At 36.7% G+C, this 57,671-nt stretch carries 59 protein-coding genes (1 of these 59 running past the window's edge); 27 read left to right on the top strand and 32 right to left on the bottom strand.

The genetic code is table 11. The features are described from left to right. Positions 1 to 31: the final stretch of a DNA polymerase III subunit gamma/tau gene (locus ACT9TX_RS07855; RefSeq protein ID WP_481337721.1), read on the top strand. It extends 1,853 nt beyond the left edge of the window; the window shows 31 of its 1,884 coding nt (coding positions 1,854-1,884); its start codon lies beyond the left edge, outside the window; the stop codon is at positions 29 to 31. A 140-nt stretch (positions 32 to 171) separates the two neighbouring features. Here ACT9TX_RS07855 and ACT9TX_RS07850 read toward each other — a convergent pair whose 3' ends face one another. After that, entirely contained in the window at positions 172 to 582 is a 411-nt protein-coding gene (locus tag ACT9TX_RS07850) for an OsmC family protein (RefSeq protein WP_481337720.1), read from the bottom strand. Between the two features lie 143 nt (positions 583 to 725). Here ACT9TX_RS07850 and pnuC point away from each other — a divergent pair, with 143 nt between their 5' ends. Then, complete coding sequence (gene pnuC, locus ACT9TX_RS07845; RefSeq protein WP_481337719.1) at positions 726 to 1,385, top strand: nicotinamide riboside transporter PnuC; 660 nt, start codon at positions 726 to 728, stop codon at positions 1,383 to 1,385. A 128-nt stretch (positions 1,386 to 1,513) separates the two neighbouring features. Further along, on the top strand, positions 1,514 to 2,005 hold the full coding sequence (locus ACT9TX_RS07840) for a SixA phosphatase family protein (protein ID WP_481337718.1): 492 nt from the start codon (positions 1,514 to 1,516) through the stop codon (positions 2,003 to 2,005). A 6-nt stretch (positions 2,006 to 2,011) separates the two neighbouring features. On the opposite strand, the gene ACT9TX_RS07835 is transcribed toward ACT9TX_RS07840, so the two are convergent. Both ACT9TX_RS07835 and ACT9TX_RS07830 read right to left on the bottom strand, forming a co-directional pair. Continuing rightward, positions 2,012 to 2,914 carry a DMT family transporter gene (locus tag ACT9TX_RS07835; RefSeq protein WP_481337717.1) on the bottom strand — a complete coding sequence of 301 codons (903 nt, stop codon included), beginning with the start codon at positions 2,912 to 2,914 and terminating at the stop codon, positions 2,012 to 2,014. Positions 2,915 to 2,941: 27 nt separating this feature from the next. Beyond that, positions 2,942 to 3,988: a glycosyltransferase gene (locus ACT9TX_RS07830; protein WP_481337716.1), complete on the bottom strand. Its 1,047-nt coding sequence runs from the start codon at positions 3,986 to 3,988 to the stop codon at positions 2,942 to 2,944. Between the two features lie 283 nt (positions 3,989 to 4,271). Here ACT9TX_RS07830 and ACT9TX_RS07825 point away from each other — a divergent pair, with 283 nt between their 5' ends. The 6 genes from ACT9TX_RS07825 (at position 4,272) to ACT9TX_RS07800 (ending at position 8,486) form a co-directional block, all read left to right on the top strand. Beyond that, on the top strand, positions 4,272 to 4,520 hold the full coding sequence (locus ACT9TX_RS07825; RefSeq protein WP_481337715.1) for a hypothetical protein: 249 nt from the start codon (positions 4,272 to 4,274) through the stop codon (positions 4,518 to 4,520). A gap of 165 nt (positions 4,521 to 4,685) precedes the next feature. Next, positions 4,686 to 5,312 (top strand): nitroreductase family protein, encoded by a 627-nt coding sequence (locus ACT9TX_RS07820; RefSeq protein WP_481337714.1) that lies wholly within the window; start codon positions 4,686 to 4,688, stop codon positions 5,310 to 5,312. A gap of 118 nt (positions 5,313 to 5,430) precedes the next feature. Then, positions 5,431 to 5,904 (top strand): hypothetical protein, encoded by a 474-nt coding sequence (locus tag ACT9TX_RS07815; protein WP_481337713.1) that lies wholly within the window; start codon positions 5,431 to 5,433, stop codon positions 5,902 to 5,904. A gap of 158 nt (positions 5,905 to 6,062) precedes the next feature. Beyond that, the gene (pyrH, locus tag ACT9TX_RS07810) at positions 6,063 to 6,779 is read left to right on the top strand and encodes a UMP kinase (protein WP_481337712.1); all 717 of its coding nucleotides are present in this window, start codon (positions 6,063 to 6,065) and stop codon (positions 6,777 to 6,779) included. A 145-nt stretch (positions 6,780 to 6,924) separates the two neighbouring features. Beyond that, positions 6,925 to 8,226, top strand: a complete 1,302-nt coding sequence (locus ACT9TX_RS07805; protein WP_481337711.1) for a TolC family protein — start codon at positions 6,925 to 6,927, stop codon at positions 8,224 to 8,226. A 35-nt stretch (positions 8,227 to 8,261) separates the two neighbouring features. Beyond that, complete coding sequence (locus ACT9TX_RS07800; protein ID WP_481337710.1) at positions 8,262 to 8,486, top strand: CDGSH iron-sulfur domain-containing protein; 225 nt, start codon at positions 8,262 to 8,264, stop codon at positions 8,484 to 8,486. An 87-nt stretch (positions 8,487 to 8,573) separates the two neighbouring features. On the opposite strand, the gene ACT9TX_RS07795 is transcribed toward ACT9TX_RS07800, so the two are convergent. Next, on the bottom strand, positions 8,574 to 9,902 hold the full coding sequence (locus ACT9TX_RS07795) for a DEAD/DEAH box helicase (RefSeq protein WP_481337709.1): 1,329 nt from the start codon (positions 9,900 to 9,902) through the stop codon (positions 8,574 to 8,576). 161 nt (positions 9,903 to 10,063) lie between these two features. Then, the gene (locus tag ACT9TX_RS07790) at positions 10,064 to 10,987 is read right to left on the bottom strand and encodes a hypothetical protein (RefSeq protein ID WP_481337708.1); all 924 of its coding nucleotides are present in this window, start codon (positions 10,985 to 10,987) and stop codon (positions 10,064 to 10,066) included. 88 nt (positions 10,988 to 11,075) lie between these two features. Between ACT9TX_RS07790 and ACT9TX_RS07785 the strand changes: the two genes are divergently transcribed. From ACT9TX_RS07785 to ACT9TX_RS07755, 7 genes are all read left to right on the top strand, one after another. Then, positions 11,076 to 12,176, top strand: coding sequence for a DUF2891 domain-containing protein (locus ACT9TX_RS07785; protein ID WP_481337707.1), 1,101 nt, complete (start codon positions 11,076 to 11,078; stop codon positions 12,174 to 12,176). Positions 12,177 to 12,268: 92 nt separating this feature from the next. Continuing rightward, positions 12,269 to 12,685 (top strand): OB-fold protein, encoded by a 417-nt coding sequence (locus ACT9TX_RS07780; RefSeq protein ID WP_481337706.1) that lies wholly within the window; start codon positions 12,269 to 12,271, stop codon positions 12,683 to 12,685. A gap of 52 nt (positions 12,686 to 12,737) precedes the next feature. Beyond that, positions 12,738 to 13,268, top strand: coding sequence for a YceI family protein (locus ACT9TX_RS07775; RefSeq protein ID WP_481337705.1), 531 nt, complete (start codon positions 12,738 to 12,740; stop codon positions 13,266 to 13,268). Between the two features lie 361 nt (positions 13,269 to 13,629). After that, positions 13,630 to 14,646, top strand: coding sequence for a homocysteine S-methyltransferase family protein (locus ACT9TX_RS07770; protein ID WP_481337704.1), 1,017 nt, complete (start codon positions 13,630 to 13,632; stop codon positions 14,644 to 14,646). 42 nt (positions 14,647 to 14,688) lie between these two features. Beyond that, a complete protein-coding gene (locus ACT9TX_RS07765; RefSeq protein ID WP_481337703.1) occupies positions 14,689 to 15,078 on the top strand; it encodes a GxxExxY protein in 390 nt (129 codons plus the stop codon). A gap of 48 nt (positions 15,079 to 15,126) precedes the next feature. Then, on the top strand, positions 15,127 to 17,931 hold the full coding sequence (gene metH, locus ACT9TX_RS07760; protein WP_481337702.1) for a methionine synthase: 2,805 nt from the start codon (positions 15,127 to 15,129) through the stop codon (positions 17,929 to 17,931). A gap of 22 nt (positions 17,932 to 17,953) precedes the next feature. Beyond that, the gene (locus ACT9TX_RS07755) at positions 17,954 to 18,553 is read left to right on the top strand and encodes a ribonuclease HII (RefSeq protein ID WP_481337701.1); all 600 of its coding nucleotides are present in this window, start codon (positions 17,954 to 17,956) and stop codon (positions 18,551 to 18,553) included. A 25-nt stretch (positions 18,554 to 18,578) separates the two neighbouring features. Here the strand turns inward: ACT9TX_RS07755 and ACT9TX_RS07750 are convergent, their stop codons facing one another. Together ACT9TX_RS07750 and ACT9TX_RS07745 are read right to left on the bottom strand one after the other, a co-directional pair. Beyond that, entirely contained in the window at positions 18,579 to 19,418 is an 840-nt protein-coding gene (locus ACT9TX_RS07750) for a hypothetical protein (RefSeq protein ID WP_481337700.1), read from the bottom strand. Between the two features lie 75 nt (positions 19,419 to 19,493). Beyond that, positions 19,494 to 20,108 carry an L-threonylcarbamoyladenylate synthase gene (locus ACT9TX_RS07745; protein ID WP_481337699.1) on the bottom strand — a complete coding sequence of 205 codons (615 nt, stop codon included), beginning with the start codon at positions 20,106 to 20,108 and terminating at the stop codon, positions 19,494 to 19,496. Positions 20,109 to 20,223: 115 nt separating this feature from the next. Here ACT9TX_RS07745 and ACT9TX_RS07740 point away from each other — a divergent pair, with 115 nt between their 5' ends. Next, entirely contained in the window at positions 20,224 to 21,120 is an 897-nt protein-coding gene (locus ACT9TX_RS07740) for a cupin-like domain-containing protein (protein WP_481337698.1), read from the top strand. 51 nt (positions 21,121 to 21,171) lie between these two features. Here ACT9TX_RS07740 and fabG read toward each other — a convergent pair whose 3' ends face one another. From fabG to ACT9TX_RS07695, 9 genes are all read right to left on the bottom strand, one after another. Beyond that, positions 21,172 to 21,927, bottom strand: a complete 756-nt coding sequence (gene fabG, locus ACT9TX_RS07735; RefSeq protein WP_481337697.1) for a 3-oxoacyl-[acyl-carrier-protein] reductase — start codon at positions 21,925 to 21,927, stop codon at positions 21,172 to 21,174. A gap of 53 nt (positions 21,928 to 21,980) precedes the next feature. Continuing rightward, the gene (locus tag ACT9TX_RS07730; RefSeq protein WP_481337696.1) at positions 21,981 to 23,495 is read right to left on the bottom strand and encodes a GH3 auxin-responsive promoter family protein; all 1,515 of its coding nucleotides are present in this window, start codon (positions 23,493 to 23,495) and stop codon (positions 21,981 to 21,983) included. Positions 23,496 to 23,654: 159 nt separating this feature from the next. After that, entirely contained in the window at positions 23,655 to 24,050 is a 396-nt protein-coding gene (locus tag ACT9TX_RS07725) for a c-type cytochrome (protein ID WP_481337695.1), read from the bottom strand. A gap of 201 nt (positions 24,051 to 24,251) precedes the next feature. After that, positions 24,252 to 26,036 (bottom strand): DUF885 domain-containing protein, encoded by a 1,785-nt coding sequence (locus ACT9TX_RS07720; RefSeq protein ID WP_481337694.1) that lies wholly within the window; start codon positions 26,034 to 26,036, stop codon positions 24,252 to 24,254. A gap of 40 nt (positions 26,037 to 26,076) precedes the next feature. Then, positions 26,077 to 26,703, bottom strand: a complete 627-nt coding sequence (locus ACT9TX_RS07715; RefSeq protein ID WP_481337693.1) for a YdeI/OmpD-associated family protein — start codon at positions 26,701 to 26,703, stop codon at positions 26,077 to 26,079. 81 nt (positions 26,704 to 26,784) lie between these two features. Beyond that, complete coding sequence (locus tag ACT9TX_RS07710; RefSeq protein WP_481337692.1) at positions 26,785 to 27,174, bottom strand: GxxExxY protein; 390 nt, start codon at positions 27,172 to 27,174, stop codon at positions 26,785 to 26,787. Positions 27,175 to 27,330: 156 nt separating this feature from the next. After that, positions 27,331 to 30,183 (bottom strand): DNA polymerase I, encoded by a 2,853-nt coding sequence (gene polA, locus ACT9TX_RS07705; RefSeq protein WP_481337691.1) that lies wholly within the window; start codon positions 30,181 to 30,183, stop codon positions 27,331 to 27,333. A 106-nt stretch (positions 30,184 to 30,289) separates the two neighbouring features. Further along, on the bottom strand, positions 30,290 to 31,384 hold the full coding sequence (gene nagA / locus ACT9TX_RS07700; RefSeq protein ID WP_481337690.1) for an N-acetylglucosamine-6-phosphate deacetylase: 1,095 nt from the start codon (positions 31,382 to 31,384) through the stop codon (positions 30,290 to 30,292). A gap of 40 nt (positions 31,385 to 31,424) precedes the next feature. Next, a complete protein-coding gene (locus tag ACT9TX_RS07695) occupies positions 31,425 to 31,922 on the bottom strand; it encodes an SRPBCC family protein (protein ID WP_481337689.1) in 498 nt (165 codons plus the stop codon). A 70-nt stretch (positions 31,923 to 31,992) separates the two neighbouring features. Here ACT9TX_RS07695 and ACT9TX_RS07690 point away from each other — a divergent pair, with 70 nt between their 5' ends. Next, the gene (locus ACT9TX_RS07690) at positions 31,993 to 35,130 is read left to right on the top strand and encodes an ATP-dependent helicase (RefSeq protein ID WP_481337688.1); all 3,138 of its coding nucleotides are present in this window, start codon (positions 31,993 to 31,995) and stop codon (positions 35,128 to 35,130) included. Between the two features lie 21 nt (positions 35,131 to 35,151). Here the strand turns inward: ACT9TX_RS07690 and ACT9TX_RS07685 are convergent, their stop codons facing one another. The 3 genes from ACT9TX_RS07685 to dcm are packed head-to-tail and all read right to left on the bottom strand — an operon-like array spanning position 35,152 to position 38,791. Next, positions 35,152 to 36,696, bottom strand: a complete 1,545-nt coding sequence (locus ACT9TX_RS07685) for a DNA cytosine methyltransferase (RefSeq protein WP_481337687.1) — start codon at positions 36,694 to 36,696, stop codon at positions 35,152 to 35,154. 6 nt (positions 36,697 to 36,702) lie between these two features. Further along, positions 36,703 to 37,539, bottom strand: coding sequence for a TdeIII family type II restriction endonuclease (locus ACT9TX_RS07680; protein WP_481337686.1), 837 nt, complete (start codon positions 37,537 to 37,539; stop codon positions 36,703 to 36,705). After that, positions 37,532 to 38,791, bottom strand: coding sequence for a DNA (cytosine-5-)-methyltransferase (gene dcm / locus ACT9TX_RS07675; RefSeq protein ID WP_481337685.1), 1,260 nt, complete (start codon positions 38,789 to 38,791; stop codon positions 37,532 to 37,534). Before dcm ends, ACT9TX_RS07680 begins: the two co-directional genes overlap by 8 nt. Positions 38,792 to 38,969: 178 nt before the next feature. Between dcm and ACT9TX_RS07670 the strand changes: the two genes are divergently transcribed. Continuing rightward, positions 38,970 to 40,403, top strand: coding sequence for an Ig-like domain-containing domain (locus ACT9TX_RS07670; RefSeq protein ID WP_481337684.1), 1,434 nt, complete (start codon positions 38,970 to 38,972; stop codon positions 40,401 to 40,403). On the opposite strand, the gene ACT9TX_RS07665 is transcribed toward ACT9TX_RS07670, so the two are convergent. From ACT9TX_RS07665 to ACT9TX_RS07655, 3 genes are read right to left on the bottom strand one after another with little or no spacing between them, the layout of a single operon-like run. Then, the gene (locus ACT9TX_RS07665) at positions 40,400 to 40,768 is read right to left on the bottom strand and encodes a phage holin family protein (protein WP_481337683.1); all 369 of its coding nucleotides are present in this window, start codon (positions 40,766 to 40,768) and stop codon (positions 40,400 to 40,402) included. The genes ACT9TX_RS07670 and ACT9TX_RS07665 overlap by 4 nt on opposite strands. 12 nt (positions 40,769 to 40,780) lie before the next feature. Continuing rightward, entirely contained in the window at positions 40,781 to 42,061 is a 1,281-nt protein-coding gene (locus ACT9TX_RS07660) for a M16 family metallopeptidase (protein WP_481337682.1), read from the bottom strand. 3 nt (positions 42,062 to 42,064) lie between these two features. Continuing rightward, positions 42,065 to 43,303 (bottom strand): M16 family metallopeptidase, encoded by a 1,239-nt coding sequence (locus ACT9TX_RS07655; RefSeq protein WP_481337681.1) that lies wholly within the window; start codon positions 43,301 to 43,303, stop codon positions 42,065 to 42,067. 132 nt (positions 43,304 to 43,435) lie between these two features. Between ACT9TX_RS07655 and ACT9TX_RS07650 the strand changes: the two genes are divergently transcribed. The 8 genes from ACT9TX_RS07650 to ACT9TX_RS07615 all read left to right on the top strand — a co-directional run bounded on the left by ACT9TX_RS07650 (position 43,436) and on the right by ACT9TX_RS07615 (position 48,056). Further along, positions 43,436 to 44,467: a radical SAM/SPASM domain-containing protein gene (locus tag ACT9TX_RS07650; RefSeq protein WP_481337680.1), complete on the top strand. Its 1,032-nt coding sequence runs from the start codon at positions 43,436 to 43,438 to the stop codon at positions 44,465 to 44,467. A gap of 43 nt (positions 44,468 to 44,510) precedes the next feature. After that, a complete protein-coding gene (locus ACT9TX_RS07645) occupies positions 44,511 to 44,744 on the top strand; it encodes a hypothetical protein (protein WP_481337679.1) in 234 nt (77 codons plus the stop codon). Then, positions 44,741 to 45,037 (top strand): type II toxin-antitoxin system RelE/ParE family toxin, encoded by a 297-nt coding sequence (locus ACT9TX_RS07640; RefSeq protein WP_481337678.1) that lies wholly within the window; start codon positions 44,741 to 44,743, stop codon positions 45,035 to 45,037. Before ACT9TX_RS07645 ends, ACT9TX_RS07640 begins: the two co-directional genes overlap by 4 nt. A 47-nt stretch (positions 45,038 to 45,084) precedes the next feature. After that, positions 45,085 to 45,528, top strand: a complete 444-nt coding sequence (locus ACT9TX_RS07635) for a MarR family winged helix-turn-helix transcriptional regulator (RefSeq protein WP_481337677.1) — start codon at positions 45,085 to 45,087, stop codon at positions 45,526 to 45,528. Positions 45,529 to 45,593: 65 nt separating this feature from the next. Next, positions 45,594 to 45,848, top strand: a complete 255-nt coding sequence (locus ACT9TX_RS07630; protein ID WP_481337676.1) for a type II toxin-antitoxin system Phd/YefM family antitoxin — start codon at positions 45,594 to 45,596, stop codon at positions 45,846 to 45,848. Between the two features lie 2 nt (positions 45,849 to 45,850). Continuing rightward, on the top strand, positions 45,851 to 46,108 hold the full coding sequence (locus ACT9TX_RS07625; protein ID WP_481337675.1) for a Txe/YoeB family addiction module toxin: 258 nt from the start codon (positions 45,851 to 45,853) through the stop codon (positions 46,106 to 46,108). Between the two features lie 92 nt (positions 46,109 to 46,200). Further along, the gene (locus ACT9TX_RS07620; RefSeq protein ID WP_481337674.1) at positions 46,201 to 47,670 is read left to right on the top strand and encodes a glycoside hydrolase family 10-like protein; all 1,470 of its coding nucleotides are present in this window, start codon (positions 46,201 to 46,203) and stop codon (positions 47,668 to 47,670) included. A 263-nt stretch (positions 47,671 to 47,933) separates the two neighbouring features. Next, positions 47,934 to 48,056, top strand: a complete 123-nt coding sequence (locus ACT9TX_RS07615; protein WP_481337673.1) for a phosphatidate cytidylyltransferase — start codon at positions 47,934 to 47,936, stop codon at positions 48,054 to 48,056. Between the two features lie 147 nt (positions 48,057 to 48,203). Here the strand turns inward: ACT9TX_RS07615 and bamJ are convergent, their stop codons facing one another. From bamJ to ACT9TX_RS07565, 10 genes are all read right to left on the bottom strand, one after another. Next, a complete protein-coding gene (gene bamJ / locus ACT9TX_RS07610; protein ID WP_481337672.1) occupies positions 48,204 to 48,926 on the bottom strand; it encodes a BamJ family beta-barrel-assembly machinery protein in 723 nt (240 codons plus the stop codon). A gap of 21 nt (positions 48,927 to 48,947) precedes the next feature. Then, complete coding sequence (gene argH / locus ACT9TX_RS07605; RefSeq protein ID WP_481337671.1) at positions 48,948 to 50,282, bottom strand: argininosuccinate lyase; 1,335 nt, start codon at positions 50,280 to 50,282, stop codon at positions 48,948 to 48,950. Positions 50,283 to 50,378: 96 nt separating this feature from the next. After that, positions 50,379 to 51,440 carry a M20 family metallo-hydrolase gene (locus ACT9TX_RS07600; RefSeq protein ID WP_481337670.1) on the bottom strand — a complete coding sequence of 354 codons (1,062 nt, stop codon included), beginning with the start codon at positions 51,438 to 51,440 and terminating at the stop codon, positions 50,379 to 50,381. Between the two features lie 29 nt (positions 51,441 to 51,469). After that, positions 51,470 to 52,273 (bottom strand): acetylglutamate kinase, encoded by an 804-nt coding sequence (argB, locus tag ACT9TX_RS07595; protein ID WP_481337669.1) that lies wholly within the window; start codon positions 52,271 to 52,273, stop codon positions 51,470 to 51,472. Continuing rightward, complete coding sequence (locus ACT9TX_RS07590) at positions 52,273 to 53,241, bottom strand: N-acetylornithine carbamoyltransferase (protein ID WP_481337668.1); 969 nt, start codon at positions 53,239 to 53,241, stop codon at positions 52,273 to 52,275. The genes argB and ACT9TX_RS07590 overlap by 1 nt, the downstream gene beginning before the upstream one ends. Positions 53,242 to 53,455: 214 nt before the next feature. Further along, the gene (gene recA, locus ACT9TX_RS07585) at positions 53,456 to 54,481 is read right to left on the bottom strand and encodes a recombinase RecA (RefSeq protein ID WP_481337667.1); all 1,026 of its coding nucleotides are present in this window, start codon (positions 54,479 to 54,481) and stop codon (positions 53,456 to 53,458) included. A 302-nt stretch (positions 54,482 to 54,783) separates the two neighbouring features. After that, complete coding sequence (locus ACT9TX_RS07580) at positions 54,784 to 55,857, bottom strand: iron-containing alcohol dehydrogenase family protein (RefSeq protein ID WP_481337666.1); 1,074 nt, start codon at positions 55,855 to 55,857, stop codon at positions 54,784 to 54,786. 121 nt (positions 55,858 to 55,978) lie between these two features. Continuing rightward, positions 55,979 to 56,704 carry a 3-deoxy-manno-octulosonate cytidylyltransferase gene (kdsB, locus tag ACT9TX_RS07575; protein ID WP_481337665.1) on the bottom strand — a complete coding sequence of 242 codons (726 nt, stop codon included), beginning with the start codon at positions 56,702 to 56,704 and terminating at the stop codon, positions 55,979 to 55,981. Between the two features lie 7 nt (positions 56,705 to 56,711). Then, a complete protein-coding gene (locus ACT9TX_RS07570; protein WP_481337664.1) occupies positions 56,712 to 57,332 on the bottom strand; it encodes a hypothetical protein in 621 nt (206 codons plus the stop codon). A gap of 19 nt (positions 57,333 to 57,351) precedes the next feature. Continuing rightward, positions 57,352 to 57,516: a hypothetical protein gene (locus ACT9TX_RS07565; protein WP_481337663.1), complete on the bottom strand. Its 165-nt coding sequence runs from the start codon at positions 57,514 to 57,516 to the stop codon at positions 57,352 to 57,354. Between the last annotated feature and the right edge of the window lie 155 nt (positions 57,517 to 57,671).

Raw genomic sequence — 57,671 nt, 5'->3', positions numbered from 1 at the left:
AGATAGATTGAAATTGGATATCGCTTTTTAGAAAAAGAATAGCAACACAGATGACGCAGATTCTGAAAGATAAAACTGATTTTTCTGCATTTATTTAAAAAGAAACACCGATAACACAAATAGATTAGTCATAAATTTCTATCTGAGTTATCGGTGTTCTTATCAATACTTTTACAGTAAAGTTGCTTCGCTGCTAATAGCTGTGTTCAGCAATTTAGAAATTGGGCAATTTGCTTCAGCATTTTTTACCGCCGCTTGAAAAGCATCGTTATCAATACCTGGCACTTTTGCAGTTACAATTAAGTGCGATTTGGTAATAGCACCATTTTCAAACGTTAACTCACATTTGGTTTCTAGTGTTTCTGGTGTAAAACCTGCCTCACCAATTACAAAACTCAACTTCATTGTAAAGCAACCTGCGTGTGCTGCTGCCACAAGTTCTTCAGGGTTAGTACCTACACCTTCTGCAAAGCGAGAGTTAAATGAATATTGTGTTTTGTTAAGCGTGGTGCTTTGGGTAGTTAAGTTACCATTACCTTCTTTACCGCTGCCGTTCCATACAGCTGATGCGTGACGTATCATAATTGTTTTGTTTATTGGTTTGAAATAAATTAAAGAGCCAAGGTAAACAATCATTGCAAGCTATTAGGCATCTCTATGTTATTTTTCTTTAATCGAAAGACAAAATGGTGTAATCATTCTGTTCAAATAATCAGTTGTTATATTTGAGGCTAATCATTCTCAACTACGTGGATATATCTACCATTATTCAAGAATTTATTACAGGTATTAAGCAAACAACCTTACTAGAATTTGTTGCCGTTGTTACTGGTATTACCTGCGTATTTTTTAGCAAAAAAGAAAATATTTTAGTGTACCCAATAGGGCTTATTAGTACTATTATTTACACATACATTAGTTTAAAAGGTAGCCTTTTTGGCGAAGTAAGTGTAAATGTTTACTACACCATTATGAGCATTTACGGTTGGATTTTATGGACCAAAAAAGATGCGCAGCAACATTTGGTAGTACATATTACCAAGTCTACTACAAAAGAGTGGCAGATTCAACTGGGGATTTTTGCAGCCTTTTATGTTGTTATCTACGTTTGTTTATATTGGCTAAAACAAAATTTCTCGCCAGGCGCAATTCCTTGGGCCGATGCATTTGCAAGCGCTACAGCTTACACAGGTATGTGGTTAATGGCTAAGAAAAAAGTAGAAAGTTGGATTTGGTGGATTTTAACCAACACAGCTTCTATACCATTGTATTTTGTAAAAGGTTATGTATTTACAAGTGTTCAATACGTTGTTCTGTTAGTGCTAGCAGTTGCTGGCTTAATTGAGTGGACTAAAAGAGAAAAAGCATTAAAGACTAGTGCTTAGTAAACTATCATGATCATTTGTAAGCATTCATTTACATTTTGCAAATATCTGTTTACTGAAAATATAGAACCATAATTGTGCATTTACTTAAAAGCGGTCGTACTTTGCAGTAAAGTACCCCTTTGAAAATGAAACACATTCTTATTATTCGTCATGCAAAGAGTAGTTGGGATTTAACAGCACTTACTGACTACGATAGACAATTAAACGAACGCGGCCACAACGATGCACCAATGATGGCTAAGCGATTACTAGAAAAACAGATTGCCATAGATGCTTTTGTATCTAGCACGGCTGTAAGAGCTTTAACTACAGCTACCTATTTTGCCGCTATTTATGAGCAAAAGGAAGAAGCTATTTTAAAGTTTGACGAATTGTATAATGCTTCAGCCAATACCATTTTAAAAGTAGTTACAGGTTTACCAAAAACTATCGAAACAGCCGCTTTATTTGCACACAATCCTGGCGTAACAGATTTTGCCAATACACTTACCACCACTCAAATTGATGACATGCCCACTTGCGGCATTTTTGCTGTGAAGGCGCATTGCGATACTTGGGCAGATTTTAAAAGTGCTAAGAAAGAATTCTGGTTCTTTGATTATCCCAAAAATGTGTAGTCAGTTTTAGTCAACCACGGTATCAATATCTCGCTTTTTATTGGCAAGAAACACACCGCTAAAAATTAATACTGCAGCCAATATTTTTACCAAAGACAAATGTTCATGAAATAAAACCATGGCTGTAATGGTTGCAAATACTGGCTGTGTGTAAACGTACGTGCCTGTAATAGAAGGCCCTAGGTGAGAGATACCATAAACGATAAATAGATACGCAATAAACGTAGCGCCTATTACCACAAAAAATAACGATACCCAATGTGTGAACTCAAAAGCCGCCCAGTTGGTGTTTGCAAAATCCTTCATGCCTATGGGTAAAATAACGGTAGCACCAAACAAAAACACCCATCTTGTTACATGCAAAGGGCTGTAGCGGGCCATTAATGGCCTTACTAAAACCAAGTAAAATGCGTACGATACCGCATTTAAAATAATAAACAAATCTCCCAAAAACATATCCTTACCTTCTGCATTAGATACTCTAGAAAAAATGAGCGTAGCAGCACCACTTATGCCAAGCAGTAAGCCTAAGATTTTATTACGTGTAAGTTGCTCTTTTAACAGCCACGCTGCAATAATGGTGATGGCTATAGGCGTACTTAAAGCTAATAGAGACACATGTATAGGGCTTGATAATGAAGCTCCTTTAATAAAAAATATTTGATTAATAGCTACGCCACAAATACCGCAAACTATAAAACGAGGTAAGTCTTTTTTATCAATACCAGCTTTTGTATCGCTAAAAAAACGCAGTAACCAAAATAGCAATAATGCAGTACCTACACGTGCCACATTTAGTGCAAATGGTGGCATTACACTTGGTGTAATATGCTTTACAGCAACCACACAAGCACCAAAGAAAAAATTAGCGATTAAAACGGCAATATGAGCTTTAAATTTTGTATTCATGTAGGCGACAAAAGTAAGGATGCCTTTTTAGCCAATGGTATTTTCTATAAAAGCGGTAATAAAATCTTGTAAGCCGCTTGGCGAAACTTGTGGTAATTGATAATGAAAGTTTTCAGCTGCTTTTATAGTTTTCGCAAAATGAAACGCTTGCTGTGTAACACTAAAACACCAACCTTGCTGTTGCAGTTTCTGGGCTAGATATTCTTGTTCAGTTTGGCCTGGTGTAGGTATTAAAATTGCTTTTTTTTGCATGGCTAATAGTTCCATTAAAGTTGTATAGCCGCTTCTACAAATCAAATATTTGCTTTTGGTAAACACATTGCCTAAATCGTTACCATTTAAATGGTTAAATACAGTAACATTTTCTGGTACAATAGGTGTCTCTAAAGCTTTGGGTAAACCTCTAACTAGCACAATTTTACTGCTTATGTTTTGCTTTTCAATTTGTTGTAAAATAATGTTTTCTAAAGCTGTGCGTTGCGGTTCTGGACCACTAAGGCTTATGCAAAAATCATATTCTTTTTCTTGGTTAATAGCCACATCAAAGCGAGATAGTGGCCCGATGTAATGCATCGGTATTTGGGGCAAATGTTTTGGATGCGATAATGTGCCAGCAATATTATTATCGTTTTCAAAATCAGGTACCCAACAAGCATTGTATTGTTGAATGTATTGATAATTAACTTTTTGCAGTAATTTTTCTACAATACCTAGTGGTGCTTTTATTTGTAATTGATGTGTTATAAATATGCAATGTGCTTTTTTGCTATACAACCCATATCTGTTATCGCTGATAACAATATCTATTTTGTGTTCATCAATAATGCCATCTAGCCAAGCATGTTCTTTTTTAATTGCAGTAGCAATTTTTGGTAATTGTTGTAAAATACTTAAAGTCAACAATTTAGGATGCTTGTTGTACGTTATATCGTAACCTTGTAAGTGTAAAAAAGAAAGGTTTGAAAATTCTTGTTGTAAAAGCTGTTTTTGTACATCATTGCAGGCAATAATCACCTTGCAATTGCTATTTAACAATGCTTTTATTATAGAAATGCAACGTGTCGCATGACCCAAACCCCAGTCAAGTGGGGCGATAAGTACTATTGGTATGTTAATTTTTGCTTTAATTTTTATTAAAATTAGCGTTTAGACATTTATTTTCAATCATTTGCATTAATTTTACATTACCATTATGAAAAACAGGATAAACTTATTTGTTCTTTCGATGTTATTTATTTTGATTACCATGGCATCTTGCAAGGTTTTTTCAAAATCGGCGTCAAAAAAACAGTGTATGTGTCCTGAGAGAAAAATTGTTGGATAATTAAATTTTAAAACAAAGTTACCCCTCTTTGTTATGAAAACTGGAAATCGTGATTTGCTTGTCTTGATGAAACATGATTCTGTTAGCGAAGCTGCAATGGAACATGAAATTAATTTATTGAACAATCTCCTGTACAGCGTAGAAAGCATCCACAGCTTTTGCATTGCTAATGAAGTGATTGATGTAAATAAATATAAAATCATCCAGAAACCACATTTAATTCAGCAAGCTATTAGAGAAAAGAGCCACAAGCCATTTGTTTTTGTTTGTAACAAAAATTAATTCTCTTTTATCTTGTATTTCTGCAACCCTAGTATTTCTTGGGTTGCTCCTCGTATACATATTATACACAGTCGTTTCTTATCGAAATGTGAAATTTTCTCACTTACAATATTTTATATAGATATTTAGCACTAGTTTTGATGTTTAAACATTAAAATTGATATAATGAGCTTAATACAACGATTAAAGTGGCGCTATGCTACCAAAAAAATGTCTGGTGAAAAAGTACCAGCAGAAAAAGTAAACAACATTCTTCGTGCAACACAATTAGCAGCTTCTTCGCTTGGTTTACAGCCGTACACAATTCTTGTAATTGAAGACCAAGCAACAAAAGAAAAATTAGCACCAGCTGCTTACAACCAACCACAAATTGCTGCTTCATCGCAGTTATTAGTTTTTTGTGCTTGGACAGATATTACTGATAAAGAAGTAGTTGCCTACATTGAAAACATTGCTAAAACTCGCAACGTTTCTACAGAGAGTCTTGCTGGTTTTAAAGCAATGATTGATGGTTCTATCGGCAACTTAACAGTAGAACAAAAACAAATTTGGGCTTCAAAACAAATCTATATAGCACTAGGTACTGCTTTAGCAGCCGCGGCTTCAGAAGAAGTAGATGCAACACCAATGGAAGGTTTTAACCCTCAACAATTTGATGAGATTTTAGGCTTAGAAGCCAAAGGTTTAAAATCTGTAGTTATTATGCCTATTGGTTACCGTGCAGCAGACGACCATTTAGCTAGCGCAGCGAAAGTAAGAAGAGATCAATCTGAATTATTTCAGTTTATTTAATAGTTACACCAACTTTAACCTAAGCCACTCTTTTTGCAAAGAGTGGCTTTTTTATGCAAAATATGATAGGTTGCAATGATTTTGAAGTTTTCAAAGTCATTTGTATAAAATTATACTTATGTCATCTTACAAAATTCTACTTGTTGGCTTATGCCTTATACTATTTGCAAATAGCTGTAGCAAAAAGGAGGATGAAAAAAAGCTTAATCAAAGTAGTAAAACTTTTATCTATTATAACAATAGCAAAATAGATACTACAGCTGGCAACATCATTAATGGCGGTAATTTTACAGTGTTTGAATACAACTATGTTCATCCTGATGACCCTGCTATTGCTGATGATGAAGTGTCAGATAAAATTATTTTTCAAATACCAGTAGCACAAACGAGTTTTTCAATTGCTGACGATGAAATTACAATTGCTGTTTTTAAACGCTGGCGTTATTGTTTTTGCTTTTTTATCGGTCCATATATTAATTATGGCGGCACAATTAATGGTATAAAACATAATAGTAGTTGGATTATTAATGGTATTATCAAAACATCAAGTAACGAAATCATTGATATATCTGGTACTTATATGTTGAAATGATGACACGATTATCCAAGTATAAAGCATGGATTAACGGTAATGGTAGCGTAGTAACACGTGCAAGCAAGATATATCAACTAGTGGTATCATCTTTATAAATAAAGGCTTGGAACATCTGCAAAAAAGCGGGTTATTTGCAGCAATTAAAAATCAATTTCATGCTACCTAAGTACAAACGTGTTCTTTTAAAATTATCTGGTGAAGCTTTACTAGGCGATCAACGCAATGGCGATCCATTTAACCCTAAAATTATAGAACAATACGCCCATGATATTAAAATGGTTACCGATATGGGTGTACAGGTGGCAATTGTAATTGGTGGTGGTAATATTTACCGTGGTATGAATGAGGCTGATAGTGGTATAGAACGTGCTCATGGTGATTACATGGGTATGCTTGCAACCGTAATAAATGCCATGGCTATGCAGGCTATGCTTGAGAAAATTGGTGTGTATACCCGTTTACAAAGCGCTATTAATATGGAGCAAGTAGCAGAACCATATATTCGTAGAAAAGCATTGCGCCACTTAGAAAAAGGCCGTGTAGTAATTTTTGGTGCTGGTACCGGCAACCCATATTTTACAACAGATACAGCAGGTAGCTTACGTGCTATAGAAATGAAAGCTGATGTAATTTTAAAGGGTACAAGAGTTGATGGTATTTACGATGCTGACCCTGAAAAAGATCCTACAGCTACTAGATTTGAAAAATTATCTTACCAAGATTGTATAGGCAAAAACCTAAAAGTGATGGATATGACAGCCTTTACACTTTGTATGGAAAATAAAATGCCAATCATTGTATTTGACATGAACCGCCCTGGCAACTTATTGCAAGTGGTAGAAGGTAAAGATGTAGGTACTTTAGTAAGCTAAGAAATATTGATTGTAAAATGCACTTACTTATATGGCTGACTATAAAAACCATGTAAGTAGGTGCATTTGCAGTTTTATACCTTTTGTAACAACCGTTGATGTAATTACTATTGTTAACTGTGTTAATGCAAGATAACTTCACTTTATGAAGAAAATACCATTCGTTTTATTGGGGCTTTCTATAACAGCATCTGCATTAGCGCAGCAAAAGTTAACTCTACAAGATGCAATAAACACGGCACTAAAAAACAGCTACGATATTCAATTAGCTAAAAACAATCTTGAAGTAAATACCATCAATAACCATATTGGTATTGCAGGTGGTTTGCCTACGGTTTCCGCTACGGCCAACGATAACGAACAGCTTACCAATATCAATCAAAAGTTTTCTGACCCATCTCGTAATGCACAGCAAACTGGCGTTGCATCAAACGTACTTACAGCTGGTGTTACAGGCACTATTGTATTATTTAATGGTTACCGTGTAGTTGCTACTAAAAATCGTTTAGAGCAATTACAACAGCAAAGTAGTTCGCTACTAAATGCACAAATACAAAGCACTATTGCTAGCGTAATGACAAAATACTACGATGTAGTAAGACAACAGAGTTACCTGAAAACTATTGCGCAATCTATTGAAGTATCAAAACAAAGGCTGAGCATTTTACAAACACGTAGAGATGTTGGCTTATCTAACAATGCTGATTTGTATCAAGCACAATTAGATGTAAATGCTTTGATGCAACAGCAGCAAGCACAGCAACTAGTTATAGACTTAGCTAAAACAGATTTGCTGAACTTGATGTCGTCAAAAGCTGATAGTAGCATTTTTATTAGTGATACAATTTTGGTAAATAATAACCTTAGCCTTGATGCTATTAAAACAGCTATCAAAAACAATCCTGAAGTATTGGCTGCAGAGCAGCAAATAAAAATTAATGGTTTAATAGAAAAAGAAACTGCAGCACAACGTTATCCAACCGTAAGAGCAAATACTGGCTTTAACTTTAGCAACAACAAAACTGCTGGTGGTTTTACCTTGCTCAACCAAAGCTATGGACCATTTATTGGGCTTAATGTAGCTATCCCTATTTATAATGGTAGCGTATTTAAACGTCAGCAAAAAATAGCAAGCATTAATACCAAAAGCGCAGAAACACAACGTGACTTATTATTACGAGATTTTGAAGCCAATGCAGTGCGTAGTTATCAATCTTATACCAATACTTTACAGCAACTAAAAACAGAGAACGATAATTACCAACTATCGCTAAAATTATTAGACTTAGTATTGCAACGCTTTCAACTTGGCCAAGCAACTATAATAGATGTAAAGCAAGCGCAACAAAGTTTTGAGAACGAAGGCTACAGACTTGTAAACCTAAGCTATGCAGCAAAAGCAGCAGAAATTAGCTTGCAGCAAATAGCTAATAAATTGACATTTTAACTAAACAAACACTTCACCTTTAATAACAAAACATTATGGCAACAACAAAATTAACCATCAATAACAATGGCTCGGTACGTGTAGAAGGCGACTTTGAAATTGTAGATATGCAAGGTAATACGTACGACCTTGGCGGTAGAGAACTAGTATCTATTTGCAGATGTGGTTTATCTAAAAACAAACCTTTTTGCGATGGTGCGCATCGTGGGCATTTTGAGCATGAAGCTGTAGCTTTTGCTTTACCGCCTAAAAAAGTTTAGTTTTTACCACATAGACACAATAGGCACATAGGTTTTACGAAGAATATTTTTTGCATAAAACGCTATGTGTCTATGTGGTAAATAAATTTACTTCGCTACTTCTATTTTTACTTTTTTGTTTTTAATTCGTTCATCACGAATCAAGCGCAGCGCTTCGCCTACTTTATTTTTACGTACAGCCACAAAGCTGAAAAAGTCTTTTACTTCAATTAAGCCAATATCTTCTTTTTTCAATTGTCCTTTATTACCTAAAAAGCCTACAATATCTATCTTGTTTACCTTGTCTTTTTTGCCTGCGGCAATAAACAACGTGGTCCATTTTGGTTTTTCTGGTAAAGGGCTATTATCTGGTACTACTAATTCTTCAATGCCTTGGTCTATAAATTCTGGTAATGTTTCGCCTGTAGATAATAATAAAATAGCCGTACCACTTGCTTCCATACGGGCGGTTCTACCATTGCGATGCACAAATACGTCTTCTGTGGCCGGTAAGTGATAATGTATAATGTAGCGAATATTAGGAATGTCTAAACCACGAGCAGCTAAATCGGTTGTTACCAACACATTGGTACTGCCATTTCTAAATTTACACAAAGCACTATCTCGCTCTTGCTGTTCTAGCGCACCGTGGTAAAATTCGTTGCTAATGCCTTGCTTTGCCAATAAATCACTCGTTCGATTTACAGATTCTCTATGATTGCAAAACACAATAGTAGAACGATTGCCTAAGTGACATATCAGTTTAAACAATGTTTCTATTTTATCCTTATCAGCGCTTAATACTTTTTGTACTATTAGTTTATTGCTCGTATCTTTTTCTGTAGGTAAATAATTTAAGCGCTGTGCGTTGGTTAGGCCTAAAAAATCTGGTATGTCAACAGCTTCTGTAGCAGATGTTAAAATGCGCTTTTTAATAGATGGCAAACTACTAATGATAAAAGACACTTCGTCTTGAAAACCAAGTTCTAGCGATTTGTCAAATTCATCCAATACCAAAGTAGTAATGGTATCTATAGTTATGCTGCCTCTACGAATGTGATCGGCCAAGCGGCCTGGTGTACCTACAATAATGGCTGGTGGCTGAATGAGATTGTTTTCCTCGGTTTCACGCTTGTGGCCACCATAGCAGCTTGTAATTTTTAAGCCTGTACCCATTTGCTTAAATACCTCTTCTATTTGCTGCGCTAGCTCACGAGAAGGAACAATTATTAATGCTTGTGTATTCTTATTGGCAGCATCTAAAAGCGGCAACACAGGCAGCATAAAAGCGAGTGTTTTACCAGAACCTGTAGCAGATAATAATATCACATTATCGTGCTGTGCATTGGCTGTAAGCGATGCTTCTTGCATCGGGTTTAAAGCATCTATTTTAAGATTTGCCAATATAGTGGCGGTGGAAATATTTGAATGTTGCATTGTGCCGCAAACCTACGGCTTATTTTGTGTAGTACTGTGTTTGTAATGCGCTACATGCTTGCTGCATAACGATAAGAACGTACAAGAGTGCGACGCAACGATGCTAAATAGTAGTACTATTGCTGGTTACATAAATGAATATCTCTTAAAAATAGCGTTACTTAAAGCTTAAAATACACCATAAATTCTGCATAAAAAACCGATGTTAAATCCTTTTCTGATGATGGCGTGGTATTTCTAGTTTGCGATATAGGAATACCAAAACGTGGCGTAAGCGTAACGGTGGTGCTTGTGTAAATAGGGTTGGTAGGTAAGGCCAATGTGGGTGTAAATGAAAGACCCCATTTTTTGGCATCGTAGCTTACTGGCACAGATAGTTCGTAATCTAGCAATGTTAAGCCTGTACTTCTATTGGTGATAACAGTGTTAGAACTTACAGTTGCGCCATTGGGTTGCTGTGCGTTTTTACCAGCCCTTCTGCTAGTATAGCCTTCATAAAAATTAAGTGTGCTTAAATAAGTATTTACAGTAGGTGTAATGGTCCATTGATTATCTTCTTTACCAATGGTGAAGTCTCTTGATAAGCCTGCGTTTAAAGAGAAGTCAGTTTTATTGGCAAACATCACATCTGCACCAGTATTTATCTGTAGCGCACCAAAGTCGTAGCTCAATGTAAAGCCACCATTGCCTTTAATATCACTTTGAATATTGGTGCTAGATTGGTTGTAAAAATATTTATCTGCATATACACTACCAGATAGCTTTTTAGTAATGTCAAACTCGTAACCAGCTTCTAGTGTGTACAAGTCTATTCTACTTTCTTCTTTTGAAGCTAAATAGGATAAAGATGCATTGGCATACACACCACTTTTGTGATAATAACCAATGCTTGGTGTTACGTAAGGCGTAGCTAAAGAATCTTTACGGCCATAATACACAGAGTTTGATAAATAGCTTAGCCCCGCTTTGAAGTAACTCTTTTCGGCACTCGCTTCAGATGAACTGCTTTGTGCACAAGCTGTAGCAGATAATAACAAAGCAATAGCTGACAATTGTGAATAACGTTTAAGGTTGCTGATAGGCATAGCATTTTGTTTTAGTTTATACAAACTTACAGAAACATCTGTTACCTATCATTTGTTGATTGCTTACATTCACCTTAAAATATTACACATGAAATACCTTGTAATTGCAGTACTTAGCTTTTGTGTAAATGTTGTGCAAGCACAAACAAAACCGTTTTTTACCGTTGCAAAAGATAGTAGCAAACTTGAACTGACAGAAGCAGGGGCATCGCACCTTGCAAGTTTACCGTTAAAATGTATTGAGCAAGAGTTTCCTAATAAAACTAGCCACACATCTACCACAGCAGCAGACCATGTATTACTGCCAAAGCAAATGCACCCGGCCTTTTATGGCTGTTTCGATTGGCATAGCACTGTTCATGGCCATTGGATGTTGGTGCGCTTGCTTAAGCAATTTCCTAATTTGCCAGAAGCTTCAAAAGCAAGAGCGACTATTAACAGAACCATTACCAAAGAAAACATTATTCAAGAGTTAAAATACTTTGAAGCACCACTTAACAAAAACTATGAGCGTACTTATGGCTGGGCTTGGTTGCTAAAATTGCAACAAGAACTACTAACATGGAACGATGCTGACGCTAAAAATTGGAGCGCCGCTTTGCAACCAATGTGCGATACCATTGTAAGCTTTTGGCTAAAATATTTACCAAAACAAACGTACCCTAACCGCACAGGTGTGCATCCTAACACAGCTTTTGGGTTGGTATTTGCACTTGATTATGCTAAAACCGTAGGCAATACCAATTTTGAAAATGCCATTGTTGCGGCTGCAAAAAAACTATACCTAAAAGATAAAAATGCCCCTAGCCAGTGGGAACCAGATGGTACAGATTTTCTGTCGCCATCGCTTGAAGAGGCAGATTTAATGCGCCGTGTGTTACCTAAAACTGAGTTTATACAATGGTTTAATCAATGGATTTCGCCAAGTGGCTTGCAACACTTAACCCAATTGCCGGTTGTTTCTGATAGAAACGATTTTCAAATAGTACACCTAGATGGTTTGTGCTTTAGCCGTAGCTGGTGCATGAAAGGTATTGCTACTACTTTGCCTGTAACCGACAAGCGTAAAGCCATTTTGCAACGCTCGTCTATCAATCATTTAAAAGCTAGCTTGCCCAATATTGCTAGCGGTAGCTATGGTGGCGAACATTGGCTAGCAAGCTTTTCTGTGTACGCTTTGGTAAATTAATGAGTTAGGGAATATTTGTACATGCAACCATTTGCGCTGCTTTTTCGATAGACTAGCATAGTATTTTTGCACCCTAATTGTAATACACAACTATGAAAAAGAAAATTATATTAGCTGGTTTAATAGCTGCTGTTATTGGAGGTATTGGTGTTTGGTATTTTGTATTTTACAAACCCACTCATTTCAAACGTGATGTTGCCGATGAACAAGCCATCAACGTTACTGCTGTAAAAATTGTCAGCGATTTTTTAGCCAATGAAGATTCTGCCAACAAAGTATATCTTAACAAAGCCATAGCTATTACTGGCGAAGTAATTGAAGCTAAAAAGAACCAAGATGGCAAGCCTACTGTTACTTTAAAAAGCAACGATAGTTTCTCTAATATTTATTGCACATTAAAAGATGATGCTGGGCAAATTCAAGGTGGTACTACCATTACTGTAAAAGGTATTTGCACTGGTTATTTAAGCGATGTTGTAATTATCGATGCCATCATTGTAAAACCATAAAATCGCTTCTCTTGTCATGCTGACGAAGGAAGCATCTAACAAAAAAATTAACATGAAAAAGTATTTATTTTTAGTTGTTGCCTTGTTCTCTTTAGCAACAACATTTGCCCAAAAAACATACGCTACAAAGGCCGCACAGGTAAAGTTTTTCTCGCACACACCTGCTGAAGATATTTCTGCCATTAACAATCAAGCCGTAAGCAAGCTAGTAAGCAATACTGGTGACGTTATGTTTAGTGTATTAATCAAAGGTTTTCGTTTCGAAAACGAATTGATGCAGGAACACTTTAACGGTGCAGATTACATGAACAGCACTAAGTTTCCTAAGGGCGAGTTTAAAGGCAAAATCACCAATATTGCCACTGTAAATTTTGCTAAAGATGGCACTTATAAAGTTACTGCTACAGGTACATTAACCATTAAAGGCGTTACTAAAAATGTATCTGCAACTGGCACTATTACCGTTGCTAAAGGCATTGTAAGTACCAAAAGTGCTTTTAAAATAAACGTAAAAGACTATGGTGTAGATGGCAGTGATGTAGCCAAAGACCTAGAAATTACGGTTACCGCTAAATACGAGTAATAAATCATCTTTGGTAAATAACCATCCGCCTGTTACTTTTGCAGTAGCAGGCGGATTTGTTTATTGTTCAACCTGCTCAACAATTTTGAACTAATAAACGGGCCCATATTCTTCACACTACAAGGATTTGCTACTCGTTAAAATTTCAAAATTTTTATTATTTGTTGGTCGGCAGTAGTACTACTATGTAGCGCCGGTTGCGTCGCACACTTGTACATTTTGCAGCCATCAGCATTTACCTACAATAAACACCAATTGTCATTCTGAGGTACGAAGAATCTAATTGTAAAAAAAGATTTCTCAATCTCAATTTTATAATCACTATGTGCCTTTATGGCTATGTGGTACAATGTTTTCAGCTATGAGCATTAGACAAGATTTAGAAAAAAGAATACTCGTAATAGATGGCGCTATGGGCACCATGATTCAGCGCCATAAATTAGAAGAAGCCGATTATCGTGGTGAGCGATTTGCAGATTGGCCAAGCGATGTAAAAGGCAATAACGATTTGTTGAGCATCACCAATCCTGAAATTATTATTGGTATTCACTTACAATATTTAGAAGCAGGTGCAGATATTATAGAAACCAATACGTTCAGTAGCACTGTAATTGCACAAGCAGATTACGACATGCAAGCATTGGCTTACGAGATGAATGTTGCTTCTGCACAATGTGCCCGTAAAGCCATTGAGCGTTATCAAGCTGCACATCCTGATTCGTTACCAAAATATGTGGCAGGTGCTATTGGACCACTAAACAAAACCTTGTCGTTGTCACCAGATGTAAACAATCCTGGTTACAGAGCCGTAACATTTGATGAGGTGGTGGCAGCTTATACCGAGCAAATTCAAGGTTTGGTTGATGGTGGCGTAGATATTATTTTGATAGAAACCATTTTTGATACCTTAAATGCAAAGGCAGCCATTTTTGCTACCAAGCAATTCTTTAGAACCAAAGGTTTACCAGAATTACCCATCATGATTAGCGGCACTATTACCGATGCTTCTGGCAGAACCTTAAGCGGACAAACTTTAGAAGCGTTTTATATTTCTGTAAAACATGCCAATCCAATTAGCATTGGTTTAAACTGTGCTTTAGGTGCGCAAGAAATGCGTGGCCACATAGAAGAGCTAAGCAATATTGCAGCGTGTTATACATCGGCTTACCCAAATGCAGGCTTACCAAATGCCATGGGTGAATACGATGAGCAACCACATCAGACCGCACATTTTATAGAAGAATGGGCCAAAGACGGGTGGGTAAATATTGTAGGTGGTTGTTGCGGCACCACACCAGATCATATAAAACATATAGCAGATAATGTAAGAAAACTGCAGCCAAGAGTGTTACCAGTGGTGGAAGCATCTATTGTGTAATATTTTAACCACAACGACAAAGCGACACAGAGAAACACAACGATGCAGATACAACTTTCTGAAACAGAAAACGAACTAGGAAAAGCTATTTACGATGTAGCGTTCAAAATACATCGCAAACTTGGTCCAGGGTTACTTGAGAAAGTTTACGAAGAATGTTTTTGCTATGAATTATTTCTACGAAACATTCCTTTTAAAAAGCAAGTTAAAGTGCCAATTCTCTATGAGGATTTAGAAATTGAAGACGGCTTACGATTGGATATTCTTGTTGATGGTAAAATTATTGTTGAATTAAAAGCACAAGAAAATGACCATGCCATTTGGGAAGCTCAACTATTGAGTTATCTAAAATTAACAGGATTAAGACTTGGGTACATCATAAATTTTCATACACCATTAATTAAAGACGGTATAAAAAGAAGAATTCTTTAACGTTGTGAATCGTTTGTCGATGTGACGTTGTGGTTCAAAAAAAAGAAAATGACAACTATAAAACCTTACTTACGCTTATCTGGTTTAGAGCCCTTAATCGTTAGGCCAGAAACAAATTTTGTGAATGTTGGTGAGCGTACCAATGTAACTGGTAGTAAAAAGTTTGCCCGATTGATTTTAAACAATCAATACGAGGAAGCTTTATCTGTAGCACGTCAGCAGGTAGAAAATGGCGCACAAATTTTAGACGTAAACATGGATGACGCCTTGCTAGATGGTGTACAAGCCATGACCACGTTTATCAACTTGGTACAAAGCGAGCCAGACATTGCTAAAATACCAATAATGGTAGATAGCTCTAAGTTTGAAATTATTATGGCGGGTTTAAAATGCATTCAAGGTAGGTGCATTGTAAACTCTATTTCTATGAAAGAAGGCGAAGCCAAATTTATAGAGCAAGCACACATTTGCAAAGCATTTGGCGCAGCGGTAATTGTAATGGCTTTTGATGAAAAGGGTCAAGCAGACACGCTAGAAAGAAAGGTAGAAATTTCTGAAAGGGCTTATAAGATATTAACTGAACAAGTTGGTTTCGAGCCGCAGGATATTATTTTCGATATCAACGTATTTGCCATTGCTACTGGCTTAGAAGAACATAATAATTACGGTGTTGATTTTATAGAAGCTACACGCATTATCAAGCAAAAATATCCTCTAGTAAAAATTAGCGGTGGTGTAAGTAATCTGTCCTTTTCGTTTCGTGGTAATGAACATGTACGTGAAGCCATGCACTCTGTTTTCTTATACCATGCCATTAAAGCTGGTATGGATATGGGTATTGTAAATGCTGGCCAATTGGTGGTTTACGATGAAATTGAGCCAACCTTAAGAGACTTGTGTGAAGATGTAATTTTAAACAGAAACAACGATAACAACGAAGCCACAGAAAAACTGATTGCTTTTGCTGAAACGGTAAAAGCCAAAGGTAAAGTGGTAGAGAAAGATGAAACTTGGCGCCAAGCAAGTGTAGAAGAGCGTTTAAAACATTCATTGGTAAATGGTATTACCGAATACATAGATGCAGATACCGAAGAAGCTCGTTTAAAATATCCAAAGCCACTAGATGTTATTGAAGGACCGCTAATGGATGGGATGAATTTTGTTGGCGACCTGTTTGGTGCGGGTAAAATGTTTTTGCCACAAGTAGTAAAAAGTGCTCGTGTAATGAAGAAAAGTGTGGCCGTATTAACGCCATACATTGAGCAAGAAAAAGAAGAACGCAAGCAAGCCCATTTGGCCGCAGGCACAGTAAACGAAGAAGGCGCAGGCGCTGCTAAAATATTATTAGCTACCGTAAAAGGTGATGTGCATGACATTGGTAAAAACATTGTGGGTGTGGTTCTTGGATGTAATGGCTACGATATTATAGACCTTGGTGTAATGGTGCCAACAGATAAAATATTGGATGCAGCTATTAAGCACAATGTAGATATTATTGGCTTAAGCGGTTTAATTACGCCATCGCTTGATGAAATGGTGCACATTGCACGTGAAATGAAACGTCGTGGTATGACGCAGCCTTTATTAATTGGTGGTGCGACTACTTCTCGTATGCACACGGCCGTGAAAATTGCCCCAGAATATGATAATGGTGTGATTCATGTACTTGACGCAAGTAGAAGTGTAACCGTTGCTGGTAGCTTGTTAAATGCAGATAATAAGCCTGTATTGTTAAACCAGATTACTGAAGAATATACCAGACTAAAGCATGGTTTTGATAATAAAAAATCAGCCAAAAACTACTTAACCTATGCCGATGCATTGAAGAAAAAAGTAGCCATTGATTGGGAAAATTATCAGCCAATAACACCAACACTTACTGGCACTAAAGCGTTTCCTGATTTTGACCTAGCTGAATTACGTGATTATATTGATTGGAAACCTTTCTTTATCGCTTGGGAAATGCATGGTAATTTTCCTGCTATTTTAACCGATGAAATTGTAGGTAAAGAAGCCACTAAATTGTACCAAGATGCCAATGCATTGCTAGATAAAATTATTGCTGAAAAATGGCTAACCGCAAAAGGTGTCATTGGTTTTTGGCCAGCAGAAAGTAGCGATGATACTGTCATTCTGAGCGTAAGCGAAGAAGCTAACGTAATTAGAGAAGTTAAGCTTGAATTCTTGCGCCAGCAAATACAAAAAGCAGCTGATCAACCGAATTTATCGCTTGCAGATTTTATAAAACCAGCCCCCCTAAATCCCCCCAAAGGAGGGACTTTGGAAACCCACAATCTTAAAGGTTCAGACTCTTTCAAGAACCCCCTATTGGGGGGCAGGGGGGCTGCTGATTACATCGGTGCCTTTGCTGTAACCATTGATGGTATTGAGCCACACATTAAAGCCTTTGAAGCTAGTTTAGATGATTATAACAAGATAATGCTACAAGCTTTAGCCGATAGGCTAGCAGAAGCTTTTGCAGAATGCTTACACTTAAAAATACGTAAAGAATATTGGGGCTACGCAACTGAAGAGCATTTAACCAACGATGAATTAATTCATGAGAAATATTTAGGTATTCGTCCTGCACCAGGCTACCCTGCTTGCCCAGATCATACTGAAAAATACAAGTTATTTGATTTGCTACAAGTAACCGAAAACGTTGGTATTACCTTAACTGAAAGCTTGGCTATGTATCCTGCATCATCAGTGTGTGGTTGGTATATCAGCCATCCTCAAAGCCAATATTTTGGTGTGGGTAAATTGCAAAAAGACCAAGTAGAAGATTATGCTAAACGCAAAGGCATGAGCTTTGAAGAAATAGAAAGATGGTTGCGTCAAAATATGGAATAACGCTTAGTAAAATATTGGTGCAATGCTAGAAACATCGTTTCAAAACATAGTGATAGAAGCTGGCTGCGATGAAGCAGGACGAGGTTGTTATGCTGGTCCTGTATTTGCCGCAGCCGTTATTTTACCAGCCAATTTTTACCACCCATTACTTAACGATAGCAAGCAAGTAAAAGAAAAGGATAGAAACACGCTGCGCCAGATAATAGAAACTGAAGCAACAAGCTTTGCAGTTGCAATGGTTACTAATCAAGAAATTGATGAGATAAATATTTTAAAGGCTTCGTTTAAAGCCATGCATTTAGCAATAGAGAAGTTGACTATCACACCAGAATTATTGCTGATAGATGGTAACCGATTTACACCCTACAAAAAAACAAAACACCATTGCATTGTAAAGGGTGATGGTAAATATGCCAATATAGCCGCAGCAAGCATTTTAGCCAAAACCCATAGAGATGCTTACATGGAAGACTTACACCAGCAATTTCCTATGTACGATTGGATAAACAACAAAGGCTACGGCACAGCAAAACATCGCAAAGCCATAGAAGAACATGGTGTGTGTGTGCACCATCGCTTAAGTTTTAATATTATTCCTACGCAAATGGAATTAATATTATGATTGTCGTTTACCAGAATTCAATATTTTAAAAAAATCTTCTTTTCGAGTTACCCTTATGGTTGAAGTTAAAACTCAAACCAATAGATGCATTTGCCTCTCGTTTATTTACATAATTATTATCAGTACAAAAGGTTACAGACATGTCTAACATCATCCACCTGCATTTTGGTATACCTATTTGGGTGTTTATTGTTGGTTCAAAAAATCTTGTAGTACTGTTACTTATGTCGTTTAAATTAAAGTAAGAGAGTTCGCTGTTGGTATAATTGGTACTTGTTGCACCAAAATGAACAAAAGAAAACCTGCCAGTTAATGAAAAATGAAAATAATCTGATGGCATAAAGTTGAAGCCAAACTGTAAGATGTATTTCGAAATTTTATTGCTAAAATTTCTATCATACGGTAATCCATTGAGTAATCCATAATCATCAAATTTAAACCTACCAAACCCATAAGCTGCATACAGATTAAAAGTGCTTGTATTTCTATCGTTCAACGGTAAAAAACAACCGCCGCCAATTTCGATAATGTTTCTTTTGTAATTAATTGTGGAGGTATCAAAAATATTAGAATTGCCATCAGCACTTTCGCCTTCTTTTCTATGAAAATAGCTACCGCCAATAAACCAATGGTTACTTAATGCATAGGCGGCTTGAATATCGTAACCTTTATTGTAAGTATTTCCTCTACTATTTCCATCGTTTGTTCCAGTTGAAATAACGGCTGATACTTTATTATCACCCTTCTCTTTGAAATAGGTAATATTAGGTGACGGTGGCGAGTAAACATACCTTGCAACACCACAAGATGTAATTGTAAAAGATACAATTGTAAATGCAAGAATATTAGTTAGTTGCTTGGTCATATATCAAATTTGACCATTAAAGTACACGAAGCGCTGCAAAAAGCAAATCTTTTTACAATTCGTTAGCAGTCTGTTTTATTCTTCCCATTCACCTAGGCCTTTACGCACTAGCTCGTAAGGCTCTTGTGTACAGTCTATTATTGTAGAAGGTATCATACCACCAATACCGCCATCAATTACAATATCTACCTGACGTTCAAAATTATCAAACATCATTTCTGGGTCGGTATATTCTTCTACCATTTCGCCAGGCAACGAAGCAGATAGTATAGGATGTTGTGTGGCGCTTGTAATGGCTTTTACTATTCTGTTATCTGGTACACGCAAGCCAATGGTGCTTTTTTTGCTCTGCAAAATTTTAGGTACTTCTTTGCTAGCTGGCAATATAAACGTGTAAGGCCCTGGCAGGTAGTTTTTCAGCATTCTGTACAATGGTGTACCAATACTTTTGGTGTATTTGCTCAAGTCACTCAAGTCGTTACATACAAAGCTTAGTTGCGCTTTTGCAGGGTCAATGTTTTTTAACCTCGCTATACGCTCTATAGCTTTGTGATTAAAAATATCGCAGCCCAAACCATAAATCGTATCTGTAGGGTAAATAATTATACCACCATCAAGCAGGCATTGCACCACCGTTTTTATGTGTCGCTCATTAGGGTTATCAGGATGTATGTGTAACAGCAATGCCATAGGTGCAAGGTACAACTTATACGAGGCTTACAGCAGATATTTTACCCAAATCCGACAAATGATTAACAACTCACTTTCAGCAAAGCGTTTATTTTTGCGCATTAAATTTCCTTTTATGATTCTACAAAATGTTGATGTGGTAGATACCATAACAGAGGCCGATTTTAAAGCCAACTATTACAACCCTCGCAAGCCCTTAATCATAAAAAACCTAGCAAAAAACTGGCCTGCTTACCACAAATGGCATTGGGAATATTTTAAAACCTTTGTGGGCAATAAACAAGTAGCGCTGTACAACAATACCAAAAGCGATGCTTACACACCTATTAATACGGCTGACGATTACAAAACCTTTGGTGAATACATTGATATGATAAAAGCTGGCCCTGCTGGCTGGCGCATTTTTCTGTTCAATATTTTTGACCACGCACCACAGCTAATACAAGATTTTACCTGGCCCGACCATTTAATGTCTGGCTTTGTAAAAAAATATCCCATGCTGTTTACTGGTGGGCAAACGTCTATCACACACATGCATTTCGATATTGACCTTAGCCATATTCTACACACACAATTTGTAGGTAGAAAACGTGTGCTGCTATTTCCACACGAGGAGCAACATAAGCTATACCGCAAGCCATTCGAAGTGCTAAGCATGGTAGATTTTAGCCACTATTACGATGCTGCCAATAGCAAAATTGACTACGAAAAATTTCCTGTCTTGCGCACAGCCAAAGGCTACGATGTAACGCTAGAACATGGCGATACCTTATTTATGCCCGCAGGCTACTGGCACCATATGGAATATTTAGACAGCGGCTTTGCCATGAGCTTACGAGCCTTACAAAGCGATATTGGCGGCAAGCTGCAAGGTGTTTGGAATTTGTTTGGTATGCGCACCATAGATACGGTATTAAAGAAAACCGCACCCATACCTTGGTACAACTGGAAGCAGAAAAAAATTGCCGAACTAGCCTCTTCTGTTATGCTTACTAAGGAAACATTTGCATAAATTAAATAGATGTTTATGTCTCATCCCAATAGTAGCAATGTTGCTGGCTACCTAAATATTCATACCGCCACAAACGCTTAACACCTGACCAGTAACGTAGGTACTCATATCACTAGCCAAGAATAATGTTGCGTTGGCAATTTCTTCGCCTTTACCAAAGCGACCTAAAGGGATTTTTTTCATGAAATCGTCAGCAGCAGCACCTTCTTTTAAGTAGTGTGTCATATCGGTTTCAATAAAACCAGGCGCAATGGCATTGCAACGAATATTGCGGCTACCTAATTCGGCTGCTATAGATTTTGTAAAGCCAATAATACCTGCTTTACTTGCTGCATAGCTACCCTGGCCGGCATTACCACGAATACCAATAATAGAACTCATGTTGATGATGCTACCGCTTTTGGCTTTCATCATTGGTTTAATCACCATTTTGGTCATGTTAAACACACTCTTTAGGTTGATGTCTATTACTTCATCCCACTGTTGCTCGGTCATGCGTAATAACAAATTGTCTTTGCTTATGCCAGCATTGTTTACACAAATATCAATAGTGCCAAATTCTTTCAATACATCTGCAACAAAGGTTTCGCACTGTGCAAAGTCACCCGCATTGCTTTGATAAGCTTTAGCTTTTACACCAAGGCCAATTAATTTAGCTTCTAAAGCAGCTGCTTTTTCAGCACTAGTATCGCTTACATAAGTAAACGCAACATTAGCACCTTGTTCTGCCAATTTAATCGCTATGGCTTCGCCAATACCACGAGCCGCACCTGTGACTATCGCTACTTTGTTGTCTAATAATTTCATTTGTTATGTTAGTTTTTTGAAGATGGCAAATGTAATGATTTGCTATTTATGTGTTATTTAGCTAGTAACAATGCAAGTATTTCTTCCGCAATCACTCGTTCGTTACTTAATCTAGGCACTTTGTGTTGGCCACCCAATTTGCCTTTTTGTTGTAACCATTTATGAAACGTATGCTTTGGCAAAGCCTTTACCAATGGCATTTTCAGGGCAATATCTTTTTGTCGTTTGGCTTCATAGTCGCTATTAAGAGATTTCAATGCACAATCTAGTTCGTAGGCAAACTCTTGAATATTGGCAGGCTCATTTTCAAATTCTATCAGCCATTCGTGGCCACCATTGTTGCTATCGCTAAAGTAAATTGGTGCAGCGGTGTAATCGTTTACAGCTACTTGCATTTTTTCGCAAGCCATAGCTATAGCCTTATCGGTGTTATCTACCATTACTTCTTCGCCAAAGGCATTCATGTAATGTTTTAGTCTACCACTTACTTTTATTCTAAATGGATACATATTGGTAAACACAATCGTATCGCCTACTAAATAGCGCCAAAGCCCACCATTGGTAGTAATTACAGGTGCATATTGCTTACCTATTTCTACCTTATCTAGCCCAATGGTTTTAGGTTCTGCTTTGCCATATTCTTCTACGGGCATAAACTCGTAAAAAATGCCGTGGTTTAAAAATAGCAACATGCCATCTTCATTCGGGTCGTCTTGCGCAGCAAAAAAGCCTTCACTTGCATTGTACATTTCTAAGTAATCAACACCTTCGCCTATTAGTTTTTTAAACTGTTCTCTATATGGCACAAACGATACACCACCATGAATGTACACTTCTAGGTTGGGCCAAACTTCTTTTAAAGTAGCCTTACCAGAAATTTGCAAAATGCGTTTTATCAAAATCATGGTCCAGGTAGGCACACCAGAAATTGAGGTCACATTTTCGTTGATGGTACTTTGTGCAAGCTGTTCTATTTTATTTTCCCATTCGTCTAGTAAGGCAATTGATAGCTCTGGCGTTCTTATCCAGCTAGCCCACACGGGTGCATTTTGCAATAGTACAGCGCTCAAGTCGCCATATTGCACCTCATCGTTTATCGCATTTATTTGATGGCTACCACCTATCACCAAGCCTTTACCAGTCAATAAATCGCTTTCAGGATTGTAGTTATAATACATCGTCAGCACATCTTTCGATGCTTGATAATGACAGTCGGTTAAGCTTTCTTCGGTAATAGGTATAAACTTGCTTTTATCATTGGTTGTGCCGCTGCTTTTGGCAAACCAATTCACAGGAGTGTTCCAAAGTAACTGCTGTTCACCACCTATTAGCCTGTCTACATAAGGCTTTATGTCGTTATAATCTTGAATGGGAATAATCTTCTTAAACTCACGAACCGAGAACATTTTGGTAAGCCCGTAACGTCTACCTATTTCGGTGTATTGCGCATGTGTGGCAAGGTCTTGCAACACTTCACGCTGCGTATCAATGGGGTTATTAATCCATTGTTCTATGCGCCAATAACGCAACCGTGCAAGACGAGATATAGCAGGACTTAATAACTTCATTAGTTCCAATTGGGGGTAATTGTAGCAAAATACACAATGCTACTGACATTGCGAAGCCAATTTACAACCGACTATGTAAAAAATGATTATTGGGTCAGCTTTGGTACTGCTATGATCATCGTTGCGTCACACTTCTACGTTCTGTTCGCTGTGCAGCTTTTATCGCAGCGTAACTTTTACATACAACAACATTTGTTCTATTTCCTTATCAGTTAAGTTTGAAAAACTAGGCATTGCTGCTTTGCCATATTCTTCATACATGCTTTTCGCGTAAGCATCTTTAGCAATCACAGCTTGTGAATTTCTAATAAACTCGAATAACAAGGCTTTGTCTTTCCAGCGGTCTTCAATACCAATTAACATTTGTGGACACGCTCTTTTGTTTATAGCGTGGCAAGCTGCACAATTATTTGCAAATAACTTTTTGCCAGTAAAGTAATTAGTAATTGTAACAGAATCCTCATCAGAAATAGTTTCGGTTGAAATGGCATTACTTTTTTGCTTGCAACCAAGCGCAGCAAAAACAATAATCAATATTGCAGTTAGCCATTTCATTCGTTAATCCTTTTTATTACTCGCCACAGAAATATAGTGCAACAATTGGTCTATCTCTTCATCTTTAAGCCATGCAAACTGTGTCATTTCTACCTTGTTGTAGCGGTTGTACATAATTATGACATATAGTTATAATTATGGTTGTAGCCTAAATATTGAGATATAGAGTTAGCTCTTTTTTTCCTCAAGATGACAAACAAACTACTGCGTTTTAGCCCATTCATCCATTTTAGCTTCTAGCACATTTAAAGGCATTGAGCCATCTTTTAAAATAGCATCGTGAAACTTGGCTAGTTTAAACTTAGCACCTAGCTGCTTACTGTATTTGGTGCGCAAGGCTCTAATTTTTAAAGCACCTATCTTGTAGCCAAGCGCTTGACCAGGTATGGCCATGTAACGCTCTATTTCAGCCGTAGCGCCTGCTTCACTAATAGGTTCGTTAGCCATCATGTAGGCAATGGCTTCTTCACGTGTCATGCCCTTTGTGTGCAAGGCCACATCTACCACCAAGCGAATGGCACGGTGCATTTCGTCGCCCAAAGCACCCATGTATTGATAAGGATTGGTGTACAAACCAAGCTCTTTACCCAAGCTTTCGCAATACAAAGCCCAGCCTTCTACATAAGCGTTGTTGCCAATAGAAAAGCGGCGAAACTTTGGCAGTAAAGTATCTTCTTGCTGCAACGAAATTTGGTAATGATGCCCCGGTATGGCTTCGTGTAAAAACAAGCTTTCCATACCACTTGCAATGTTAAACTTAGTAGCATCAATTATTGGCACATAAAAAATACCCGGTCTGCTACCATCTGCGCTGCCTTGGTTGTATTCAGCACTAGCACTTGCAGCTCTAAAAGCTTCTGTTTGGCGAATTTCAAAAGGCGTTTTAGGCACATGGTTAAACATGGTTTTTAATTGTGGCGCCATTGTTTGGTGAATGGTTTCAAACGCTGCCAATACCGCTTGTGGGGTTTTGTAAGGTGTAAACTGTTTATCGGTTTTCATAAACTCGAAAAAAGCAGCCATATCACCAGTAAAGCCTACTTGCGCTTTTACTTTTTCCATCTCAGCTTTTATGCGTTTTACTTCGCTTAAGCCAAGCTGGTAAATGTCTTCTGTAGGTGTATTGGTTGAGGTGTTTAGGCGTACCAAATAATCGTACATTTCATCACCACCTGCGACCGAATTTATACCCGATGTTGTTCTTGCTTTTGGTAAATAATCTTGCGCTAAAAAGTCGTGCAGCTTTTTGTAAGCAGGCACTATTTGCTGTTGTATAGCAGCGGTATAATTGGCCGTGATTGTTTGCTTATCGCTAGCGCTAAATGTGGTAGGTAATGTATTGATAGGGCCATAAAACAAATGCTTGGCAACATCGCTAGTTACCATATCCTGCAATTGCGGTAGCATTTTTTCTACCAAGGTTTTTGGCAAAACAACATTGTTGTCAAGCCCTTTTTTAAAGTACACAATAGCGCTGTCTGCCCATACAGCAAAGGCTTTCATGCGTTGCAGCCAATTGTTATAATCTGCTACCGTTTTAAAAGGCTGGTTGCCTTGACCACTGCCTAGCTGACCCATTGTAAGTGGCAAGCCATAAAACTGATTGGCAGGCATATAATTGTCTTTTAAATCTAAGCCTTCTAAGTTCATTTCAAGCTCGTACTTAAACACTTCATGATTAAGACGGTCTTTCTCGTTTAATGTTTTAGGGCTAAATTTTTCTGCGTAGGTAAGGTAGCGGTTATAAAATTCTTTTAGCTTTTTGCGATAGCTATCGGTAAAATCAGCATACAATTTATCGTTGTATCTATTATCGCCTACAGCAGTTGCCTCTAGTGGAAACAGCTGTAAACGCTCTTCGTAATATTTATCAAACAAAGCTGCCAACTCAGTATTGTCCGTGTGGTGTTGGTTATCGCTACTAAGCTTGCAACCTGCTATTGTTGTAATTACTGCCATACTTAAAATGATATACAATACTTTCATGAGAAATGAATATGGTGTGAAGAATTGTGAGGCTATTCTTTTATGCTTTCTTGTATTTATCCATGTACTGCCAGTTATGTGGCTTACCTTCTGCCATGGTTTCTATGGCTTTAGCCAAGCGCTTCAATTTGGTAGCTTCTGTTTTGGCTTCATCAATCCATAGCACATATTCTTTTTTATGGCTTGGTGGAAAAGCCTGAAACGTAGCAAAAGCTTGTTGGTTTTGCTTGATGGCTTCTGTAATATAATCAGGAATAACTAGTTCTTTTGAGGCTGATATAGGTTTTGCTTTTACTACTTTTTTACCTTCCTCGTTTAGCTGCATGGCTTCTTTGATGTAGGCAATAATTTGTGTGTCTTTAGGTAAATCTTTCAACGATGTTATTTTACCTAAATGACCCATTGCTACTTCAGATTTAGCAGTTTCAAGCAAGGCGGGGTCACTCATTAAACTCGCTTTCCAAAAACCAAAAGAACAATGTTGTTTAAAGGCAGCCATATTAGCAATCGGACCTTTATGGTCAAAAAATGGCATGCCCCATTTTACCTTCTCTTCTACATTAGGGCAAGCTTTGTGTACTAGCTTACGCAAATGCAATAAAATAGGCTGCGCAAAAGGTTGTGCTTTAGCAATGTAAGCGTCAATGGCTGGATTGGTGGTAGGCATAAGTGGGATATTTTGAAACACAGAGCAAGGAAGCAAGGAAGATTATTCTTTGTGCTTAATAAATCTATGGTTTATTATTAACTAATAAGGTTTGTCAAAATCTAACACAACTCTTTTAATGCCGTTTTTTAAAAGTTTAACGTTAAAGTTAATTATCAGGCCAACGTTTTTCCCAGACAATTTTAAGTACGTGAATAATTGTGCTTCATGAATGGGCAAAATTGAGTCAACAGCTTTTAATTCAACAATAACTTCGTCATTTACTAACAAATCCAATCGAAAGTTCATATCCATTACCTTGTCACGAAAAATAACAGGTATGGGCATTTGTGTTTGAATATGCAAACCCATTTCTCTTAAAACTTCAGCCAAACAAGTTTCATAAACACTTTCAAGCAAACCAGGCCCAAGTTCATCATGCACCATAATAGCAGCCTGAATTATTTTGCTAGTCAGTTGATTTGTTTGCATGGTTTAAATTTTACCACAGGGCAAAGAAGCAAGGAAGATGTATTTACTATAATCAAAATATTGAGAATATTATTCAAGGAAATCCTTCTTTGCTCTTTTGCCCCGTGTTTCAGTTATAAATCTTCTTTGCTTCCTTGCCCCGTGTTTCCAATAATATTAGTGCGCCACCAACCAATTTTCACCCATGCCTACTTCTGCTTCTACAGGTACTTCGTTTGGTAATGGCAACGCTGCTTTCATGCAGTTTAAAATCAATGGCTTTAAAATATCTACCTCTTCTTTCACAGCATCAAATACCAACTCATCATGCACCTGTAAAATCATTCTTGATTGTAGTTTCTGAGCCTTCATTTCATGATGAATCTTAATCATAGCCAGCTTTATCATATCAGCAGCAGTGCCCTGTATCGGTGAGTTTACAGCATTTCGTTCTGCATAACCACGTACCGTAAAGTTGCTTGAATAAATATCTTTTAGCCAGCGTTTTCTGCCCAAAATGGTTTCTACATAACCTTTGTCTTTGCAGAAGTTCACAATGTCATCCATGTATTTAGTAATGCCTGTAAACTCTTTTTTATAGTTGTCTATTATCTCTTTGGCTTCACTTCTTGCAATACCCAAATTGTCTGCAAGCCCAAAAGCACCTTGGCCGTAAATAATACCAAAGTTCACGCTCTTAGCTTTATAGCGTTGCTCTTTAGTTACTTCACTTTCTGGTATGCCATACACTTTGGCTGCCGTAGCTGTGTGAATGTCTTTGCCTTGGCGAAACGCTTCACACATATTGGGGTCGCCACTAATAGCAGCAACAATGCGCAGTTCTATTTGAGAATAGTCGGCACTAACTAAAATGTGGTTGCTATCTCTTGGTACAAAAGCTTTTCGAATTTCTTTACCTCTATCAGAACGAATAGGAATGTTTTGTAAGTTAGGATTATTGCTGCTTAACCTACCTGTAACGGCCACAGCTTGTGCATAGCTAGTGTGTACACGACCTGTTTTGCTATTAATCATCAAAGGCAGCGCATCTACATAGGTTGACTTTAACTTGGTTAACTGTCTAAAGCCTAAAATATCGTCTACTATTTTGTGTTGATGTGCCAGTTTGCTTAACACATCTTCACCTGTTGCATACTGACCAGTTTTGGTTTTCTTGGCTTTAGGATCAAGCTTCAATTTCTCAAACAATACCTCGCCTAGTTGCTTTGGCGAAGCCAAATTGAAACGTACACCAGCTTGCTCGTACACATTATTTTCAAATATTTTTGCCTCTCGTTCAAGCTCTACACTATAATCATTCAAAAAGCCCACATCTACTTTTACGCCTTCAAATTCCATATCAGTTAATACTTTCACCAATGGATTTTCGGCTTCGCTAAATACACGTTCTACTGACTTTTCCTTCAATAACGGAACGAAAATATTTTTAAGTTGTAGTGTAATATCAGCGTCTTCAGCGGCGTAATCTTTGGCTTTTTCTACCTCTACATCACGCATCGTTCCTTGATTCTTACCTTTCTTACCAATCAATTCATCTATGTGTACTGGCTCGTATTGCAAGTATTGCGCACTTAGCAAATCCATGCTGCGCCTACCTTCTGGCTCTATTACATAATGTGCCAACATCGTATCAAACAACTCACCCACAATTTCAAAACCATACCATTTAAGCACCAATAAATCATACTTAATGTTTTGACCTATCCACTTCATATTTGGCGAAGCAAACAACGCTTTGAATTGGTTTAAAATAGCCATTGTTGCATCTTTATTTGCAGGGCAAGGCACATAAAAGCCTTCGCCTAGGCGGCACGAAAAACTTAAGCCTACTAGCTCAGCTTCATTAGCATCAATATGCGTGGTTTCAGTATCAAAACAAATTTCCGCTTGCTCAGATAAGTAGCTAATAAGGTTGGCTATTTCTTCATCCGTTTGTACTAGTTGATAATCGTGATCGGTATTGTTGATGTTTTTTTCTGCTACCAATCCTGCACTTGTATCATCACCAAATAATGATGACTGCATGGTAACAGTGCTTTCAGTTTTACGACTTGTATCTGATTTTTTAGTTTCTACAACAGCACCAAACAAATCGGTTTGTTGTGCTTCTGGCGCAGCATGAAACGCATTGAAACTATCGCCTAAAATACGTTTGCCTAATGTTTTAAATTCAAGCTCTACAAACACTTCGGTTAATACTGGTTTGTTCCAATCTTTTAAGCGGTAGTTTTCTTCGTGAAATTCTACCGGCACTTTGGTAATAATGGTTGCTAGCTTTTTAGACATGATGGCGTCTTCTTTACCTGCCCTCACTTTCTCGCCCAAAGCGCCTTTAATATTATCTGCATTGGCTAGTACATTTTCAAGTGTATCATACTCTTTCAGCAATTTGGCTGCGGTTTTTTCGCCCACACCTTTTATACCTGGAATATTGTCAACCGCATCACCCATTAAGCCCAAAATATCTATCACTTGTTCTACTCGCTGAATGTCCCATTTTTCGCAGATTTTTTTGGCATCCAAAATTTCCTCTTTGTTGCCCATAAATGGTGGCTTGTAAATGTACACATGGTCGTGGATTAACAATTGACCATAGTCTTTATCGGGTGTAACCATGTACACATCGTAACCAGCATCGGCAGCTTGCCACGCAACAGTACCAATAATATCATCAGCCTCATAGCCATCCAATTCAACCACAGGAATATTAAAGGCTTCTATGATGCGCTTAATGTCGGGTAAAGATTGTAGTAAATCTTCTGGAGCTTCTTGCCTATTAGCTTTATAATCAGTAAAATCTGTATGGCGCTCTGTGGGTGCATGTGTATCAAAACATACAGCTAAGTGGGTAGGCTTTTCTTTATTAATAATGTCTATTAACGTGGTGGTAAATCCAAACTGAGCGCTTGTATTTTTTCCAGCAGAAGTAATACGTGGGCTACGAATTAAGCCATAATAAGCACGATAAATCAATGCCATGGCATCTAATAAGAACAATTTTTTTTGCATGGGGCTAAGGTAAGGATTGGCAAATGGAAGTTTTATTTTTTGAGTAAAAACCTACTTCTTTTACTAAAACTTTATCGTAACGTCATGTTTAGCCATTCTTATCTCATCATAAAACCTCAACCACATTTAAGGTTTCATCTAATATGGTGAAACTTGCAGTATAGCCTTTTTCTATTTTACCCAAAGTACTATCTAAACCTAGCACTTTGGCTGGGTATAAACTCACCATGCGTAATACTTCTTCTAGCGAAACACCCACTTTATTAACCATATTTTGCAATGCTTTAGCCATTGTTAAAGCTGAGCCACTAAGAATACCATTGCTTATGTATTTATCTCCATCTTTTGTGTGAGGATAAGGACCAAATGCACTGTCTGCAACGGCATCTGTAATACAAAAGAGTCTGCCTTGCATTTGCTTGTAAGCAATTTTTATAGCATCAAAATTCACATGGTAACCATCGGCTACAATACTTGCCATTACTGAATGGTGTAAGAAACTAGCGCCAACTAAACCAGGCTCTCTATGTTGTAAACCGCTCATAGCATTGTACAAATGTGTTACCGCATTAATGCCTTTATCAAAGGCTTCATTAGCTTGCTGAAAAGTGGCATTACTATGGCCTGCAGAAATTATAACATTATGTGATTGTATGAGTTGGATTACTTCATTGCTACAAACTTCTGGTGCAAGCGTTATCATTTTAATAACGCCTTTGCCATAATCTAACAATTGCTGAACATTGTCTAATGTAGGCGAATGAATGTAGCTTTCTATATGTGCGCCTCGTTTTAAAGGATTTAGCCAAGGCCCTTCTATGTGTAAACCTAAACAACCTTTACCACCATCTTTCCAATATTGCTTTACAGCATCTATACACTCGTAGAATACTGCATAAGTATTGGTAGCAACTGTTGGCAAAAAGAAGGCAGAACCGCCTTCAACGCAATAAACATGTAGAGCAAAAAGTGCTGCGCTATTAGGATGTACACTTAACAGTTTTCCACCAGCACCATATATCTGTATGTCAATAAAACTTGGTACTAAAAAGGAATGAACAGGTAGTTGCTTTGTAACATTTCTATTCAGTCTTTCTTGCGGCAGAACATCAATGATAATATTGTTATCATCGGTTACAATAGCATGGTGATGAAGTATTTCTTTCCCAGTAAAAACTTTCTCTGCACAGTAAATAGCCATAATTGAAAATAACAAGAATGGTTAAATGTGCATAAAAAATTTACCCAAACACAATTTCATTGGTTGCGCCAGCCCATTTACCAAACTTAGTTTCTACAGCAGTGAAACGATGTTCGAATATGCCTCTCAATTGTGATTTCACCAATATCACATTGGCAATATCACCCAAAATCCAAAGGGGTAGTTTATAGTGTACAATATCTGTCATTTCTACACCACCATCTATTGCTTTAAAATGGTGTTGGTGATGCCACATGGTATAAGGCCCAAAACGTTGCTCATCTACAAAAAACTGTTGGTCTTTAACGTGTGTAATTTCAGTCATCCAATACAAAGGAATACCTAAAATAGGCTTTACAGTATATTCAATTATTTGCCCTGCGTACATGGTTTTACCATGGTGCTTACTAATAATATCAAAGCCTAAATTGCTAGGTGTAATATCTTTTAAATTATATGGCTTGCTAAAAAAATCCCAAGCAGCTTCTAGTGAAATAGGTATTTTTTGTACGGTTTTAAGCGAATAAACTTTAGACATAATGCACGTTTGGTTGTATAAACAAGTTTTTGTGCAAAATGTTCTTCATGCGTAACCTTAACTTTGAAACATGCCAACAACAGAACAACAGCAAGAACTTTTTAAGAAGGTATATAGTCAACTAAATGCACAGCAGAAACAAGCGGTAGACACTATTGAGGGACCAGTAATGGTGATAGCTGGGCCAGGTACAGGCAAGACACAAATTTTAAGTGCCCGCATTGGTAAAATACTCAACGAAACCGATGCTTTACCAGAAAATATTTTGTGCCTTACCTACACAGATGCAGGTGTGGTAGCCATGCGTAAGCGCTTGCTAGGCTTTATTGGTAGCGATGCTTACAAAGTAAATATTTACACGTTTCATGCCTTTTGTAACGATGTGATTCAAGATAATTTAAGCCTGTTTGAAAAGAATGTACTTGACCCCATTTCTGAACTTGAAAGCATAGAATTATTTACCGAACTGATAGATAAATTTCCAAAAGACCATCCACTAAAGCGCTATAGAGGCGATGTGTATTATGAAATTAATAATCTAAAATCTTTGTTCAGCACCATGAAGCGTGAAGGCTGGACACCTAAATTGATAAACGATAGTATAGATGCTTACATAAACGACTTGCCATTGCGTGACGAATACATAGCCAAACGAGCTACCAAGCATTTTAAAAAAGGCGATGTACGTACCGATAAAATAGACGAAGAGAAAGAGAAAATGGGCAAGCTACGTGCTGCTGTAAATGAGTTTGATACGTTTCAAAAAATGATGCGTCAGCGCAACCGTTACGACTTTGATGATATGATTAATTGGGTGTTAACGGCATTTGACACTAACGAACATTTGCTTCGTGGCTATCAAGAAAAATTTTTGTACATATTGGTAGATGAATACCAAGATACAAGTGGCACGCAAAATAAATTGGTGCAGCAACTCATTAATTACTGGGAAAAACCAAACGTGTTTGTAGTAGGTGATGACGACCAAAGTATTTATCGCTTTCAAGGGGCTAACGTAGAAAATATGCTGGTATTTGCAGAGCAATACCAAAAAGATTTGATGACGGTAGTATTAACTAATAACTACAGAAGTACTCAACCAATACTCAATATTAGTAAAACGCTGATTGATAAAAATGAGGAACGCTTGGTAAAACAATTACCAGGTTTAAGTAAAGATTTGCTGGCTGCAAATGTTCGATTTGCGCAAAGCGCTGTAAAGCCTGTTTTAAAAGAATACGAAACACCTAAGCATGAAATGATAGATATTACGCTTCAGCTTGAAACGCTGTTGCAACAAGGTGTTCAGCCGGGCAAAATAGGTATCATTTACAAAGAAAATAAATACGGTGAAGAACTAGCAGAGTACTTGAAACTTAAAAATATTCCTGCCTACAGCAAGCGCCATTTAAACCTACTTGACATTCCTTTTATTAAGAAGCTATTACTAATGTTGCGCTATGTAGCAGCAGAACACGATGCGCCTTATGGTGGTGACGAAATGCTGTTTGAGATATTGCATTTTGACTGGTTTAAAATTCCACCAATAGAAATAGCCAAGCTAAGCGTAGAAGTTGCTGGCAGGGCTTGGGGCGAGAATAGAACATCGCTAAGAGCCATTATAATAGAGAAAGCCAACGCGCCAAAAAGAGACTTGTTTAGCGTGGGCCTAAACGAACAAATTGTAAAAGCAAGCAACATACTAGAAGGCTTAATATCAGATGTGCCCAATGTTACGCTACAAATGCTGGTAGAGAATTTGATACAAAAAGGTGGTGTGTTATCATACATCATGCAACATTCAGACAAGATTTGGCTGATGCAGTTGCTAACCGCTTTGTTTGATTTTGTAAAAGAAGAAACAAGAAGAGCACCATCGCTTACACTACAACAGCTAATGACTGTGATAGAATTGATGGCGAAAGAAGGTATTAAACTACCTATGGTGCAAGTAAGCGGTAGCGATAAAGGTGTGAATTTATTAACCGCTCATGGCAGTAAGGGTCTTGAGTTTGAGTATGTATTTTTTGTAGGCTGCAACGCTAGCAGCTGGGAAAAGAAACGCAAGCCTGGTGGCGGTTACAACTATCCTGATACCATGTTTGCTACACAACCAAAGCAAAAAGATGTAGAAGAATTACGTCGCTTGTTTTATGTAGCATTAACAAGAGCCGAACAACATTTAACCATATCGTACAGTAAGTTTAAAATTGATGGTAAGCAGCTTGAACCATCGATGTTTATTGCAGAAATTCAGCAAGAACATACGTTAGAAGCGCTACCTGTACAATTGAGTGAAGAAACGGTATTTGAATTTAGTGCACTTGCTTTTGATACCGTTTTAGCCCCAGAAATTCAACAGTTAGAAGCAGATTTTGTAAATAGATTGCTTGAGAAATTTGCCATGAACGTTACTGCGTTAAGTAATTATTTAAACTGCCCGTTGAAGTTTTACTTTAACAATTTAGTGCGCATACCAGCATCTAAAAATGAAGCCACAGAGTTTGGTAGTGCTGTACACTTTGCTCTTGAACAATTGTTTAGAAAAATGCAAAACAATAACGAGCAATTTCCTGAGAAAGAAATCTTCATTAGCGATTTCAACTGGTACATGCATCGTCACAGAGAATTTTTTACCAAAGAACAGTACGACCGCAGGCTTGAATATGGTGCTGAAATTTTGAGTAACTATTACGATAAATACATCAACACATTACCTAAAGTTGTAAGTGTAGAGCGCAACATAAGAGGTGTGGTTATTAAAAATGTGCCATTAAAAGGCAAGCTTGATAAGCTAGAATTTGATGGTAAGCTAGCCAACGTGGTAGATTATAAAAGTGGCGATTTTGACAAGGCCAAAACCAAGCTATTGCCACCAAATGAGAAAGAGCCAAATGGCGGTGATTATTGGCGTCAAGCGGTTTTCTATAAAATTTTAGTAGATAATTATGAGGCTAAAGATTGGCAAGTACAAAGCGTAGAATTTGACTTTGTAGAACCGGATAAAAAGAAAGAATACCATAAAGAAAAGGTGTTTATAACACCAGAAGATATGACTACGGTAACTGAGCAAATTGTAACCGTTTGGGATAAAATTCAGGCAAGAGATTTTTATACTGGCTGTGGCAAACCAGAATGTCATTGGTGCAATTTTGTGAAAGAAAATAAGCTAGAAATAGCGTTGCATGAGGTAGAAGAAGAATTGTAGCCGTTGATTTAAGTGATTATACTAGTGCACGGCAAGGCCTTCTCTGTTTAAGTTGTATTGACTAATCGCATTGTGTTTATCGAAAACACCTGTTTTCAAAATTGCATTAGCTAACATTTCTATAACTGGAACTGAAACACTATTGCCTAATAACTTCATCCACCTTGCTCTAGATTCTGGTAAAATATAATTTTCTGGAAAGCCTTGAATTAAGCAGGCTTCAGTTTTAGTGATTTTTCGGTAGCCTTCTTTTTTATAAATTTCTTCAATAAACTTTGCTTTATATTGAACTTCATTTTCTGCTTTTACTTCGTTTAATGTAATATAATCATTAGAATCACTAGCTACAAGTGTTGGAAATATATTTGAACTTGGTAAAAAAATTCTGTTAACACCAAATAAACCTGTACTTATTTTAGTGTTTTTGAAATCATATCTTGATTCTTTACAAACAATAATCTTTTTTTCTTCTAAAGATTTTATAGTTTTTTGAATATCAATTTTTTTAATTTTTATCGTTCTATTTGTTTTTAAAGTGTCAACAACAAATTGATTATTGATGCTACATTGTAGTAATGCATTTTCAGCATCACTTATAGTTTCGGCATTGAACGTTTTAATGTCAAAAGAATATTTTTCCTCTTTTAAAATATTAAGCTTTATTAATTCGGTTATGTCTTTTTGAGTTATTGTTGAATCAAGTGCTTGAAAATGATATAACGATAGAGGATTGCCATCTAGTTTACCATAAACTTTTTTTCTTCTATTCTTAAGTAATGTATAACAAATGTTTTTTTGCTTTTCGGTAGTGTTTAAAATATCCCAAGAGTGAATTGTTGAATGACCGTTTCTCAAATCGTTAAATAGAAAATAGTCATTAAATCCATTATTGTTGGATAAGCTCATACTTTTTTGCGAAACCACATTACCAAATAAATCCTTTTGACAAAAAGATTGATTTTTGTTTAACGCATTATTTTCTTTATTCAAAATGTCGCCTAGCTTTTTTTTATTTATCATCGGATTGGGGATTGAAAAATTTAAGGCAAACTCTTCCTCTAAAAACCCAACAATATATATTCTAACTCTATTCTGTGGAACACCATAATCGTAAGAGTTTAAAACGTAATAATCAGCAAAATATCCTGCTTGTTTAATTCGATTTAATATGTATGATAGAGCCTCTTTATTTCGAGGGTCAACCAATCCTTTTACGTTTTCAAAAATAAATGCCTTTGGTTTTGACTTATTAAGTAAATAAATAGTATCATTCCATAATTGACCTCTATCGTCATCAAAACCTAAATTTTTACCTGCTATAGACCAACTTTGACACGGCACGCCACCTACAAGTAAATCGTGAGTAGGAAGGTTTTTAATTTTTGTAATGTCGCCCAAATTATGTTTAGAATCCTCGCTAAAATTGATACAATAAGTATCTATAGCATCCTTATTAATTTCACTAAAATTTACACAGACACCCCCCACATTGTTAAGTGCTAACCTAAAACCACCTATACCGGCAAAAAGATCAATAAATGAGAACACATTTTTATTATTCATCATTTTCGTTTATTTAAGTAAATCATCTGCAGAATTCAAAGGAGGTTCTATTTGTAAGAATTCTTTATAAATTCGTTCTCTATATTCTTTCCCCAAGGAATTCACTTCTTTTATAAAATTAAAGTAAGTACCTACACCGCCTATTAAATCCCAAAACTCATTTCCAATTAAAACAGACTCATCGGATTGCATATTAAACCACCTCATTGGAAATCCCCAAACATACTCTTCTTTCTTACCATAAGGATTATATGGCAAAGCATAGTAGGCGTAATCAACTTGTTTCGGATTCATTGCCAACAACTTAAACATTTTCTCTTTACTAACTTTTGTTTGGTCACTATTAGGCAATGGTCCTTTTAATTCAAAAGCATATTTTGTATTAGTTACAGGATTATGAATAAAAATATCACACGTTACAGTTACAGGAATGGGGTCACCGCTACCAGCTAATATATATTCGAGCTCTTTTTTCCAATCGGGTTTGATTTTATCATCACCTTTTTTATTGTGTTCTAATTTATTTAGCACTTCTTGAATCCGCCTTAAACTTTCACTTCCAATGATTCCATGAATCGTATGCCCCATGGAACAGTTACCATGTGATTCTATAGCTACAACTTGCGCTAAACGTTCCCATACGCTACCAAAAGGCGTGACAAATCTTCTTTCAAAATGTGAACCTTTAAATATTTCATCTGGAACTAGTGCTGCATAAAGAGGCTTTGCTGAATGGTGTTTTTCTTTTATAAAAGGGTCGTTTACTAAAACATTGTCCATAACTCTATCCATCATTCTTGTAACAACTTCTTTTATTGCAAATGCAATTCGTTCTTGTTTATCCATAACATTCTGTTTTTCTTTTGATTTTATCCTTGATTCTGTAATATTCGTTCAAAAATTTAACAATCGAATAACCAACTTCACAACTCAAATTAACAGGTACTGCATTGCCAATCTGTTTATATTGCTGTGCTATAGAACCAGCGAATTTCCAGTCATCAGGAAATGTTTGTATTCGAGCATTTTCACGTACCGTAAAGGGTCTAGTTTCTTCTGGGTGACATCTTTCTGTTTGTTTTTGCGCCGGGCTACACATAATAGTCAAACATGGTTCATACCAGCCAATTCTTCGTGCAATACCAGTTTTGCCCCCACCTAAATAAAAACTTCCACCCATAAATTTTTTCTGAATATCCACTGGTAAATCACGCCAGTAACCTTTTTGAGGCACTAAATCCAATACCTCGATTTTGCTTTTTGGATATTTTGCACCTTCGGATTTTGGAACATTTGAATCAAATAATTCCCCTTTTTTCAATGCATCTTTTAGGTTATAGATTTTCTTATGTGGCTTTGGATATTCATACTTTAGGTTAATATCTTTTCTAATCCCAACAAGTATTAAACGCTCTCTTTTTTGTGGAACTTTATAATTGATAGCTTTTAACACCTGCACAGGTACAACACTGTAACCAATTTCGTCTAATATAGACATCATGCCTTGTAACGTTTTTCCGCCTTCATGACTTAACAAGCCTCTTACATTTTCACCAATACAAATTGGTGGATTTACTTCTTTTACAACTCTTGCAAATTCATAAAATAATGTTCCTCTTGCATCTGCTAATCCTAATTTCTTACCAGCATAACTAAATGCCTGACAAGGAAATCCGCCAGTAACTACGTCTACTTTATTGTGATAATCTGAAAAATCAAAGGACTTAATATCGCCCTCTAAAACTTTCCAGTGAGGCCTATTATTCCTTAATGTTTGACACGCCCATTTATCAATCTCGTTAAGCGCTACACACTTTAATCCAGCTTTTTCTAAACCAACTGCCAACCCACCTGCACCTGCAAATAATTCTAAAACAGTGTAATCTTTATCAGGCTTTACTTGATTAGAAATTATGCCTTTATCATCAGAAATGAAGTCAGAAAATAATGTTTGAACCTCGGCTTTACGATACACACGGTAATTACTAATTGGCTCTCTCATCGCTGATAATTTTCCTTCCTTATCCCATCTTCTCAAAGTTTCTTTACTTTTTCCAAGAAGTTCTGACGTTTCAGACAATGATAAATATTCTTTCATAACCAGATATATTAACCTTACACAATGGTTACAAATCTAATAGGGATTTTTATAAAAAATCAAATTGTGAAAAACTAATTTTTAAATTGTTTTTAGTTCTGTCTATAACTATTTAAAAGATTATTAGGATTACCAAAACATATAAGCAACTAAGTTTGCAGCTAGTCACATTTACACAATGAAAAAACAAGTTACATTTTTCTTATCAATTGTTATAATCTTACAAATCACGGTTCAGACAATGAGTGGCTGCGCCAATATTATACCACCAAGTGGTGGGCCAAGAGATACATTGCCACCACGATTAATAAACGCTTCACCAAAAGATTCGGCAACGAATGTGGTTGCAAAAAGCATTACACTCAACTTTGATGAATTTGTAGATGTAAAAAGTATTCAAGAGAATTTGGTGGTATCGCCAATTACAAAATCTATACCCACGGTTGATTACAAGCTTAGAAGTGTGATTGTAAAATTTAAAGACACACTTGAACCTAACACTACTTACAGCCTCAATTTTGGCGATGCTATTAAAGATGTAAACGAGGGTAATGCAGCTAAAAACTTCACCTATGTTTTTTCTACAGGTAAAACCATTGCCAATGGTAGTTTTAGCGGTAAAGTAATTTCGGCCGAAACGGGAAAAATTGATAGCAGTTTGATAGTGGTGTTACACAGAAACTTGAGTGATACAGCTATTTTTAAAGAAAAACCACGCTATTATACCAAGCTTGATGGCAAGGGTGCTTTTAAGTTTAAAAATGTAGAACATGGTACTTATGCTGCTTTTCTAATGCCGAATAATTATTCTAAAAAGTTTGAAGATAGTACCAAGCCTTTTGCATTTTTAAATGCACCAATCACCATCAGCGATACCACACCATCTGCTGCTTTTTATACCTACGAAGAAAAGCACAATAAAGAAGGTGTTGGCAGTTTTGGCGCTAGATTTGGCACAGGTATTTCTACCAAACCTACGGCTGTAAAAGAAGATAAAAGATTGCGTTACAGCAACAGTTTAGAAGGTAATTTGCAAGATCTGCTACGCAATAATATTGAGCTAACATTTACCAAACCACTCACTAAATTTGATAGTAGTAAAATATTGCTTTGTGATACTTTAAATAAGCCCTTAGCTAATTATAAAGTAACATTAGATACGACTAAAAAAGTAGTACAAATAGTATACAACAATTGGAAAGAAGACATGGCTTTTAACCTGCTTGTTTTAAAAGAAGCCATGGCAGACAGCAACAATGTTACCATCTCTAAAAGCGATACCATAAGATTTTTTACTAAAAAAGAAGCTGAATATGGTAGTGTAAAATTGCGTTTTGGTCAGTTAGATTTAGGTAAACATCCTATATTACAATTTGTGCAAAGCGATAAGGTTACCGAATCTGTAGTGCTTACCACCAAAGAGTTCTATAGAAAGCTTTACAAGCCAGGTGAATACGAGATTCGCATATTATTTGACACCAATAAAAATGGTATTTGGGATAGCGGTAATTATGGTAAAAAGCTACAGCCTGAAGTGGTGTATTTGCTAAAACAGAAGTTTAATTTTAAAGCCAATTGGGATAATGAAGTAGATGGTATTGTAGTGCCTTAATTATTAGTTTCATCTTCGTATTGCGATTTTGTAAGCCCATCAATAATTGATGTTACAACCGATACGATAATGCTAAAAAGCAATGCTGACCACCAACCATCAACCGTAAAATTTGGCACAATTTCAGAAGCCCATTTTACAATTAAAACATTAATAATTACCAATAAAAATAAGTCTAGTGTAACTATGGTTATTGGTATGGTTAAAACAATCAAAATAGGCTTGATAAAACTGTTTAATAATCCTAAAACAATGGCTACCAAAATAGCTGTTAACGTACTATCTACATTTACACTATCTAGTACATAAGAAGCAATTAATACAGCCACCGCTGTAACCATTGTTTTAAGAAAGAAACGAATCATAACATTGCGTTTTTAAATCACTACTAACTCATAAAAATCTTCTGGCTGCAAGTATTGCTTAGCTAGAGCTTGCAATTCGTCAGCTGTAACGGTTCTTATGGTATTAATACTGTTATAAAAGTACGCATCATCAAGGTCGTTTAGTATATAACTTTTCCAGCGAGAAATAATTTGAAAAGGACCATCTAAGGCACCCAAAAGCCCACCCATCATGTAGTTTCGCACAAGGTCTATTTCTTCATCGGCTATTTTTTCATCTCTCAGGCGAGCCATTTCTTTATACACTTCCTCTAATGTAGCCGCACACACATCACGGCCTGCTTCTGTACTAATCATCCAAGCAGTTTGCTGTATCAAGTTTTGCAAATACGAGTGAATACCATAAGTGTAGCCTTTGTCTTCACGAATATTGCTCATTAATCTTGAGCCAAAAAAGCCACCGAAAATATTGTTCAGCACCTGCACTTTTGGAAAATCAGGGTGGTGACGATTTGGAAAAGGACGAGCCATTCTTATCGCTCCTTGCACACCACTTTCATCGTTAATAATGTGGTATTTCTTTTGCTCAGCAGCTATCGCTTCAACCTTTGGTAAAACGATATTTTGTTGGTTAAATGGCAGTTTGCCAAACACATTGTTTAACTGTGTAGCAATATCGCTTGGCAATTTACCAGCAACAAACATGATGCATTTACCATGCGTATAAAACTGTTTGTAAAAAGCTACCAACTCATCACGTTGTATGCTATCATAATCTGCTGGTGAAGTGTATCTACCATAAGGATGATGAAAACCAAATACATACTCATCTATCAAGCGATTAGCTACAAAGTCGCACTTTTTTAAATTAACTTCTAAGCGTTGCTTTTGGTTTTGCTTGTAAATGGCTAGCTCTTCCTCTGGAAAAATACTTTCGGTCAACATTTCAGCCATTTCTGGTAACAAATTAGGCAAATGTTTGCTTAAGGTATGCAGCGTAAATGTAGCCGTTTCGTTGTGGCAACTTCTGTTTAAGTACGCACCATAAAAATCAAAATGCTCGTTTATAGCAAATGCTTTTTTAGTGGTAGTACCATTTTTAAGCATAAAGTTGGTAGTGGCTGCTACAATGTTTTTGTCTTCGTAGCAGTTACCTGCAAAAAAAACACATTCTACCATTACCACTTCTTGTGCACCAGCATCTATACTATACACCTCTACACCATTATCCAATGTAAATTTCGTGTACGGCTTTAGCTGCAAGTTAAAATCAACTGCATCAAATATTTGTGGGGCTATTTTTCTATTAATCATCCATTAATTTTTACTGTGATAGTGCAATGTATTGCTGTTATTATCGTCAAAAATAGTTTGGCTGTAAGCCTTAATATCTTGAACAGTAATAGCTTGGTATTTATCTAGTTCTGTGTTCATTAAGTTAGCATCACCAAGCAATTCGTAATTAGCCAAGCTAGTTGCACGGCTCATTACGCTCATATCTTCAAATGCAATAACGCTTTCGGTTTTGTTTTTTACTTTTTGTAGCTCGTTGTCGTCTACCAAAGTGCTTTTCATTTTGTCTATTTCCTCGTTTACTGCTTTGTTGGCATCTTCAAGTTTTACGCCTTTTACAAGCTTACCTTCTATGGCTAGCAAACCACCTTCTATGCTACCAAAATGATAGCAATCTAGGTTAGAAAATAATTGTTGTTCTTTTACTAATTTTTGGTATAAACGAGACGAACCGCCACCGCCAAGTACTTCAGTTATTAAATCGGCCACGTAATAACCTTTGTTCATTCTAGAATCAATATGCCATGTTTTTACAAATGCATCTAACGGCACTTCGGCATAATGTTCTAAAAATCTTGCTTCGGTTTGTTTGGGTTCTTGTGGTAAGTTTCTTTGGTATTTTTCGCCCATTGGTATTGGCCCAAACCATTTATCGGCTAAGCGTTTCACTTCTTCTGTGGTTACATTTCCTGCTACTACCAATATTGCATTTATAGGGCGGTAATGCTTAAAGAAAAAGTCTTTTACATCGTCTATTGTTGCATTTTCTACGTGGCTTAGTTCTTTACCTATGGTCATCCATTTATAAGGATGCACTTTGTAAGCTAATTCACGCATTTTAAACCAAACGTCACCATAGGGCTTGTTTATGTAATGCTCTTTAAATTCTTCACAAACTACTTTTCGCTGTACTTCTAAGCTTTTTTTACTAAAAGCAAGGCTTAACATTCTATCACTTTCTAGCCAAAATGCCGTTTCTATATTTTCCTTTGGCATGCTACAATAATAGTTCGTCAAGTCGTTAGTCGTATAGGCATTGTTTTCACCGCCTGCACGTTGCAAGGGTTCATCATAGTCTTTTATGTTAATGCTGCCGCCAAACATTAGGTGCTCAAACAAATGTGCAAAGCCTGTTTTGTTAGGGTTTTCATCTTTTGCGCCTACATCGTACATCACATTTACCACTGCCATAGGTGTGCTTGTATCTTCATGCACCAATACACGCAAGCCATTATCTAACACAAATCTGTTGTAACCTATCATTTGCTATTATTTATAAAGACGGCAAATATAAACCTCTCGTTACAGCATTAACAGTATTACGCGTATTTTGGTTTCGATAAACGAAAGTTAGCTACTAACTTACAACCAAGCGGCTTATTTTTACAGCCATCTATGGCTTATTTCAATTTAACAGATACGCTTAATTATTACTCAAAATTCACGGTACGTCGTGCATGGAATTTGTACAAGGTATTGGCAAGCTATCAGCTAAGTAAACTGCTAAAAAAGCCTATTCAATGGGGTTTTCCTGTATCTATTTCTTTTGAACCTACAACTAGTTGCAACTTGCGCTGCCCAGAATGCCCTAGTGGTTTGCGAGAATTTAGCCGCCCAACAGGCATGTTGCAAAAGGACTTTTTTAGAGAAACCATTGATGATATTTACAAAGAATTGCTCTATTTAACTTTCTATTTTCAAGGTGAGCCGTACCTAAATCCTGATTTTTTAGACATGGTAAAGTACGCCCACGATAAAGGTATTTACACTGCAACGTCTACCAATGCGCATTATTTAACCGATGAAAAAGCTAAAAAAACGGTAGAAAGTGGGCTTGATAGACTGATTATTTCTATCGATGGTACCACACAGGATGTTTACCAATCGTACCGTGTGGGTGGCAAGTTAGACAAGGTACTTGAAGGTGCTAAAAACATTGTAAAATGGAAAAAAGAACTCAACAGCAAAACCCCTTTTGTATTTTTTCAATTTTTAGTGGTAAAGCCAAATGAACACCAAATAGAGGAAGTAAAACAATTGGCAAAAGAAATAGGTGTAGATCAGGTGCGTTTTAAAACCGCTCAGGTGTACGATTTTGAAAATGACCCCAACCAATTAATACCAACGATTGATAAATATAGCCGCTACAAAACAGACAAAAACGGCAAAGTGGTAAGCAAAAGTGGCTTGCAAAACCAATGTTGGAAGCTTTGGCATGCCAATGTAATTACTTGGGATGGCTTGGTGGTGCCTTGCTGCTTTGATAAAGACGCCACGCACCAATTGGGCAATTTAAAAGGTCAAAGTTTTAAAGCCATTTGGCAAAACGATAATTACAAGCAGTTTAGACGAGAACTAATGACAAGCCGCAAAAACATTGATATTTGTAGCAATTGCAGCGAGGGTTTAACGGTTTGGGAAGATTAATTTATTGGCCAATTTTTTATACCTTTAAGATAAAATACTGTGTATGTTGGATAATAATTTAAAAGAAAAATTGCATCACTATATTGACATTGCAGATGAAAAAAAATTAGCTGCCATTTATACATTGGTTGAAGAAGACATTGCTACAGAAATGTTGGAGTTAGAATTAGCAGAACGATTAACAGACTTTGAAACCAACCCTACTGATGCGCTTAGTTTTGAGCAATTGGTAAATGGTGCAAGGCAACAGTATCAACATAAGCAAGCGTTAAAATGAGTTATTCGGTACGATTTCACAAACTCGTTCAATATGATTTTTCCAATGCCTACGAATGGTACGAAAATAAAAGCCAAGGATTAGGTGAACGATTTATTGAAGCTGTTAAACACAAACTTGATGACATTTGCCACTTACCAGAAGCAAATAGTGAAAAATATAGAAAAGGCTTTAGAGAGGCAAGCGTTGACATTTTTCCATTTGTAATTGTTTACAAAATAATGCCATCACAAACTATTTTTGTTTCTACTATTCATCATGTAAAAAAAACATTCGAGAAACAAGTATCGTAAACCTTGATGCGTAATATATCCACCAATCTCTAAATTATTTCTACAGCATGGGCCTTGAACAAGATATTAATCAGCATAAATTTAGAAACGAGTACCAAAAAGCTACCATTAATATCATTTATACCTGCAACTTTTTGCAACAGCAATTTAAAACCCTATTAGAACCTGCTGACATTACCACCCAACAATATAACATCTTACGCATTTTACGTGGCGAAAGCCCATTAAGCACGTTACAAATTCGTGAGCGCATGTTAGATAAAATGAGCGACACGAGCAGATTGGTAGAACGTTTGCTTAAAAAAGGATTGCTTGAGAAAAAATCTTGCAAGTTTGATAAGCGCTTGGTAGATGTAACCATTACTGAAAAAGGATTGGCATTATTAGCAGAATTAGACGCTAGCGCTAATAAATTAGATAATATTATCTCAAATCTTACACCTGCTGAAGCCAAACAACTCAACGAATTGCTAGATAAAGCAAGAGGATAATTTTTTCTTCAAAATATCTTTTAATACACTTATTTTGTACTTAAATAAGTACTTAATTAAAAAATATGGAAGTATTAAACTATACCGAGTTTAGAAAATCACTCACCAAAAGCCTTAATAAGGTTACAGATGATGCAGAAATTGTAATTGTTTCTAGAAGTAAAGGAAAAAATGTAGTGGTAATGGCGTTAGAAGAATACAATGCCATACAAGAAACACTGCATCTCACTAAAACTGTAGCAAATAGAAAACGTTTAGATGATGCTATTGCTGAAATGGAAAATGGACATTTTGTTGTCAACGAACTAATACATAAATAATTATGGAACTAGTTTGGCAAACAAATGCATGGGAGGATTATCTATACTGGCAAGAGCAAGACAAAAAGGTTTTATTTAGAATCAATGATCTAATAAAAGACACATTACGCTCACCTTTTAAAGGCATTGGAAAACCCGAACCACTAAAAGGTAACTATGCGGGCTGCTGGAGCAGAAGAATTACAGACGAACATCGTTTGGTGTACATACTTAAAGAGGGTCGTTTACATATTTTACAATGTCGATTTCATTACACTTAATGTGTGTGTTGCATTGCTGTGGATTATCAGCCGCTCATACTTAAAACATCCACAAGCCTTATTTCTGTTGGCCACTTGGCTACCTTTGCCACATGAATAAATCCTTTTTCTTACTCGTTATCGGTATTATTTTATTTACAAGTACCGCACAAGCACAAACCAATTTTGAGTTTCGTGGTGTGTGGATTGCTACGGTAGAAAATATTGATTGGCCAAGTAAAAAAGGCTTATCTGTTGATGATCAAAAAGCAGAATTTATTCATGTGCTAGATATGCACCAACGCAATGGCATGAATGCTATTTTCATGCAAATTCGCCCCGCTGGCGATGCTTTTTACCCATCGCAATACGAACCTTGGAGCGAATATTTAATGGGTAAGCAAGGTTTGCCACCTACACCATTTTACGATCCGCTTGCGTTTATGATTACCGAAACGCATAAACGTGGTATGGAATTTCATGCATGGTTAAACCCTTACAGAGCGGTGTTTAATGTCACAAAATCATCTATTGCACCATCACACATTACCAAAATACATCCTGAATGGTTTTTAACCTATGGCACTACCAAGTTTTTTAATCCTGGCTTGCAAGAAGTAAGAAACCATGTAAGCACAATTGTAAAAGACTTGGTTACACGTTACGAGCTTGACGGTATTCATATGGACGACTATTTTTACCCATATCGCATTACTGGCAAAGAATTTCCTGACCAAAAAACTTACGAGCAAAGTGGTAGCAAGTTGAATAAAGAAGACTGGCGCAGAAGCAATTGTGATAGCATTATCAAGCAATTGTACCTTACCATTCGTAATGCAAATCCGCATGTAAAATTTGGCATTAGCCCCTTTGGTGTGTGGCGCAATAAAAGCCAAGACCCAATAGGCAGTAATACCAAAGCAGGCCAAACGAATTTTGATGACCTTTACGCAGATATTTTATTGTGGCTAAAAGAGGGCTGGATAGATTATGTAGTACCACAATTGTATTGGGAAAGAGGACATAAACTGTGCGACTACGATACCTTACTAGCTTGGTGGAACGAACATACGTATGGCAAGCATTTGTACATTGGTCATGGTATTTATAGGGTAAATACCAATGCTGCTTGGAAAGATAAAAACGAAATACCGAAACAAATACAAGCGCTAAGGCAATACAGCACCACACAAGGTAGCGTGTATTTTAGCAGTAAAAATTTTGAAACCAATGCCAACGGCTGGAACGATAGTTTGCGCCAAAACTATTATGCATTACCAGCCATTATACCGCCCATGCCTTGGTTAGATAGTGTACCACCTGCAAAACCATTGGTAAGTGCTGTAAACAAAACCACGTTTAACATTGCCTACAAAGGCACCGAAAACATTAAGGGGCTGGCATTTTTTGCATTACCTACATTGGTAGATGTAAAAATGAACCTAGCCACATTGCTATATTTAACCACCACCACAAGCACCACATTTGACAGAACAAAATCTATGGCGCCAGCCGATAATAGGTTGTTTGTAGCTGCGGTAGATACTAATAATAATGTAAGCGAATGGGTTGAGTTGAAATAAAATATATTTTAATTAGTTTTGGTAAAAGCATTTAAATACAGACATTTCTCGCTCAAATTTTATCACTACGCTCTTATATACAATTTAATTATTTTAATATCTATACATTGTACTGCAAATATGTAAAATAATAGTCTGGGCAAAATTTACTTTAAAGAAAATAATGTTTATTATAGTTGCTTTTTTAATATTAACTAAAAACACAAATCGAATACATTCAACCCCTATGTTAAACACTAAATTTGAGGAAATTAAACAAACGAATGGCAGGTGTAAAAGATAGTGTCCAAATAATGCCTGGTCATGGTGGTTTTTTAGATCGTTTTGATTCTCTACTACTTGCTACACCTTTTGTATGGTTGTTTGTAAAGTTGATAATGGGCTAAAAATATACGCTACGCTAAAAGCTGAAGAAAGAACAGAACGTACAAGTGAGTGACACAACAGACGCTAAATAGTAGTACAAAAGTTGGTCAACAAAAAAAGCCACCATTCTTTAAGAACAGTGGCTTACTATACGTTTTGTAAAGAGATTATTTCTCGATGCTGATCAATTCAACATCAAAAATTAAGGTAGAACCAGGTGCAATTGCAGGGCCTGCTTGTTGGTCACCATAAGCTAATTCTGAAGGGATGTATAATTTCCATTTGCTACCTACGGTCATTAATTGTAAAGCTTCTGTCCAGCCTTTAATTACGCCAGCCACAGGAAATACAATTGGCTCGCCTCTATCTACTGAGCTATCAAACACTTTACCATCTATTAAAGTACCGTGGTAGTGACATTTTACTTTATCACCCATTTTAGGTTTAGTAGTATCTGTACCAGCTTTTACCACTTCGTATTGCAAACCGCTAGGTAATGTAACAACACCTGCACGTTTGCCATTAGCATCTAAAAACTTTTTACCAGCGGCCTTAGCTACAGCAGATTTTGCAGACTGTGCTTTTTGCTGATAAGTACCTATGCAAGCATCTAAACCTTCCTCTACAATCACTAGTTTATTACCTTTAAACACATCGTTCATTGCCTTTTGAAATATCAATTGATTGATACCATCAAAACCTTGTGCTTTAATGTTCTGAGCAATACGAGCACCTAATGCATAGCTAGCACTATCGGTATTGTTTTTTAATGGATTTACTACAGCAGCGGGCTTAGCTGTGGTGGTAGGCTTTGCAGCAGGCTTTTTTACTTGAGCATTTACAGTAATGACAGCAGCTGTTAATGTAAAAATAATCGCAACTTTTTTCATTGTAATTGTTGTATGTGTTTTTTAATAATTGACTAATTTGTTAATGGCCTCATGCACTTTCTCAAAACCAAATGTACAAAGCGTTTCGTCCATCATGGCTTTAATTTCTTTGGTACACAAATTACCTATTGAACCTTCATGCGTATGATTTACTTCGGTTGAATATTCAAATTTTCCAGCCTCAATACCACGACCAATTTGCTTATAAGCATCTCTAAATGGTACACCTTGCAACACTAGTTTATTTACTTCTTCAACGCTAAAAATGTATTGATATTTCGCATCGGCTACAATGTTTTGCTTAACAGTGATATTGCTCAACATTAAAGTTGCCATTGCAATACAATCTTTCAAGGTTTTAAATGCAGGAAATAAATGTTCTTTTAGCAATTGTAAGTCACGGTGATAACCACTTGGCAAATTCGTAGTCATCATGGTTATTTCGTTTGGCAATGCTTTTATGCGGTTACAATGGCTACGAATTAACTCAAATACATCCGGGTTTTTCTTATGCGGCATAATGCTGCTACCAGTTGTAAGCTCAGCAGGAAAAGACACAAAGTCAAAGTTTTGGTTTAAATACAAACACATATCCATACTTAACCTTGCCAATGTATCGGCCACATTTGCCAATGCTTGCGCTGTTATACGTTCGGCTTTTCCACGACCCATTTGTGCGTACACCACATTGTAATTCAGATTTTCAAAACCTAACAATTGTGCCGTTAATGTTCTATTGATTGGGAAAGAAGAACCATAACCTGCCGCTGAACCTAATGGATTTTTATTAACTATTTTGTAGGCAGATTGCAACGTTATCAGATCGTCTACCAAGCCTTCTGCATAAGCACCAAACCACAAACCAAATGATGATGGCATGGCCAGTTGCAAATGCGTATAGCCAGGTAATAAATCGTTTTTAAAGGTTTCACTTTGCTGTTGTAGCAATTCAAAAAAAGGAACAATAGTATTTACTAATGTTTCTATTTCGCTACGCAAAAACAGTTTTAAATCCACTAAAACTTGGTCATTTCTACTTCTTGCAGAGTGAATTTTTTTACCTACTTCACCCAATTTTTCAGTTAACAGAAACTCTATTTGTGAATGTACATCTTCAACGCCTTCTTGTATTTTAAAACTTGCATCTTGCGTACTTGGAAAAATGCTTTGCAGTTCTTTTACCAAAATATCTTTCTCTTCAATAGTTAGCAAACCAATAGTAGCAAGCATTTCAGCGTGTGCAATATTTCCAAGCACATCGTATGGCGCTAGCAATAAGTCCATTTCACGGTCTTTGCCTACCGTAAATGTTTCTACTTCTTGTAACGAGGCTATGTCTTTTTGCCAGAGTTTCATGTTTAAAATTTCTTTTTGGGTAACCAGCTTTTGTACTACTATTTAGCAGTTGTTGCGTCGCACACTTGTACGTTCATATTGCTATGTAACTAGTAACTACCTAATTATTTGATCAAGCAGCTTAATATACGTTGCTACACCGTCTTCAATTTCTGCTATATAAATGTATTCGTCTGCTGTGTGGCTTCTTGCACTATCACCAGGACCCATTTTTAACGTAGCAAAAGGCATCAATGCTTTGTCGCTAGTTGTAGGTGAGCCGTAATAACCTTTACCCAAAGCAATACCCGCTTTTACTAGTGGATGGTCCAACGCTATAGATGTTGATTTCATTCTTGTAGTACGTGGTTTGAACTTGCTCTTCAAATTCTTTTGCAATTCACTCAAAATCTCATCAAAAGTGTATAGCTCGTTTACACGCACATCAATCACAAACTTGCATTGTGCAGGTACAACATTGTGTTGTTTGTTTTCTGTTTCAATTACAGTTACAGTCAACATACTTTCACCTAAAAGGCTGCTTACTTTTTCAAATTTATAATTGCGTATCCAGTTAATATCATCAACAGCTTTATACAAAGCACTTTCGCCTTCTTTACGTGCAGCATGACCAGCTCTTCCTTCTGCAGTACAATCTATCACCATCAAGCCACGTTCAGCTACCGCCATTTCTAGTTTGGTGGGTTCGCCTACAATACCAAAGTTAATATTACCTAAATATGGTAATACCAATTCAATACCATTTACACCACTAATTTCTTCCTCAGCACTTGCTGCAAATACTACATTATACAACAAGTTTTCTTCGTGGTAAAAATGTAAGAACGTAGCTATTAAACTTACCAAACAACCGCCCGCATCGTTACTACCAAGGCCAAATATTTTACCATCTTTTTCTAGTGGGAAAAATGGATCGATGGTATAGCCTTTATTGGGCTTTACAGTATCGTGGTGCGAGTTAAGCAAAATGCTTTCTTTGTTTACATCGTAATGCTTGTTTTTAGCATAAATATTATTGCCCACACGAGCAAAAGGAATACCGTGATTTTGAAAGAAAGTACACAAGATTTCTGCTGTATCGTTTTCTTCTTTGCTAAAAGATGGCGTTGCAATTAACTGTTTTAGTAAATCAATTGCATCTGCTGTAATACTTGTCATTGTTGTATTTGAAGGTAATGAATATATTTTTATGCGTTAACAATAGCGGTGCCACTACTGCCATTAATAAGTTCTTGTAATTGTTCCGCTTTACCAATTATTACTTTGCTTACACCGCTATTAATAGCTGCAAAAGCATTGTCAAGCTTTGGTATCATGCCTTCAAAAATTAGTTGCTGCTCTTTCAATTCTTGGTAGTAAGTGGGCGTTAAAGTTGATACAACAGAAGCATCATCATTTACATCAAGCAATACACCTGCTTTCTCAAAACTGTATATCAGCTCTACATCGTAAACACTGCTTAGTGCTTTTGCTGTTTCTTGTGCAATGGTATCTGCATTGGTGTTTAATAAAAGGCCTTTTGCATCATGTGTAATTGGTGCCAACACAATAGCTATTTGCTGCGCTAATAAACTCTGCAACAAACTTGTATTTACAGCATCTACATCACCTACAAAACCATAATCGATGCCCCCAACCCCTAAAGGGGAGTTAGAACCTCTTTTGTGAGATTGTATAATATTACCATCTGCACCGCACAAGCCTAAAGCATTACACCCATTGCCTTGCAATTGCGCTACGATGTTTTTATTAATCAAGCCAGCATACACCATGGTTACAATTTTCAAGGTTTCAGCATCTGTAATTCTTCTGCCATCAACCATTTGTTGTTCTATACCAAGTTGTGCCGCCATTTTAGTAGCTAGCTTTCCACCACCATGAACCAAGACTTTCAAGCCTTTAACAGCTGCAAAATCTTTTAGAAAAGCTGCTAATTTTTGATCATCGTCAATAATATTTCCGCCAATCTTTATGACATATAATTTCTCCATTACAAACGCTTCAATATTTCTGATAATACTGCTTGGGCTGCCCAAACTCTATTGCCTGCTTCTTGTGTAACCAAACTATTTGGTCCGTCCAAAATTTCGTCACTCAATTCTACATTACGTCTTACAGGTAAGCAGTGCATTACTTTGGCGTTATTCGTAAGTGCCAGTTTTTCATTGGTCATCATCCATTTAGGATCGTTTTCATACACTTTACCATAGTCGTTATAAGTGCTCCAGTTTTTTACATACACATAGTCTGCATCTTTTAATGCTTCATCTTGATTGTGTGTAATGGTTGCACCTGCTGTAAATTTCTCTGCTAGTTCATAATCCTCAGGATGTGCAATTACAAAATCTACTTCACCCCAAGCAGTCATCCATTCTGCAAAGCTATTGGCTACACATTGTGGCAAAGCCTTTACATGTGGCGCCCAAGTCAATACAACTTTAGGTTTCTTATTGGTAGAGGCGGCTTTATTATTTAAATCTTCTTGTATAGTAATTACATCTGTTAAACTTTGTAATGGATGCAGCGTAGCACTTTCTAAACTTACAACTGGTACACCTGCATATTTAATAAACTGGCTAATGTACATTTCACTGTAATCGTCTTCTCTGTTTTGTAAGCCAGGAAAAGTTCTTATGGCAAGAATATCAAAGTATTTACCCATGATTGGTGCAGCATCTTTTATGTGCTCAACGGTGTTACCACTCATGATGGCACCTTCTTCAAATTCTAATGCCCAACCTTCTTTATCTACATTAAAGACAATTGCTTCCATGCCAAGGTTTTTGGCTGCCACTTGTGTACTTAATCTTGTACGTAAACTTGGATTTAAAAACAGTAAGCCTATACGTTTATCTGCACCTAATGCTTTATCTATCAATGGATTGGCTTTGTATGCCAATGCCTTTTCTACAATACTGTTGATGTTGTCAACATCTTTAACTGATATAAATTGTTTCATACCCAAGACCCACAGGGGTCATTATTATATTAATTACAAAATATGTATCGCGCTTTTCAAGTTGCCAAATATAACAATCCTGCATGTTTTAGCTTTTAAAAAGAAATAGACGGCTAAATTTAACAAACAGCGTTAGTTGCATTACCATAAAAAACAAGCCACCTCTTTTACAAGAGATGGCTGTTCTACTTACTAATCCGTATACCGAATTTATTTATTCTTCTTCTTTTATTACAATACCACCGCCTACATTTTCAGCAATTTTTGCTCTAATTTTTGCTTCAATTTCGTTAGCTAATTCAGGATTATCTCTCATTAACCCTTTTACAGAATCACGACCTTGGCCCAATTTATTGCCTTCGTAGCTAAACCAGCTACCACTTTTATTAACAATGCCAAGTTCTACACCCATATCAATAATCTCACCTACTTTGCTAATACCTTCACCAAAAATGATATCAAACTCAGTAGCTCTAAATGGTGGCGCCACTTTGTTTTTTACCACTTTTACTTTTACGTGGTTACCTATTGCCTCGTCACCATCTTTAATTTGTGCTGAACGTCTAATATCTAAACGAACTGACGCATAGAATTTTAAAGCGTTACCACCGGTTGTCGTTTCTGGGTTACCAAACATAACACCAATTTTTTCACGCAACTGGTTAATGAAAATGCAAATGGTATTGGTTTTATTAATAGTAGCTGTCAACTTACGCAAAGCTTGGCTCATTAAACGAGCATGTAAGCCCATTTTACTATCGCCCATTTCACCTTCAAGTTCGCTTTTAGGTACTAAAGCTGCTACAGAGTCAATAACTACTACATCTAAAGCACCAGATAATATTAAACGGTCGGCGATTTCTAATGCTTGCTCACCATAATCTGGTTGAGATATTAAAAGATTGTCTACGTCTACACCTAGTTTTTGTGCATAAGCACTATCAAAAGCATGCTCAGCATCTATAATAGCACACATACCACCAAGCTTTTGTGCCTCAGCAATAATATGTGTAGCCAAGGTAGTTTTACCACTACTTTCTGGACCATAAATTTCAACTATTCTACCTCTAGGAATACCACCTACACCTAACGCAGCATCTAAGCCAATAGAACCTGTAGAAACTACTTCCATTGGTTCTCTGCTTTTCTCGTTCATCATCATCACACTGCCCTTACCATAGTCTTTGTCTATTTTATCCATTGTAAGCTTCAAGGCTTTCAGCTTTTCTACATTGCTCATTGGTCGTAAATTTTATCTATCAAATGTAATAATGGAACAAAAGTAATAGAATTTAGTTATCAACACTAATTATTTTAGTATTTTTTTGCTAAGTTTTTGTGTTCGCTCTTTTTGCTGATAAAAGTATCTACTGTTGCTAATCTACACCCGATTGCAACGGAAAGCCCTGTAAGTGCGGATGCTTCCGTGTGTCAGCACAGGCTTGCAGTGCAAAGCGGGACAAATGCTGAGATTTAAACTACTGCTTGTGTTCAACAACTAATAAAAAACGCCGCAAATGCGGCGTTACTATTATTGAAGATTTATAATTTTTCGTACAATGCTCTTAGCTTTTCACGGGTCATTATTTGCTCCCAGTTTTTGCCAAGTGCGTTTTCCCATAGTGGTTTCATGCCTAGGCTTACGTTTATCATGGCATCAAACTGTTCGTCGGACAAGCCCTTACAAATACCTTCAGGAATGAAAATATCGTTATCAGCTACCATTTGCTTAAACTCAGCTACACCTTTTGGATAAAACTCTTCAATGTGGTTCATAACAATACAGTTACCAATACCATGCTTGGTGCCTAATAAATAGCTTAGGCCATAGCTTACTGCATGCGCCACACCTACTTGCGAATAAGCAATGCTCATACCGCCTGCATAAGATGCCATCATTAATTTATCGTCGTGCTCGTCTGTCCACGTTTGGTTACCTAAGAAAATATCTTGGCAAAGCTGCAATGCTTTCTCGCCATAGCTTTTACTAAACTCATTAATAAAATTACCCTCAAGGCTTTCTATACAGTGAATATAGCAATCCATGCCAGTGTAAAAACGCTGATTGGCTGGGGCATCTTTGGTTAATTCTGGGTCAAGTACAATTTGATCGAATGGCGTAAAATCGCTGTTCATACCAAGCTTACGTGTAGGGCCTGTAAGTACCGTAGTTCTAGACACTTCTGCACCAGTACCACTTAATGTAGGAATACCGGCTTTGTACACACCAGGAAATTTCACCAAATCCCAACCTTGGTAATCGGCACTAGAACCAGGATTGGTCATCATTAAGCTTACCGCTTTTGCTAAATCCATGGTACTACCGCCACCAATGCCAATGATACCACTTACGGTACCAAACTCAGCTTTTAGCTGTTGTGCTAATGCATCAACCTGTGTGGTTTTAGGTTCGTAGGTAACATCAACAAATATTATTTTATCCTTACCACGCAATGGTATGCGATTGGGTAAAGCCTTGCCTTCAAAAAAATGGTCAACAAAAAAAATTATTGGCGCATCGGCCTTGCGCTGCGGCGTTAATATCTCGTCTAACTGATTAAAGCTACCTCTACCGTACACCACGTAGCTTACCATCTTAAAATTTCTAAACTGCATATCCTTTAATTATTACACGAATTTGAAGCAATTACACGAATTACACGAATTTTAATAATTGAACCATTTTTTAGCAATTACTCGAATAGCAAAAATTGGCTCAGTAAATTGATAAATTCTTTTACAATAGTTTAGCTGCTTTTTCTAAGTCTTCAGGGGTATCTATTTCTACACCCATATAATCTGTAACCACCATTTTTAATGTTACGCCATTTTCTAAATAGCGCAAGCATTCTATTTTTTCTGCTGCTTCCATAGGTGTAATATCCCATTGAGTAAAGGTGAGCAAGGCATCTTTTCTAAAAGCATACACACCTATATGTTCATAGTAAGTAGGCGTTACATTTTTATCTCGCTGATAAGGAATTACAGAGCGACTAAACATCATGGCGTTCATGTTTTTGTCCACCGCTACTTTTACATAATTTGGGTCTGCAATAAGCTGTTCATCTTTTAACACCTGCATTAGCGAAGCTACTTGCACCTTACCTTCAGCATCGTCTTCAAATACTTGCAACAATTTTTCCAGCGGTTCTTTTTTTACAAAAGGTTCATCGCCTTGCACATTTACAATTACATCTACATCCATAAACTTAGCAGCTTCGGCTATTCTGTCGCTACCACTTTCGTGCTGCGCTTTACTCATTACTGCTTTGCCGCCATTGTTTACAATTTCATCGTAAATCACTTCGCTATCTGTTACTACAATTACATCATCAAATAAGCCTGTAGCAAACGTGTTATCGTGTGTATGACGTATCACCGTTTTGTTGCCTAATGGCTGCATCAATTTTGCAGGAAAACGTGTAGCACCATAACGTGCAGGTATCATTGCTATTATCTTCATGGGCGTACTATTGATTATGTGAAGACAGCCATTCTTCTACAAAAAGACAGTAGTCTTTAAATGCTAGATTATCTAGTTGCAGTCCTTCTAGTTTTGCGATTTCTGGTAAAATTTTTTCAGTAAAAACAGCAAACTCTTTTTGAATCACTAGCGGCCCTGGTAACTTTCTACCTGATAAGACTAACCAATTTCTTATTTGGTCTATTAGTTTATTGATATTGTTGTTGTGAGATTTAGGATCAATACCATTTAAATCTGACAAGTATATTTTTGAAGAAAATTTTTTATTCTCGAAAATCAAAATGTTTTTACGCTTTTGTTCATTATTTCCGAAGCGTTTTGCACCTAGAAATAACCCCAATTCAAAAGGCATATTAAAGCGTGGATAACCACTATCTACATCTAAGGCTACATGAGAAATATCATGAATACCATATTTGCATTCTTCAATTAATTTGTACAACTTATCTATTCTATTTACTGAGGCATCATCATGCTCAAAGGCACATCTAGGAATAAATCCACAACGAATGATTGTGAAAACAATGCCGTCAAAAAACGACTTATAGTCGTTATCAAAAGGACAATTAATGAAAATATTATCGTTGTAGGATTCGTGTACCGTCATGAAAATCTTAAAACACAGATTAAACTGTTTGCTTTTTAGGATTAGCTAAAGATATATTCTTAACTCTAACTACGGCTGACTTTGGCTTACCATGAATAGCAACGGCTCTAGCCATTACCTTAGCTACAACGTTTCTCGAAAGAGTTGTTCGCCTACTTACTTTTTTAATTGTAACAATAGTCATGTAACAAATATAAAACAAAAAATTCGTTGATAGTTCAACGAATTTTTTGTTTTATTGGCAATTGAACGTAAAGTTTTCTTAATTAACTCAAGTTGCTAGTTAATTTTCTTTAGCTGTAAAGCAAACAGGAATAATGCTATTTTCAGGAGGAAGCC

This window comes from Parasediminibacterium sp. HNIBRBA5674 (genome assembly GCF_056745525.1).
This window is presented reverse-complemented; position numbering and strand designations above follow the sequence as displayed.

Excerpts from the sequence above, each read along its gene's own strand:
- ACT9TX_RS07850 (WP_481337720.1), bottom strand. The coding sequence starts at position 582 with ATGATACGTCACGCATCAGCTGTATGGAACGGCAGCGGTAAAGAAGGT.
- ACT9TX_RS07840 (WP_481337718.1), top strand. The coding sequence starts at position 1,514 with ATGAAACACATTCTTATTATTCGTCATGCAAAGAGTAGTTGGGATTTA.
- ACT9TX_RS07835 (WP_481337717.1), bottom strand. The coding sequence starts at position 2,914 with ATGAATACAAAATTTAAAGCTCATATTGCCGTTTTAATCGCTAATTTT.
- ACT9TX_RS07825 (WP_481337715.1), top strand. The coding sequence starts at position 4,272 with ATGAAAACTGGAAATCGTGATTTGCTTGTCTTGATGAAACATGATTCT.
- ACT9TX_RS07820 (WP_481337714.1), top strand. The coding sequence starts at position 4,686 with ATGAGCTTAATACAACGATTAAAGTGGCGCTATGCTACCAAAAAAATG.
- ACT9TX_RS07815 (WP_481337713.1), top strand. The coding sequence starts at position 5,431 with ATGTCATCTTACAAAATTCTACTTGTTGGCTTATGCCTTATACTATTT.
- pyrH (WP_481337712.1), top strand. The coding sequence starts at position 6,063 with ATGCTACCTAAGTACAAACGTGTTCTTTTAAAATTATCTGGTGAAGCT.
- ACT9TX_RS07805 (WP_481337711.1), top strand. The coding sequence starts at position 6,925 with ATGAAGAAAATACCATTCGTTTTATTGGGGCTTTCTATAACAGCATCT.
- ACT9TX_RS07800 (WP_481337710.1), top strand. The coding sequence starts at position 8,262 with ATGGCAACAACAAAATTAACCATCAATAACAATGGCTCGGTACGTGTA.
- ACT9TX_RS07795 (WP_481337709.1), bottom strand. The coding sequence starts at position 9,902 with ATGCAACATTCAAATATTTCCACCGCCACTATATTGGCAAATCTTAAA.
- ACT9TX_RS07790 (WP_481337708.1), bottom strand. The coding sequence starts at position 10,987 with ATGCCTATCAGCAACCTTAAACGTTATTCACAATTGTCAGCTATTGCT.
- ACT9TX_RS07785 (WP_481337707.1), top strand. The coding sequence starts at position 11,076 with ATGAAATACCTTGTAATTGCAGTACTTAGCTTTTGTGTAAATGTTGTG.
- ACT9TX_RS07780 (WP_481337706.1), top strand. The coding sequence starts at position 12,269 with ATGAAAAAGAAAATTATATTAGCTGGTTTAATAGCTGCTGTTATTGGA.
- ACT9TX_RS07775 (WP_481337705.1), top strand. The coding sequence starts at position 12,738 with ATGAAAAAGTATTTATTTTTAGTTGTTGCCTTGTTCTCTTTAGCAACA.
- ACT9TX_RS07770 (WP_481337704.1), top strand. The coding sequence starts at position 13,630 with ATGAGCATTAGACAAGATTTAGAAAAAAGAATACTCGTAATAGATGGC.
- ACT9TX_RS07765 (WP_481337703.1), top strand. The coding sequence starts at position 14,689 with ATGCAGATACAACTTTCTGAAACAGAAAACGAACTAGGAAAAGCTATT.
- metH (WP_481337702.1), top strand. The coding sequence starts at position 15,127 with ATGACAACTATAAAACCTTACTTACGCTTATCTGGTTTAGAGCCCTTA.
- ACT9TX_RS07755 (WP_481337701.1), top strand. The coding sequence starts at position 17,954 with ATGCTAGAAACATCGTTTCAAAACATAGTGATAGAAGCTGGCTGCGAT.
- ACT9TX_RS07750 (WP_481337700.1), bottom strand. The coding sequence starts at position 19,418 with ATGACCAAGCAACTAACTAATATTCTTGCATTTACAATTGTATCTTTT.
- ACT9TX_RS07745 (WP_481337699.1), bottom strand. The coding sequence starts at position 20,108 with ATGGCATTGCTGTTACACATACATCCTGATAACCCTAATGAGCGACAC.
- ACT9TX_RS07740 (WP_481337698.1), top strand. The coding sequence starts at position 20,224 with ATGATTCTACAAAATGTTGATGTGGTAGATACCATAACAGAGGCCGAT.
- fabG (WP_481337697.1), bottom strand. The coding sequence starts at position 21,927 with ATGAAATTATTAGACAACAAAGTAGCGATAGTCACAGGTGCGGCTCGT.
- ACT9TX_RS07730 (WP_481337696.1), bottom strand. The coding sequence starts at position 23,495 with ATGAAGTTATTAAGTCCTGCTATATCTCGTCTTGCACGGTTGCGTTAT.
- ACT9TX_RS07725 (WP_481337695.1), bottom strand. The coding sequence starts at position 24,050 with ATGAAATGGCTAACTGCAATATTGATTATTGTTTTTGCTGCGCTTGGT.
- ACT9TX_RS07720 (WP_481337694.1), bottom strand. The coding sequence starts at position 26,036 with ATGAAAGTATTGTATATCATTTTAAGTATGGCAGTAATTACAACAATA.
- ACT9TX_RS07715 (WP_481337693.1), bottom strand. The coding sequence starts at position 26,703 with ATGCCTACCACCAATCCAGCCATTGACGCTTACATTGCTAAAGCACAA.
- ACT9TX_RS07710 (WP_481337692.1), bottom strand. The coding sequence starts at position 27,174 with ATGCAAACAAATCAACTGACTAGCAAAATAATTCAGGCTGCTATTATG.
- polA (WP_481337691.1), bottom strand. The coding sequence starts at position 30,183 with ATGCAAAAAAAATTGTTCTTATTAGATGCCATGGCATTGATTTATCGT.
- nagA (WP_481337690.1), bottom strand. The coding sequence starts at position 31,384 with ATGGCTATTTACTGTGCAGAGAAAGTTTTTACTGGGAAAGAAATACTT.
- ACT9TX_RS07695 (WP_481337689.1), bottom strand. The coding sequence starts at position 31,922 with ATGTCTAAAGTTTATTCGCTTAAAACCGTACAAAAAATACCTATTTCA.
- ACT9TX_RS07690 (WP_481337688.1), top strand. The coding sequence starts at position 31,993 with ATGCCAACAACAGAACAACAGCAAGAACTTTTTAAGAAGGTATATAGT.
- ACT9TX_RS07685 (WP_481337687.1), bottom strand. The coding sequence starts at position 36,696 with ATGATGAATAATAAAAATGTGTTCTCATTTATTGATCTTTTTGCCGGT.
- ACT9TX_RS07680 (WP_481337686.1), bottom strand. The coding sequence starts at position 37,539 with ATGGATAAACAAGAACGAATTGCATTTGCAATAAAAGAAGTTGTTACA.
- dcm (WP_481337685.1), bottom strand. The coding sequence starts at position 38,791 with ATGAAAGAATATTTATCATTGTCTGAAACGTCAGAACTTCTTGGAAAA.
- ACT9TX_RS07670 (WP_481337684.1), top strand. The coding sequence starts at position 38,970 with ATGAAAAAACAAGTTACATTTTTCTTATCAATTGTTATAATCTTACAA.
- ACT9TX_RS07665 (WP_481337683.1), bottom strand. The coding sequence starts at position 40,768 with ATGATTCGTTTCTTTCTTAAAACAATGGTTACAGCGGTGGCTGTATTA.
- ACT9TX_RS07660 (WP_481337682.1), bottom strand. The coding sequence starts at position 42,061 with ATGATTAATAGAAAAATAGCCCCACAAATATTTGATGCAGTTGATTTT.
- ACT9TX_RS07655 (WP_481337681.1), bottom strand. The coding sequence starts at position 43,303 with ATGATAGGTTACAACAGATTTGTGTTAGATAATGGCTTGCGTGTATTG.
- ACT9TX_RS07650 (WP_481337680.1), top strand. The coding sequence starts at position 43,436 with ATGGCTTATTTCAATTTAACAGATACGCTTAATTATTACTCAAAATTC.
- ACT9TX_RS07645 (WP_481337679.1), top strand. The coding sequence starts at position 44,511 with ATGTTGGATAATAATTTAAAAGAAAAATTGCATCACTATATTGACATT.
- ACT9TX_RS07640 (WP_481337678.1), top strand. The coding sequence starts at position 44,741 with ATGAGTTATTCGGTACGATTTCACAAACTCGTTCAATATGATTTTTCC.
- ACT9TX_RS07635 (WP_481337677.1), top strand. The coding sequence starts at position 45,085 with ATGGGCCTTGAACAAGATATTAATCAGCATAAATTTAGAAACGAGTAC.
- ACT9TX_RS07630 (WP_481337676.1), top strand. The coding sequence starts at position 45,594 with ATGGAAGTATTAAACTATACCGAGTTTAGAAAATCACTCACCAAAAGC.
- ACT9TX_RS07625 (WP_481337675.1), top strand. The coding sequence starts at position 45,851 with ATGGAACTAGTTTGGCAAACAAATGCATGGGAGGATTATCTATACTGG.
- ACT9TX_RS07620 (WP_481337674.1), top strand. The coding sequence starts at position 46,201 with ATGAATAAATCCTTTTTCTTACTCGTTATCGGTATTATTTTATTTACA.
- ACT9TX_RS07615 (WP_481337673.1), top strand. The coding sequence starts at position 47,934 with ATGGCAGGTGTAAAAGATAGTGTCCAAATAATGCCTGGTCATGGTGGT.
- bamJ (WP_481337672.1), bottom strand. The coding sequence starts at position 48,926 with ATGAAAAAAGTTGCGATTATTTTTACATTAACAGCTGCTGTCATTACT.
- argH (WP_481337671.1), bottom strand. The coding sequence starts at position 50,282 with ATGAAACTCTGGCAAAAAGACATAGCCTCGTTACAAGAAGTAGAAACA.
- ACT9TX_RS07600 (WP_481337670.1), bottom strand. The coding sequence starts at position 51,440 with ATGACAAGTATTACAGCAGATGCAATTGATTTACTAAAACAGTTAATT.
- argB (WP_481337669.1), bottom strand. The coding sequence starts at position 52,273 with ATGGAGAAATTATATGTCATAAAGATTGGCGGAAATATTATTGACGAT.
- ACT9TX_RS07590 (WP_481337668.1), bottom strand. The coding sequence starts at position 53,241 with ATGAAACAATTTATATCAGTTAAAGATGTTGACAACATCAACAGTATT.
- recA (WP_481337667.1), bottom strand. The coding sequence starts at position 54,481 with ATGAGCAATGTAGAAAAGCTGAAAGCCTTGAAGCTTACAATGGATAAA.
- ACT9TX_RS07580 (WP_481337666.1), bottom strand. The coding sequence starts at position 55,857 with ATGCAGTTTAGAAATTTTAAGATGGTAAGCTACGTGGTGTACGGTAGA.
- kdsB (WP_481337665.1), bottom strand. The coding sequence starts at position 56,704 with ATGAAGATAATAGCAATGATACCTGCACGTTATGGTGCTACACGTTTT.
- ACT9TX_RS07570 (WP_481337664.1), bottom strand. The coding sequence starts at position 57,332 with ATGACGGTACACGAATCCTACAACGATAATATTTTCATTAATTGTCCT.
- ACT9TX_RS07565 (WP_481337663.1), bottom strand. The coding sequence starts at position 57,516 with ATGACTATTGTTACAATTAAAAAAGTAAGTAGGCGAACAACTCTTTCG.